At 71.4% G+C, this 57,671-nt stretch carries 50 protein-coding genes (2 of these 50 cut by a window edge); 17 read left to right on the top strand and 33 right to left on the bottom strand.

The genetic code is table 11. The annotated features are described in order from the left end of the window. The 18 genes from tuf to JOD95_RS10390 form a co-directional block, all read right to left on the bottom strand. Nucleotides 1–822, bottom strand: partial view of an elongation factor Tu gene (tuf, locus tag JOD95_RS10475; RefSeq protein ID WP_058728450.1) — the 5' portion only. Its footprint begins 366 nt before the window's first position; only the first 822 of its 1,188 coding nucleotides appear in the window; the start codon lies at nt 820–822; the stop codon falls past the left edge of the window. Between the two features lie 136 nt (nt 823–958). After that, the gene (gene fusA / locus JOD95_RS10470; protein ID WP_066657042.1) at nt 959–3,073 is read right to left on the bottom strand and encodes an elongation factor G; all 2,115 of its coding nucleotides are present in this window, start codon (nt 3,071–3,073) and stop codon (nt 959–961) included. A 102-nt stretch (nt 3,074–3,175) separates the two neighbouring features. Further along, complete coding sequence (rpsG, locus tag JOD95_RS10465; protein WP_058742332.1) at nt 3,176–3,646, bottom strand: 30S ribosomal protein S7; 471 nt, start codon at nt 3,644–3,646, stop codon at nt 3,176–3,178. Between the two features lie 5 nt (nt 3,647–3,651). Further along, a complete protein-coding gene (rpsL, locus tag JOD95_RS10460; RefSeq protein WP_058728453.1) occupies nt 3,652–4,020 on the bottom strand; it encodes a 30S ribosomal protein S12 in 369 nt (122 codons plus the stop codon). Nucleotides 4,021–4,356: 336 nt separating this feature from the next. Beyond that, nucleotides 4,357–5,490 carry a hypothetical protein gene (locus tag JOD95_RS10455; RefSeq protein WP_209684902.1) on the bottom strand — a complete coding sequence of 378 codons (1,134 nt, stop codon included), beginning with the start codon at nt 5,488–5,490 and terminating at the stop codon, nt 4,357–4,359. A 170-nt stretch (nt 5,491–5,660) separates the two neighbouring features. Then, nucleotides 5,661–6,119 carry a DUF6121 family protein gene (locus JOD95_RS10450; protein WP_066657046.1) on the bottom strand — a complete coding sequence of 153 codons (459 nt, stop codon included), beginning with the start codon at nt 6,117–6,119 and terminating at the stop codon, nt 5,661–5,663. A gap of 52 nt (nt 6,120–6,171) precedes the next feature. Further along, nucleotides 6,172–6,855 (bottom strand): hypothetical protein, encoded by a 684-nt coding sequence (locus JOD95_RS10445; RefSeq protein ID WP_209684901.1) that lies wholly within the window; start codon nt 6,853–6,855, stop codon nt 6,172–6,174. A gap of 173 nt (nt 6,856–7,028) precedes the next feature. Beyond that, nucleotides 7,029–7,724: a hypothetical protein gene (locus JOD95_RS10440; RefSeq protein WP_066657051.1), complete on the bottom strand. Its 696-nt coding sequence runs from the start codon at nt 7,722–7,724 to the stop codon at nt 7,029–7,031. Further along, entirely contained in the window at nt 7,721–8,437 is a 717-nt protein-coding gene (locus JOD95_RS10435; protein ID WP_066657054.1) for a hypothetical protein, read from the bottom strand. The genes JOD95_RS10440 and JOD95_RS10435 overlap by 4 nt, the downstream gene beginning before the upstream one ends. Further along, nucleotides 8,434–9,486, bottom strand: coding sequence for a type IV pilus assembly protein PilM (gene pilM, locus JOD95_RS10430; RefSeq protein ID WP_066657057.1), 1,053 nt, complete (start codon nt 9,484–9,486; stop codon nt 8,434–8,436). The genes JOD95_RS10435 and pilM overlap by 4 nt, the downstream gene beginning before the upstream one ends. A gap of 20 nt (nt 9,487–9,506) precedes the next feature. After that, entirely contained in the window at nt 9,507–10,337 is an 831-nt protein-coding gene (locus JOD95_RS10425; protein WP_066658783.1) for an A24 family peptidase, read from the bottom strand. Further along, entirely contained in the window at nt 10,334–12,154 is a 1,821-nt protein-coding gene (locus JOD95_RS10420; protein ID WP_144411393.1) for a hypothetical protein, read from the bottom strand. Before JOD95_RS10420 ends, JOD95_RS10425 begins: the two co-directional genes overlap by 4 nt. Nucleotides 12,155–12,204: 50 nt before the next feature. Continuing rightward, complete coding sequence (locus tag JOD95_RS10415; RefSeq protein WP_209684900.1) at nt 12,205–12,909, bottom strand: type II secretion system protein J; 705 nt, start codon at nt 12,907–12,909, stop codon at nt 12,205–12,207. Next, nucleotides 12,906–14,366: a hypothetical protein gene (locus JOD95_RS10410; RefSeq protein ID WP_209684899.1), complete on the bottom strand. Its 1,461-nt coding sequence runs from the start codon at nt 14,364–14,366 to the stop codon at nt 12,906–12,908. Before JOD95_RS10410 ends, JOD95_RS10415 begins: the two co-directional genes overlap by 4 nt. A 76-nt stretch (nt 14,367–14,442) precedes the next feature. Then, complete coding sequence (locus JOD95_RS16950) at nt 14,443–14,874, bottom strand: prepilin-type N-terminal cleavage/methylation domain-containing protein (RefSeq protein ID WP_307810419.1); 432 nt, start codon at nt 14,872–14,874, stop codon at nt 14,443–14,445. Between the two features lie 192 nt (nt 14,875–15,066). Next, nucleotides 15,067–16,290, bottom strand: coding sequence for a type II secretion system F family protein (locus JOD95_RS10400; protein WP_081985133.1), 1,224 nt, complete (start codon nt 16,288–16,290; stop codon nt 15,067–15,069). After that, entirely contained in the window at nt 16,290–17,963 is a 1,674-nt protein-coding gene (locus JOD95_RS10395; RefSeq protein WP_209684898.1) for a type IV pilus twitching motility protein PilT, read from the bottom strand. Before JOD95_RS10395 ends, JOD95_RS10400 begins: the two co-directional genes overlap by 1 nt. A gap of 19 nt (nt 17,964–17,982) precedes the next feature. Next, nucleotides 17,983–19,653: a GspE/PulE family protein gene (locus tag JOD95_RS10390; RefSeq protein ID WP_209684897.1), complete on the bottom strand. Its 1,671-nt coding sequence runs from the start codon at nt 19,651–19,653 to the stop codon at nt 17,983–17,985. Between the two features lie 369 nt (nt 19,654–20,022). On the opposite strand from JOD95_RS10390, the gene JOD95_RS10385 reads away from it, so the two are divergent. Beyond that, nucleotides 20,023–20,388, top strand: coding sequence for a VOC family protein (locus JOD95_RS10385; protein WP_058728464.1), 366 nt, complete (start codon nt 20,023–20,025; stop codon nt 20,386–20,388). Nucleotides 20,389–20,534: 146 nt separating this feature from the next. Here JOD95_RS10385 and JOD95_RS10380 read toward each other — a convergent pair whose 3' ends face one another. From JOD95_RS10380 to JOD95_RS10370, 3 genes are all read right to left on the bottom strand, one after another. Beyond that, entirely contained in the window at nt 20,535–24,416 is a 3,882-nt protein-coding gene (locus JOD95_RS10380; protein ID WP_066657075.1) for a DNA-directed RNA polymerase subunit beta', read from the bottom strand. Nucleotides 24,417–24,463: 47 nt separating this feature from the next. Next, nucleotides 24,464–27,952 (bottom strand): DNA-directed RNA polymerase subunit beta, encoded by a 3,489-nt coding sequence (gene rpoB, locus JOD95_RS10375; protein WP_066657077.1) that lies wholly within the window; start codon nt 27,950–27,952, stop codon nt 24,464–24,466. Nucleotides 27,953–28,299: 347 nt separating this feature from the next. Continuing rightward, entirely contained in the window at nt 28,300–28,875 is a 576-nt protein-coding gene (locus JOD95_RS10370; RefSeq protein ID WP_066657079.1) for a hypothetical protein, read from the bottom strand. A 338-nt stretch (nt 28,876–29,213) separates the two neighbouring features. Here JOD95_RS10370 and JOD95_RS10365 point away from each other — a divergent pair, with 338 nt between their 5' ends. From JOD95_RS10365 to JOD95_RS10340, 6 genes are all read left to right on the top strand, one after another. Continuing rightward, nucleotides 29,214–30,056 (top strand): spermidine synthase, encoded by an 843-nt coding sequence (locus tag JOD95_RS10365; protein WP_066657081.1) that lies wholly within the window; start codon nt 29,214–29,216, stop codon nt 30,054–30,056. A 180-nt stretch (nt 30,057–30,236) separates the two neighbouring features. Continuing rightward, nucleotides 30,237–31,076: a DUF4064 domain-containing protein gene (locus JOD95_RS10360; RefSeq protein WP_209684896.1), complete on the top strand. Its 840-nt coding sequence runs from the start codon at nt 30,237–30,239 to the stop codon at nt 31,074–31,076. Between the two features lie 135 nt (nt 31,077–31,211). Beyond that, on the top strand, nt 31,212–32,078 hold the full coding sequence (locus JOD95_RS10355) for a hypothetical protein (RefSeq protein WP_209684895.1): 867 nt from the start codon (nt 31,212–31,214) through the stop codon (nt 32,076–32,078). Further along, complete coding sequence (locus JOD95_RS10350; RefSeq protein ID WP_209684894.1) at nt 32,075–32,554, top strand: SprT-like domain-containing protein; 480 nt, start codon at nt 32,075–32,077, stop codon at nt 32,552–32,554. Before JOD95_RS10355 ends, JOD95_RS10350 begins: the two co-directional genes overlap by 4 nt. Before the next feature lie 47 nt (nt 32,555–32,601). Continuing rightward, nucleotides 32,602–33,303 (top strand): CGNR zinc finger domain-containing protein, encoded by a 702-nt coding sequence (locus tag JOD95_RS10345; RefSeq protein ID WP_066657096.1) that lies wholly within the window; start codon nt 32,602–32,604, stop codon nt 33,301–33,303. A gap of 74 nt (nt 33,304–33,377) precedes the next feature. Then, nucleotides 33,378–34,667: an Nramp family divalent metal transporter gene (locus JOD95_RS10340; RefSeq protein WP_209684893.1), complete on the top strand. Its 1,290-nt coding sequence runs from the start codon at nt 33,378–33,380 to the stop codon at nt 34,665–34,667. Nucleotides 34,668–34,702: 35 nt separating this feature from the next. Here JOD95_RS10340 and JOD95_RS10335 read toward each other — a convergent pair whose 3' ends face one another. Both JOD95_RS10335 and JOD95_RS10330 read right to left on the bottom strand, forming a co-directional pair. Next, a complete protein-coding gene (locus JOD95_RS10335; protein WP_209684892.1) occupies nt 34,703–35,002 on the bottom strand; it encodes a DUF427 domain-containing protein in 300 nt (99 codons plus the stop codon). Nucleotides 35,003–35,057: 55 nt separating this feature from the next. Beyond that, nucleotides 35,058–35,663: a hypothetical protein gene (locus JOD95_RS10330; protein ID WP_209684891.1), complete on the bottom strand. Its 606-nt coding sequence runs from the start codon at nt 35,661–35,663 to the stop codon at nt 35,058–35,060. A gap of 139 nt (nt 35,664–35,802) precedes the next feature. Between JOD95_RS10330 and JOD95_RS10325 the strand changes: the two genes are divergently transcribed. Further along, complete coding sequence (locus tag JOD95_RS10325) at nt 35,803–36,435, top strand: GNAT family N-acetyltransferase (protein ID WP_066657099.1); 633 nt, start codon at nt 35,803–35,805, stop codon at nt 36,433–36,435. A 74-nt stretch (nt 36,436–36,509) separates the two neighbouring features. Beyond that, nucleotides 36,510–36,992: a hypothetical protein gene (locus JOD95_RS10320; protein WP_066657101.1), complete on the top strand. Its 483-nt coding sequence runs from the start codon at nt 36,510–36,512 to the stop codon at nt 36,990–36,992. Nucleotides 36,993–37,005: 13 nt separating this feature from the next. Here JOD95_RS10320 and JOD95_RS10315 read toward each other — a convergent pair whose 3' ends face one another. Continuing rightward, nucleotides 37,006–37,332 carry a hypothetical protein gene (locus tag JOD95_RS10315; RefSeq protein ID WP_066657103.1) on the bottom strand — a complete coding sequence of 109 codons (327 nt, stop codon included), beginning with the start codon at nt 37,330–37,332 and terminating at the stop codon, nt 37,006–37,008. Nucleotides 37,333–37,604: 272 nt separating this feature from the next. Between JOD95_RS10315 and JOD95_RS10310 the strand changes: the two genes are divergently transcribed. Then, a complete protein-coding gene (locus tag JOD95_RS10310) occupies nt 37,605–38,174 on the top strand; it encodes a DUF1684 domain-containing protein (protein ID WP_209684941.1) in 570 nt (189 codons plus the stop codon). A gap of 46 nt (nt 38,175–38,220) precedes the next feature. Next, nucleotides 38,221–38,580, top strand: coding sequence for a GntR family transcriptional regulator (locus JOD95_RS10305; RefSeq protein WP_066657105.1), 360 nt, complete (start codon nt 38,221–38,223; stop codon nt 38,578–38,580). Nucleotides 38,581–38,754: 174 nt separating this feature from the next. Here JOD95_RS10305 and JOD95_RS10300 read toward each other — a convergent pair whose 3' ends face one another. Beyond that, the gene (locus JOD95_RS10300) at nt 38,755–39,594 is read right to left on the bottom strand and encodes an endo alpha-1,4 polygalactosaminidase (protein ID WP_209684890.1); all 840 of its coding nucleotides are present in this window, start codon (nt 39,592–39,594) and stop codon (nt 38,755–38,757) included. 294 nt (nt 39,595–39,888) lie between these two features. Here JOD95_RS10300 and JOD95_RS10295 point away from each other — a divergent pair, with 294 nt between their 5' ends. Both JOD95_RS10295 and JOD95_RS10290 read left to right on the top strand, forming a co-directional pair. Further along, entirely contained in the window at nt 39,889–41,568 is a 1,680-nt protein-coding gene (locus JOD95_RS10295; protein ID WP_209684889.1) for a DEAD/DEAH box helicase, read from the top strand. A 141-nt stretch (nt 41,569–41,709) separates the two neighbouring features. Continuing rightward, a complete protein-coding gene (locus JOD95_RS10290) occupies nt 41,710–41,910 on the top strand; it encodes a CsbD family protein (protein WP_066657109.1) in 201 nt (66 codons plus the stop codon). A gap of 123 nt (nt 41,911–42,033) precedes the next feature. Here the strand turns inward: JOD95_RS10290 and JOD95_RS10285 are convergent, their stop codons facing one another. Further along, a complete protein-coding gene (locus tag JOD95_RS10285; RefSeq protein WP_066657112.1) occupies nt 42,034–42,576 on the bottom strand; it encodes an NUDIX hydrolase family protein in 543 nt (180 codons plus the stop codon). 73 nt (nt 42,577–42,649) lie between these two features. Between JOD95_RS10285 and JOD95_RS10280 the strand changes: the two genes are divergently transcribed. After that, complete coding sequence (locus JOD95_RS10280; protein WP_271826690.1) at nt 42,650–43,270, top strand: alpha/beta hydrolase; 621 nt, start codon at nt 42,650–42,652, stop codon at nt 43,268–43,270. A gap of 89 nt (nt 43,271–43,359) precedes the next feature. Here the strand turns inward: JOD95_RS10280 and JOD95_RS10275 are convergent, their stop codons facing one another. After that, entirely contained in the window at nt 43,360–44,040 is a 681-nt protein-coding gene (locus JOD95_RS10275) for a PadR family transcriptional regulator (protein ID WP_066657116.1), read from the bottom strand. Between the two features lie 151 nt (nt 44,041–44,191). On the opposite strand from JOD95_RS10275, the gene JOD95_RS10270 reads away from it, so the two are divergent. Together JOD95_RS10270 and JOD95_RS10265 are read left to right on the top strand one after the other, a co-directional pair. Then, nucleotides 44,192–49,003 carry a DEAD/DEAH box helicase gene (locus tag JOD95_RS10270; RefSeq protein ID WP_209684887.1) on the top strand — a complete coding sequence of 1,604 codons (4,812 nt, stop codon included), beginning with the start codon at nt 44,192–44,194 and terminating at the stop codon, nt 49,001–49,003. Nucleotides 49,004–49,083: 80 nt separating this feature from the next. After that, the gene (locus JOD95_RS10265) at nt 49,084–49,863 is read left to right on the top strand and encodes an Fpg/Nei family DNA glycosylase (RefSeq protein WP_209684886.1); all 780 of its coding nucleotides are present in this window, start codon (nt 49,084–49,086) and stop codon (nt 49,861–49,863) included. Nucleotides 49,864–49,938: 75 nt separating this feature from the next. On the opposite strand, the gene JOD95_RS10260 is transcribed toward JOD95_RS10265, so the two are convergent. From JOD95_RS10260 to JOD95_RS10240, 5 genes are all read right to left on the bottom strand, one after another. Next, on the bottom strand, nt 49,939–50,436 hold the full coding sequence (locus tag JOD95_RS10260) for a hypothetical protein (protein WP_209684885.1): 498 nt from the start codon (nt 50,434–50,436) through the stop codon (nt 49,939–49,941). Between the two features lie 122 nt (nt 50,437–50,558). After that, a complete protein-coding gene (locus JOD95_RS10255) occupies nt 50,559–52,550 on the bottom strand; it encodes a glycosyl hydrolase (protein WP_209684884.1) in 1,992 nt (663 codons plus the stop codon). Between the two features lie 84 nt (nt 52,551–52,634). After that, nucleotides 52,635–53,375 carry an HlyD family efflux transporter periplasmic adaptor subunit gene (locus tag JOD95_RS10250; RefSeq protein WP_066657136.1) on the bottom strand — a complete coding sequence of 247 codons (741 nt, stop codon included), beginning with the start codon at nt 53,373–53,375 and terminating at the stop codon, nt 52,635–52,637. After that, nucleotides 53,372–55,342: a glycosyltransferase family 2 protein gene (locus JOD95_RS10245; protein ID WP_245172048.1), complete on the bottom strand. Its 1,971-nt coding sequence runs from the start codon at nt 55,340–55,342 to the stop codon at nt 53,372–53,374. Before JOD95_RS10245 ends, JOD95_RS10250 begins: the two co-directional genes overlap by 4 nt. Nucleotides 55,343–55,829: 487 nt before the next feature. Further along, a complete protein-coding gene (locus JOD95_RS10240) occupies nt 55,830–56,864 on the bottom strand; it encodes an aldo/keto reductase (RefSeq protein ID WP_209684883.1) in 1,035 nt (344 codons plus the stop codon). A 133-nt stretch (nt 56,865–56,997) separates the two neighbouring features. On the opposite strand from JOD95_RS10240, the gene JOD95_RS10235 reads away from it, so the two are divergent. Continuing rightward, nucleotides 56,998–57,543 carry a TetR/AcrR family transcriptional regulator gene (locus JOD95_RS10235; protein WP_209684882.1) on the top strand — a complete coding sequence of 182 codons (546 nt, stop codon included), beginning with the start codon at nt 56,998–57,000 and terminating at the stop codon, nt 57,541–57,543. A gap of 56 nt (nt 57,544–57,599) precedes the next feature. Here the strand turns inward: JOD95_RS10235 and JOD95_RS10230 are convergent, their stop codons facing one another. Further along, a protein-coding gene (locus JOD95_RS10230; protein WP_209684881.1) for a LysR family transcriptional regulator ArgP crosses the window boundary here: on the bottom strand, nt 57,600–57,671 show its 3' end. Its footprint extends 849 nt past the window's final position; only the last 72 of its 921 coding nucleotides appear in the window; its start codon lies off the right edge, out of view; the stop codon is at nt 57,600–57,602.

Here is a 57,671-nt window from a genome sequence, read left to right as displayed (position 1 = left end):
GTCGCCCGCCTCAGCCTTGTCCAGCAGCTTGCGGAACATCTCGATGCCCGTGACCGTGGTCTTCTGCGTCGGGCGGATGCCGACGATCTCGACCTCGGAGTTGAGGTCCAGCGTGCCACGCTCGACACGACCGGTGACGACGGTGCCACGACCGGTGATCGTGAAGACGTCCTCGATCGGCATGAGGAACGGCTGGTCGGTGGCGCGCACCGGGTCCGGGACGTTCTCGTCGACGGCGGACATCAGGTCCTGGACGGACTTGACCCACTTCTCGTCGCCCTCGAGCGCCTTGAGCGCCGAGACCTGCACGACGGGGGCGTCCTCGTCGAACTCCTGCGAGCCGAGGAGCTCACGGACCTCGAGCTCGACGAGCTCCAGGATCTCCTCGTCGTCCACCATGTCGGACTTGTTCAGCGCGACGACGATGTAGGGGACGCCGACCTGGCGGGCGAGCAGCACGTGCTCACGCGTCTGGGGCATCGGGCCGTCGGTGGCGGCGACCACGAGGATCGCGCCGTCCATCTGCGCCGCACCGGTGATCATGTTCTTCACGTAGTCGGCGTGACCCGGAGCGTCGACGTGCGCGTAGTGGCGCTTGTCGGTCTGGTACTCGACGTGGGAGATGTTGATCGTGATGCCGCGGTCGCGCTCCTCGGGAGCGCTGTCGATCTGAGCGAAGTCACGGGCCTCGTTGAGGTCCGGGTACTGGTCGTGCAGAACCTTGGTGATCGCCGCCGTGAGCGTGGTCTTGCCGTGGTCGACGTGACCGATGGTTCCGATGTTGACGTGCGGCTTGGTCCGCTCGAACTTGGCCTTGGCCACTGTGGGTCCTCCTCAGGACTCGGAGAGCACGCCCCCGGTCTGACGACCGTTGGCGAGCAGGGTGTGTGTCTAACTGTACTTGGTGACGAGGGGCCCGTCGCCGGGCACCCTCGCCTGTGGAGAGAACGCCGGAGCGTTACTCTCCGCTGTTCTTCGCGATGATCTCCTCGGCGACCTTGGCCGGGACCTGGCTGTAGGTCTCGAAGGTCATCGAGTAGACCGCACGACCAGAGGTCTTGGACCGGAGGTCCCCGACGTAGCCGAACATCTCGGACAGCGGCACGCTCGCGCGGACCACCTTGACGCCCGAGGCGTCCTCCATCGAGGCGATCTGGCCACGACGGGAGTTCAGGTCACCGATGACGTCGCCCATGTACTCCTCGGGAGTACGCACCTCGACGGCCATGATCGGCTCGAGGATGGCGGGACCGGCCTTGCGGGCGGCCTCCTTGTAGGCGATGGAACCGGCGATCTTGAACGCCATCTCGGACGAGTCGACGTCGTGCGCCGCGCCGTCCTTGAGGATGGCCTTCACGCCGACGGTCGGGTACCCGGCGAGGATGCCGACCTGCATGGCGTCCTGGATGCCGGCGTCGACCGACGGGATGTACTCACGCGGGACGCGACCACCGGTGACGGCGTTCTCGAACTCGTAGACCTTCTCGGCCGTGACTTCCATCGGCTCGAGGGCGATCTGCACCTTCGCGAACTGGCCGGAACCACCGGTCTGCTTCTTGTGCGTGTAGTCGTAGCGCTCGACGACCTTGGTCAGGGTCTCGCGGTAGGCCACCTGCGGCTTGCCGACGGACGCCTCGACCTTGAACTCGCGCTTCATGCGGTCGACGAGGATGTCGAGGTGGAGCTCGCCCATGCCCTTGATCGTCGTCTGACCGGTCTCGGCGTTGAGCTCGACGCGGAACGTCGGGTCCTCTTCCGCGAGCTTCTGGATGGCCGTGGAGAGCTTCTCCTGGTCGGCCTTCGTGTTCGGCTCGATGGCGACCTCGATCACCGGCTCCGGGAACGTCATCGACTCGAGGACGACCTGGTCCGACGGGTCGCACAGGGTGTCACCGGTGGTGGTGTCCTTGAGGCCGATGACCGCGTAGATGTGACCGGCGGTGACGTTGTCGACCGGGTTCTCCTTGTTGGAGTGCATCTGGAAGATCTTGCCGATGCGCTCCTTCTTGCCCTTGGTCGAGTTGATGACCTGGGCACCGGACTCGATCGAGCCGGAGTACACGCGGACGTAGGTCAGACGACCGAAGAAGGGGTGCACCGCGACCTTGAACGCCAGGGCCGAGAACGGCTCGGTGGCGTCGGGCTTGCGGATGATCTCCTTCTCCTCGTCCTTGACGTCGTGGCCGATCATCGGCGGCACGTCGAGCGGGGACGGGAGGTAGTCGATGACCGCGTCGAGCATCGGCTGGACGCCGCGGTTCTTGAAGGCCGAGCCGCAGAGGACGGGGTAGACCTCGGAGGCGATCGTGAGCTTGCGGATCGCGCCCTTGATCTCGTCCTTGGTGAGCTCCTCGCCACCGAAGAACTTCTCGAGCAGGGCGTCGTCGGTCTCGGCGACGCGCTCGATCAGCTTCGCGCGGTACTCCTCGGCGCGGTCCTGGAGGTCCGCCGGGATCTCCTGGACCTCGTACTGGGCGCCCATGGTCACGTCACCCTTGGCGTCGCCGGGCCAGACCTTGGCGTGCATCTCGATGAGGTCGATGACGCCGACGAAGTCGTTCTCGGCACCGATCGGGAGCTGGAGCACGAGCGGCTCCGCACCGAGGCGGTTGATGATCGTGTCGACGGTGAAGTAGAAGTCAGCGCCGAGCTTGTCCATCTTGTTGACGAAGCAGATGCGCGGGACGTCGTACTTGTCCGCCTGACGCCACACGGTCTCGGACTGGGGCTCGACGCCCTCCTTGCCGTCGAAGACGGCGACGGCACCGTCGAGGACGCGGAGCGAGCGCTCCACCTCGACCGTGAAGTCCACGTGACCGGGGGTGTCGATGATGTTGATCTGGTTGTTGTCCCAGAAGCAGGTCGTCGCGGCCGACGTGATCGTGATGCCGCGCTCCTGCTCCTGCGCCATCCAGTCCATCGTCGCGGCGCCGTCGTGGACCTCACCGATCTTGTGCGTGATGCCCGTGTAGAACAGGATGCGCTCGGTCGTCGTGGTCTTGCCGGCATCGATGTGCGCCATGATGCCGATGTTGCGGACCTTGTTCAGGTCGGTGAGCACGTCCTGTGCCACAGGTTCCTCCGGAAGAGTTGTAGGAGAGGTTGGCGTCCGGGTGGGCGCCGACGGTTCATGACCGCCGGCACCCACCCGGAGCCGGGACTACCAGCGCCGGACTTACCAGCGGTAGTGGGCGAAGGCCTTGTTCGACTCGGCCATCTTGTGCGTGTCCTCACGGCGCTTGACCGCGGCACCGAGACCGTTCGACGCGTCGAGGATCTCGTTCATGAGACGCTCGGTCATCGTCTTCTCGCGACGGGCCTTGGCGTACGAGGTGAGCCAGCGGAGCGCGAGGGTGTTCGCGCGGTGCGGCTTGACCTCGACCGGGACCTGGTAGGTCGAGCCACCGACGCGGCGGCTGCGGACCTCGAGGGTCGGACGGACGTTGTCGAGCGCCTTCTTCAGCGTCGCGACGGCGTCCTGCTGGTTCTTGGCGGTGACGCCCTCGAGTGCATCGTAGACGATGCGCTCGGCGAGGCCCTTCTTGCCGTCCAGGAGGATCTTGTTGACGAGCTGCGAGACGATCGGCGCGCCGTACACCGGGTCGGCGACGACGGGACGCTTCGGGGCGGGACCCTTACGAGGCATCTAACTCAACCCTTCTTCGCGCCGTAGCGGCTGCGGGCCTGCTTACGGTTCTTGACGGCCTGGGTGTCCAGGGCACCGCGGATGATCTTGTAGCGCACACCGGGGAGGTCCTTCACACGACCGCCGCGGACGAGCACCATCGAGTGCTCCTGCAGGTTGTGGCCCTCACCGGGGATGTAGGCCGTGACCTCGGTGCCGTTCGAGAGCTTGACACGAGCGACCTTGCGCAGGGCCGAGTTCGGCTTCTTGGGGGTGGTGGTGTAGACGCGGGTGCAGACACCACGCTGCTGGGGGTTCGCCTTCAGTGCCGGCGCCTTGGTCTTGACGACCTTGGGCGTACGACCCTTGCGAACGAGCTGCTGGATGGTAGGCAACTGTTCTCCTGGTTCTTCGCTCGTGTTCTGGCCGACGCCTTCCGTCGGCTTCCTCATCCCACGCTGATCACCGCCTGACGGCGGAGGGGAGGTCGTGGGATGGATGACCCGGTACGGTCTCGTCGAGGACGACGAGGGTGACCCGGGATTTCGGGCGCGCCCGAGAGCGCACACCCGGTAGAGACTACCCGCGTCACACGGCGAAATCAATCCGGGCGCGTCGCGCTCCGAGCGACCCGCCGACGCGCCAGGCCGGCCCCGTACCGGACCGCACCGGTCGGGGCGGAGGCGGGGCGGGCCTCCCGGCCGTCGACCGCGGGTCCGGGCCGGTCCGCGTCAGGAACCCGAGTCCGACGACCCGTTCCCGACGGCGGACTCGAAGGTGGCGCCGTCGTCGGAGAAGCCCGACACGTACCCGCTCGCGTTCACGTTCATCGGCCCCGCCGTGGCCGTGCCGACACCGTCGGGTCCGGAGATGTCCGCGGTGAAGGTGGCGCGGCCGAGCGTCGTCGTCGAGATCGTCCACCCGCGCGACAGCCAACCGCCGACCGTGACCTCCGGGCGCTGCTCGAGCGTCCACTTCTGGTTGGTGTAGGTGTACGCCGGGTCCTCGCCGTAGGCGTAGAAGCTGCAGCCCGCGGGGGCGGGGTCGGTGGAGGCGATGCAGCCGTCCACCCAGCGGTCGACCGCCTGCTGCGCGGCCTGTTTGCCGTCGTCGGTGAGCTCCGTCGTCAAGGACACCGGCACCGAACCGGTCCCGCTGAACCCGGGGACACGAGCGGAGGCGCGCTCTGCCGTGAACCACTTCCCGCCGTCGACGGTCACGTCGTACGTCCCGGGCAGCGCGGTCAGGTTCGCGATGCCGTCGTCGGACGTCCGGACACGCTGGCCGGCGACCTCGACCGGGGTCCCGCCGGGGCCGCGCACCGAGACCTGCACCCGGCCGAGGTCGGGGGCCTCGAGCTCCCACACCGGGAAGACCCCCCAGTCGGTCCCCGTGCGGTCGAGCGTGAAGGTGGAGGCGACGTCCCGGCCGCCCTGACGGAGGTAGGCACGCACGGTCGCGGTGTCGCCGTCGGTGCGCGTCGCCGCGATGCGGTACCCGGTGACCCGGTCGGACGCCTTCGCGTAGGCGGCGTCGGTGAGCAGGACGTCCTCGTCGTCGTGGTCCACACCTGCCAGGCGCAGCGCGTCGTCGACGTGACCGGCGGTCAGGTCGTCGAGGAAGGCCCGCACCGGCCGGTCGGCCGAGTGCGAGGAGGACTGGAGCGCGTACCCGACGACCCCCGTCGCGAGCAGCAGGACCACGGCGGCACCGCCGGCGATGATCCCGACCAGTGCGCCGCGGCGCATCCGGCGACGAGGCCGTCGTGCAACGGGGACGGCCGCCGGGACCGGTGCTTCCTGCGTCCCGCGGATCGTGTCGACGTGCGGGACACGTGCCCACCCGTCCGGCTCATGGTCGGTCATGCGTCCCCCGTCGTGCCTGTTGCGTGCCCCCGGATCCTACCGCCGACCGGCGCCGCGGGACCGGGGCTGTGGCCGGCGCTGTGGAGCGCGGGCCGGAGTCGGAGCGGGGTCGGAGGCGCACGCATGCACGGCGCGCGACAGCCGGGGGGCGCCGAGCGCGCGGGTGACTCCTAGCGGCGGTCGCCCTCCACGCCGGGGGTCGCGCCCGCCGGACGCTGCCGGGCCTGGTAGCGGGCGGCGGAGACGCCGCCGACGACGCAGAGCAGCGCCACGACGACGGACCCCACGACGAACGGGCTCAACGCGGACCCCGCCGGGAACACGAGGAGCTCGGTACCGTCGCCCCGCGTCATCGAGTACCCGATCGCACCCGTGCCGAGCATGACGAGGTACGTACCGGCAGCGGCGACGAGCCCGGTGACGCCCGGGTTGCCCTCGCGGATGCCCGCGGCGGTGGCGAGGAACACGACCGCGGCCGCCGCGACCACCATCGTGGGGCCGAGGTAGGGACTCGCGTCCGGCTGCGGGATCGCCTCGACGTCGGCGAGCAGGGCTTCGAAGCCCGTCACCGCGATGACGAGCGCGATGAAGAGGACCGACGTCATCGTCGCGATCAGCCACCGGGACATGGCTCGATGCTACTGCCGGGCACCCTGGGTGGCGGGTCGCGGCGCCGTCACGTCACCGTGCGGCGTGCTCCTGCGCGTGCTGGGGTCCCTGCGCTGCGGGGCTGCCCTGGGTCGCCTGGTGCTGCGCGGAGTCGTCCTGGGGCGCCCGGTGCTGCGCCGAGTCGTCCTGAGCCACGTGGTGCTGCGCGGGGCCGCCCTGGGTCGCCTGGTGCTGCGCGGCCGCGACGAGCGCGAGCGCGATGGTCGCCGTGATGACGGGGACGGACTCCGTCATGGGAGCGACGGGGGCCGTCGCGGTGCCGTCCTGGAGGCGCGACTCGCCGCGGTCGTGCTCCCCCGGCTCCGCCTCATGGTCGCGCAGGGCCGGCCCGACGACCGGCAGGACCGCCGTCGTCGTCGGCGGCTCGCTGTGCAGGACCGGCGCCGTCGGCAGGGCCGTCGCGCTCGCCAGGGCCGACGCGCTCGGTCGGGCCGAAGCCTGGTTCCCGGCGGCCCGACGTGCGCGGCCCATCCTGACGAGGACGACCACCGCGATGACCGCCCAGATGCCGTTCACGATCGTCGACGGGATCGCGTGGTGCGCGGCGACGTTGACGGCGACGGAGAGGCCGCCGACCAGGTTGAGGGACTGGTAGAGCGGCCCGTTCGGGATCTTGCCCAGTGAGAACAGCAGGTAACCTGCGAGAACGGTTACGGCTCCGAACCAGCCGAGGAACTCCACGATTCCGACCAACACGCGCGACTCCGGGCACGACGAGGAACGGCCGTCCTGAGGCGACCGTCCGAGAGGGGTGTGAGCAGCCGCGAGTGCGGCGTCGGGAGCATCGTAGGCACACCGACGGGTGTCGCGGAAGTGGGTGCGGCGTGGCGTGTCGCACCCACTTCGCGGGGGGCTCTGCGGAGGGGGTGTCAGCCGTTCGCCGAGGCCGTCGACGAGGTGTCCGTGAAGACGTAGACCGATCCGGAGAGCGACCAGGACTGCGACTCCATCGGGGGCGCGTCGTCCTCCTCCTCGCTCGCGGCCGCGATGCCGGAGACGAGGAAGAGCCGCGACCCGGACTGCATCGCCTTCGTGAACGCGAGCGCCTGGTCGTACGACCCCTGCACCGCCACCGTCACGGGGACGAGCGAGAAGTTCGCGTCGGTGACCGCAGGGTCGGTCGCCGGCTGCGCCGAGGGCACGTCCTCGTCGGTGCTCGAGGTCGCGGCCGCGGACGGCGCCGCGGATGCCGTCGTCTCCGCCGTGGGCTCGGTGGCGGGGGCGTAGGCGGTGGCGTCCCCGATGGTGACGTTCGTGACCTGGACGCCGGCCGCGGCGGCGTTCGCGTCGATCTGCCGGACGAAGGACTCGCTGTCCGTCGTCGACGGCACCGATGCCCGGAGCTGCGCCAGTTCGGCCTTCGTGGCGTCGAGTCCGGCGAACGCCGCGGCGAGCCGCGTGAGCTCCGCACGGTTCTTGTCGTTCGTCGCGTCGATGGTGCTCTGCTGCGCCTGGTTCGACGACGCCGCCGCGAGTTGCGGCTGCACACCGAGGAACCAGCCCCCGGCCAGGACGACCGCGCAGACCACGAGCGCGATCACGAGGGACAGGTGGTGCTTCGTCATCGGTCGGCGTCCTTCTCGTACTTGCCGTCGTAGGCCCGCGCATCGAGCTCGAGCTCGATCACGGAGGTGTACTCGCCGCGGTCCTCGTCGTACGAGATCGACGAGATCGACGAGTCCAGGTAGCCGGTGGTCCCGGACAGGCGCGAGGTCCAGTCCGGGACGGACGGGATCGTCGTCGACCGGGCGGTCAGCGTGAGGGTGGCGACCCTCGGCGTGGGTCCTGCGTCCGCCGGCTGCCCGAACGGCTCCGTCACGGTCGCGGACGCGATGGTCATCCCGCTGATCGCGAGGTCTGCCGGCAGGACGTCCCGGATGCCGCCGAGCGTGCCGTCCCAGTCGACCTCCGTCGACCCGCCGACGGCGCGGGCGGAGTCGAGGAGGTCGGTGTCGCGTTCTGCCGCACGCAGTTCCGCGTACCGCTGCTGCTGGGCGAGGAGCGTCGTGGTCTCACCCTGCGCCGCGGTCAGCGCCGCCGCCGTGGCCATCTGGTGCGCCATCGCCCCACCGCTCGCGAGCACGACGGCGGCTGCCGCCACCACGACACCGAGCCAGGCGCGACGCGTGACCGCGCGCTGCCGACGCTCGACGTAGACCTCCGCGGGCAGGAGGTCTACACGGGGCGTGCGCCCCGCGGTCGAGTCCGCAGCCGCTCGACGGCCTGCCCGACCCCGACGACCCTGCATCGCGTCCGTGCGTTCCTCTGTGCTGGTCATGCTGCCTTGCTCCCCACCGCGAGTCCGTACGCGACCGCCACCGAGTCGCCGTGCGCGAGGACGTCCTCCTCGCGCACCGCCCGCCCGAAGCCCGCACCGCGGAAGGCGGAGGGGGTCGAGACCGGCAGGTGTGTCGTGTCGGCGAGTGCCTCGCGCAGCCCGATGAGCTGCGCGCCGCCGCCCACGAGTGCGATCCCGGCGACGACCTCGTCCGGACGGGTGTTGACGTAGTAGTTGATGGTGTTGCGGAGGCTCGTCACGAGTTCGTTCACCGTGTCGAACACCGCCGCGACGGCGCGGACGTCGTCCGGTGTGCGGGCCCCCGGTCCGATGCCGAAGTGCCGCTTCACCGCCTCGGCCTGGGCGAAGGGGATGTCGAGTCGACCGGCGAGCGACCGGGTGATGTCGTCACCGCCGGACGGGATGATCCGCACGAACTGCGGTACACCGTCCGTGGCCAGCACGACGCTCGTGGTGTCCGCACCGACCTGGATGATCGCGATGGTGCCGTGCTGCGCCTGCGTCGGGCTCAGGACCCGGGTGAGGGCGAACGGGATGAGGTCGACACCGACCGGGTTGAGACCCGCGAGCCGCACGGCGCGCACGTTGGCGAGCACGGCGTCCTTGATCGCCGCGACCAGGAGGCCCTTGATCACCGGACCGGTCTCGTCGACACCCTCGCTGACCGGGTAGAAGTCGAGGATGGCGTCCCCCACCGGCACCGGCAGCATGTCCTGCACGTGGAAGGGGAGGCTCTCGCGGATCTGCGCGAGCGGAGCGTGCGGCACGGTGAGGTCACGCGAGAGGACCCGCTGGTTGCCCATGCCGAGGACGACGTCGCGCGACCGGAACCTGCCGACCGACCAGAGCTGCCGCAGCGCGGCCCCCACCGTGTTCGGCTCGAGCACCTCGCCGCGGCTGACCGCACCCTCGGGTGTCGGCACCTCGGCGACCCGGAGGACGACGGGGCGGTCACGGTCGGCGTCCCCGACCTCGACCGCGCGGATCGACGACGCGGCGATGTCGACGCCGACGATGCTCTTTCCCATGGTGCTGCTTTCGTTGAGGGTCAGGAGAGGCCGAGGAGCCCGAGGTAGGCCGACCAGAGGGGTGCGCCGAGGACGATGCCGATCCAGGCGCCGACGAGCATCGACGGCCCGAAGGGGACTCCGCTGCCCATCCGTGCGCGACCGACGGCGACGAGTGCGATCGCGACCGTACCGCCGACGAGGAAGCCGCCGAAAGCTCCCACTGCGAGGGGTCCCCATCCGAGGTACGCGAGCACGAGGCCGAGGACCACGGCGAGCTTGACGTCGCCGAGCCCCATCCCCCCGGGGACCGCGAGCGCCAGGACCAGGTACGCACCACCGAGCACGACGGCGCCGAGGAGACCGCGCAGCAGGGCGCCCCAGTCCCCGGACACCGCGGACACCGCGCCGAGGAGCACCAGCAGCACGACGGCAGCCGGGTAGACGACGGCGTTCGGCAGCCGGTGCGTGTCGAGGTCGATCAGCGAGAGCGCGACGCTCACCGCCATCAGGAACAGCAGGGCGGCGAGCATCACGGTCCGACCGAGGGCCTCGCCGACGGTGGTGGCGCCGAGCGGCTGGGGGACGACGAGGGCGACGAGCACGAACAGGACCGCGGTCGCGCCCTCGACCGCGGGGTAGCGGGCCGAGATGGGAGCGGCGCAGTCGCGGCACCGCGCGCGCAGCAGCAGCCACGAGAGGACCGGGACGTTGTCCCGCCTGCGGATCGGGTGGTCGCACCGCGGGCACGCGCTCGCCGGCGCGACGACGGAGATCCCGGCGGGGACACGGTGCACGACGACGTTGAGGAAGGAGCCGATCGCCAGACCGAGCACACCGGCCAGGGCGGCGAGGACCCAGACCGCGCTCACCGGCAGGCTCCCGTGCTCGTCCTCGCGCACGCACCGTCGACCTGGTACGCGGACTGCACCTCGACCTGCGTCGTCACGCCGTACGAGGTCGAGACGGGCTGCAGGAACTTCGGCGGGGCGGTGGTGAGCAGCCGCTGGTCGTACACGTAGTTCTTCGAGAAGCCGGTGTTCCCGGTGGTCGCGACCGGTCCGCGCCAGTTCTGCGCGATGGAGCCGACGACCTTGAGCGTGCCGAGCTTCGGTCCGACGTCGTAGTTCTGGTTCCAGAACGTCCCGGCGTTGCTGGCGATGGCACCGCTGATGGTGATGCCGTCCCCGGTCGAGCGGTTCAGCAGGGCGATCCCCGAGTTGTTGCAGGCGGTGCCGTCGGACGCGTACGAGGTGCACTTGGTCGGGTTGTACACCTCGACCGCGTTCTGGCCGACGAGGCCGAGGATGTCGGTGGTGGGGTCGGCGTACGTCACGCTGCCGGTCGCCCAGATCGTGCCCGACGAGGCGATCGTCATCGCGCCGGCGAACGGCCCGCTGACGAAGACGTCGCCGGCGGTGCACGAGTAGGTGTCCGGCGCGGAACCGGCCTGCGTCGTGTTGTTGCGGCCGGCGCTGCGGCCGTTCACCCACTCCCCTGCGGCCGGGTAGCCCATGCCGTTGCTGAACGGCTGGTTCGCCTTCGTCGTCGCCCGGCCGTTCGCCCCGACCGTGACCGTCGTCGTGCAGTAGGTGTTGGTGTACTTCGACGGGAAGGTCCCCGACCAGGTGTTCACGTTGTTCGTCGCCGACGGGACGTCCTGCACGTACACGAGGTTCGCGGGCAGCGTGGGGATCGTCGCGCCGCCCTGGCTCTGCAGGGCGTCGATCGACCCGCAGAGCGACGCTGCCTTCGCGGTGTCCGCGCTCGCGGACACCTCGCCGGACTGGCTGTCCACCCGGATCTGCGTCGCCTTCGACCACGGCGACCAGACCGTCATCTTGCCGCCTCCGAGGAAGGTCACCCGGGTCGGGCCCGTGTACAGGCAGCCGGGACGGGGAACCGTCGCCGGGATGTCGGTCCGGGTCTCCTGGGACATGTTCGAGTTCAGCGCCGGAAGCCCCAGGTACGGCACGGGTGACGGGTCACCACCGAGGAACTGGCCGCTGCAGGTCCCGCTGGACGGACGCACCCGCGTGTCGTGCTGCTCGACGCTGCCGTTGAAGGTCGTCGCGCACGCCGCCGTGAAGACGTCGTTCGTCCGGATCGGGCCGTTGAGGACGTCGGTCCCGGCGAACTGCACGGCCTGGCACCTGTTCGACACGCCTCCCTGCCACTGGTAGGCGGTCGTGCAGTCACTGCCGGAGATCGACGGACTCGACGACTCGTAGTTCGTGAAGTACAGGTAGTTGATGAAGCCGTCGCCCTTGAGGTTCGCCACGAGCGACCGGACGCTCCCGCCGGACTTCCCCGTGACGCGGACCCGGAGCACGCCCTTCGACGAGTAGTCGGCGTTGTCGACCTCGTACCGGAAGAACTGGTCCGTGGAGCCCACGACGGACGCCCACTGCGAGCCGCTGCTGGTGAAGGCGGTGTTCTTGTCGTCGCCGGTGAACGTCGACCCGCTCGTCTTGCTGAACTGTGCTGCCGCGTTGCCGTAGAGCGCGTAGCCGTTGTCGTTGGACAGCTTCGACTGGTAGTCGGCCAGGCCGGCGTACGCCGCGGCCATGGCGTTCTGGAAGTTCCGATCCGTCGCCGACTTCACCGCCCCCGAGGTGGACACCGCGACCATCGTCGCGACGAGCATGAGCATGACCGTGCCGAAGATCACGACGTTCGCCAGGGCCATGCCCCGTTCGTCCCCGTGCGCGCGGCGGAGGGCAGCGCTGATCCGGCCGATCACGGTGTCGCTCCGGAGTTCGTGCCGTACGCCACGTTGAAGAGGTACAGCGTGTTCTGGATGTGGGTGTTGCCCGGGGTGTCCGCCGTGGGGGCTCCGAGCTCGAGGTTCACGCGGACGGCGCGGACCGCTCCGAGCTGCGTCGTGGCCAGGGAACCGTCGGCGAGGGTCGGCAGCGCAGTCCCGTTCGCACCGAGGTAGGTGAAGAGCGGGTCGCCGTCCCCGGTCGGGGAGGACACCGCTCCGCCGAGGACGGTCGAGGTGGTGGGCGGCTGCGTCGGTGCGGGGAAGGTCGTGAAGCCCTTCGTCGTGGTGCCCGTCCACCGGTCGAGCACGATGCCCTTCGCCCCGTTGAGCGAGTACCGCACCTGCACCGGGACGTCGGTGGCGTTGCCGTCGAGGTTCACGAAGGCGGTGAACGTCATCCTCGAACCGTCGGCCTGGGTCACCGCGGACGCGTAGGTGCCGTCCGCCTTCGGCAGCAGGCTCGCCGCGTGCACGTAGCGGGTGAGCGAGTTCATCACGACCGACGCCGATCGCGCGTTCTGGTCGGACCGGGTGTTCGTCGACCCGGCACGCAGCGTCGCGGTGAAGAAGCCCCCGACCGCGACGAGGATCACCATCGAGATGCTCATCGCGACGATGAGTTCCATGAGCCCGACGCCGTCGTCCTCGTGCCGGAAGCGACGGAGCACCCGCATCACGAGGTCTGCCCGCGCGGGTCGAGGGTGAGCGTGTTGTCGTAGCTGATGACGATGAGCGCGGTCTTCCTGTTGACCGTCCCGGGCGTGACCGGCGCGACGTTGGAGGCGTTCGTGGCGATCTCGTTGCGCGACGTCGACCCGAACGTCGTGCCGGACGAGATGGTCCACGTGCCGAAGGGCAGGGCGATGGTGGCGGTGTCCGCGGACGACACCGGGAACTTCATCGTCATGCCCGCTGCGCAGCCCGGATCGCCCGGACCGGGGTTCGCGGAGGAGACCGCGGTGACGTAGCGCCCCTTGACGCCCTTGACCGTCGCGACACCCATGCGCACGGAACCGCTCGAGGGTTCACCCGCGCTCGTCGTGATCACGTCGAGGGTGGCTCCGACCGCTCCGTCCGCGTTGGGCGTGGTCCACGCGGCGGGGCTCGGGCTGAGGCAGTTGACCCTGGCGTTCGGGCTGTTCGAGTAGGGGCCGGCGTAGGCCGTGTACCCGGAGGTGAAGGGGAAGACCGGGAGCGAGGGCGTCGAGGTCGAGGTGATCGCGAGCGTCGTGCTCGTCGTGTCCCAGGGCGTCACCGTGTCGAGCCCGCCGCCGGTGCTCGAGAGCACGGTGGGCATGTTCGTGGGGAGCGTCGCCCCGTAGGACTGCGCGTACCCGAGCGTCAGTCGGCTCGCGCGGTCGTAGACGAACGGGACGGGGGCGCTCGCGCCGGCGGCAACGGTGATCGGGGTCTGCTGGGAGGGCTGCTTCTGGTCGGTGTCGATGCCGCCCGCGACGCTGGCGGTGACGGTGTAGTCACCCGGCGCCACGTTGACCGCGTACGAGCAGCCCTGGGAGTCGGTCGGCAGCGGGGAGGTGCTCGGTGCGACGGCGCCGCTGCCCGAGATCGGCGTCAACGAGACGGTCACGCCGGCGAACGGCGCACCGGACGCGTTCGCGACCGAGACGATCACGGTGCCGTAGCCCGGGTCCGTGACGGCGTCGCTCGGGGCGATCGCCGAGGTCATCGACGTGGAGGACGTACCGCCGCGGGCGTTCGGCCAGGACACCGTCGCGACGACGCTCTTGTAGGCGAGCTTGCCGTTCGAGGTGCCGCACGCGCCGCTCGCACCGTCGCTCTGCACCCACCGCACCGACCGGTCGATCTGGTAGGTCACGCCGCCGAGGGTCTTCGTGTTGACCGCCCCGTCCTTGCTGATGACCTTGAAGATGCCGGCGGTCGTCGCGGCGGCCGTCTGCCGCATCGAGTCGATGTCCTGCGAGGCGAGCGCCACCGCGGTCTCGCGGCCACGGCTCGTCTGGGTGAGCTGGAGGGTGTTCGCGATGCCGTAGGCGATCCCGACGCTCATCACGGCGAAGACCATCATGGCGACCATGACCTCGATGACCGAGAGGCCCGACTCGCGGGTCGTCGGGTCGACCGGGCGCAGGACGCGCTGCAGGGTGCGGATCACGGTCACCTCCTCGGTCGTGGTCAGAGGGCGGAAGGCGCCCCACCACAGTGAGGCGCCTCCCGGAGTTGTTGTGCGGTTACTTGCAAGCGCCGTCGGTAGCAGCCGTGGTCGCGGTGATGTTGAACGGCTTGGCCGTCGCGCCCTGTCCGCCGATGCAGAAGGAGTCGGCCGACGCACCCGGCTTGTAGTCGAAGGTCGTTCCGGTGCTCTTCGTGTACCCATAAGGGACGAGCGTCGTGCCGTCGTCGAACTGCACCTTGGTCGGCAGCGTCCCGTTCTTGTCCGTCTGGAACGCGATGACCGCCGTCTTCGCGTTCGCCAGGTCGGACTTCACCGACGCGTCCTTCGCGTTGTTCTGCACGTTCAGGTACACCGGGATGGCGATCGCGGCGAGGATGCCGATGATGATCACGACGACCAGGAGTTCGATGAGCGTGAAGCCCTTCTCCTTGTCCTCGAGGAGGCCCTTGCGGCGAGCGTCGAGCTTGCCCATGAGAGCGAAGTACATGGTGGTTCCGTTCTTCTCGGGAATGCGATGGGGGTTGTGCCGCAGACTGCTCCGCCGCCGCTGGCAAGCGTATTGACGGCACTTTCCGGGCATAATCCCGAGAACGGGGGTGATCCGTGCTGCGAAATGCCCCCAGTACCGGGGGTGCGGAATTCCTGACCGACCCCCGAACGGAGGGCGTGCGCCGTCGAGTTACTTGACGAGCGAGGAGATCTGGAAGATCGGCAGGTAGAGCGCGACGATCATGCCGCCGACCACGACGCCGAGGAATGCGATGAGCAACGGCTCGATGAGCGACGTCAGGGATTCCGTGGTCGATTCCACCTCGGAGTCGTAGAAGATTGCGATCTTCTCCAGCATGACCTCGAGCGAACCGGCGTCCTCGCCCACCGCGATCATCTGCGCGACCATCGGCGGGAAGACGTTCTCCTTTGCCAGCGGCTCGGCGATCGATTCGCCTTTCCGGACGCTTTCCGCGACCCGGTCGAGCGCTTTCTGCACGACGAAGTTGTTGGATACTTCTCCGACGATCTTCAATGCCTGCAGGATGGGGACGCCGGCCCCGATCATGTTCGAGAAGTTCCGGGCGAACCGGGCGATGACGATCTTCTTCGTCAGCTGCCCGAAGACCGGCATCCGCAGCAGGATCGGGTCCCGGAACGCCCGGAAGCGGTCCGTGTTCTTGTTCCCCCGGTACCAGAGCCACCCGACGACGACGAGTACCGCCAGGATCGGTCCGGCCCAGCGCATCGCGTGCGAGAGCTGCACGAGGATCCGGGTCGGCAACGGCAGCTGCCCACCGAGCGACGCGAACATGTCCTGGAAGATCGGCACGATGAAGACGAGCATGACGACGACTGCCAGCAGCGACATCACGAGCACCACGACCGGGTAGGTCATGGCCGACTTGATCGTCGACCGGAGCTTGTGCTCCTTCTCGAAGTTCGTCGCGATCGAGTCCATCGCCTGGTCGAGGAATCCGCCGGTCTCCCCCGCGCGGATCATGTTGATCATGATCGGCGGGAAGTCGACCGGGTACTTCGCGACGGCGTCCGAGAACGAGACGCCGCGCTCGACGTCGTCACGCACCTTGCCGAGGATCTCCTTGAGCTTCTTGTTCTCGGTCTGGCCCGCCAGGATCGTCAGCGCACGCAGGAGCGAGAGCCCGGACGAGAGCATCGTCGAGGCCTGGCGCGACATGATCGCGAGGTCCTTGAGCCCGACGCCCTTCTCGAGCCCCGGGATCTTGATCTCGGTCTGCAGCCCGGTGCCGGGCTTCGCCTCGGTGATGGCGATCGGCGAGACGCCCATGCCGCGCAGGCGCTGGACGACCGCGCCCTCCGACGCGGCGTCGAGCCGACCCTTGACGAGCTTGCCGGCGCCGTCGCGGCCCCGGTAGTCGAACGCGAGCGACATCAGTGGCCTCCGGAGTACTTGTCGCCGAAGTCGATCTCGGATGCGGCGATCGCGGCGGCGGACGAGTCGGAGGGCGACTCGACGCGCTGGACGAGCCGGTCGAAGCCGTCCTCGTCGTGCACCTTCTCCATCGCCGCAGCCCGGGTGACGGTGCCGACGTTGACCAGCTCGGCCAGGTCCTGGTCCATCGTGTGCATCCCGGCGTCTCGGCCGGCCTGCATCGCCGAGGTGATCTGGTACGTCTTGCCCTCGCGCACCAGGTTCGCGATCGCCGGCGTCGTCCGCATGATCTCGGTGGCGACGACCCGGCCGGTGCCGTTCGCCTTCGGCACGAGCGTCTGGCAGACGACACCCTCGAGTGTCGCCGCGAGCTGCGTTCGGATCTGCCCCTGCTGGTGCGGCGGGAACACGTCGATGACGCGGTCGATGGTGCCCGGAGCGCTCTGCGTGTGCAGCGTCGCGAAGACGAGGTGGCCGGTCTCGGCCGCGGTGAGCGCGACGGAGATGGTCTCGAGGTCGCGGAGCTCACCGATCAGGATGACGTCGGGGTCCTGCCGCAGCACGTGCTTCAGCGCGGCGGCGAACGAGTGCGTGTCCGCCCCGACCTCGCGCTGGTTGATGATCGCCTTCTTGTGGTCGTGCATGAACTCGATCGGGTCCTCGACCGTCACGATGTGGTCGGCCCGGGTCTCGTTGACCAGGTCGATGAGCGCGGCGAGGGTCGTCGACTTGCCGGAACCGGTCGGCCCGGTGACGAGCACGAGGCCGCGGGGCAGCTTCGCGAACTCCCCCACGTGCTCCGGGATGCCGAGCTGCTTGAGCGTCTTGATCTTCGTCGGGATGATGCGGAAGGCCGCGCCCCAGTTGCCGCGCTGCTGGTAGTAGTTCACGCGGAAGCGGAACTCCGGCGACAGGGAGTACGCGAAGTCGAGTTCCTGCTCGTGGTCGAACTGCCCGGCCTGCTCGGGGCTCAACAGGGTCTTCAGTGCGGCGATCACCTTGTTGCGTGCCCAGGGTCCCCCGGGGACCGCGGGCCGCAGGGAGCCGTCGACCCGCACGGTGGGCGGGGCGTCGGCGGTGACGTGGAGGTCCGAGGCGCCCTGGTACACGACCTGCGAGAGCGCCGTGATGAGGTCGGCGTCGGCGACCTCGCGCGCGTGGCGCGTGAAGCCGATCTCGGGGTGCGAGCCGGCGTCGACGGCGCGGCCCTGCGTCGTGGTGGTGACGGCCTGGAGGCTCGTGGTCGGTACCGCGGGCGCCACCGGCAGGTGCTCGGTCACCGTCTCGGCGTAGCCGTACGCGGCCGTCGACGCGGGGACGGCCGCCGGGGGCGTGGCCGGCGCGGCCTGCGGCTGCGCGACCGGGACGGCGACGGGGTCGCCGGCGGGCGGCGGCCACGAGGATCCGCTGGAGGTCGCAGCCGCGGACGAGCCGCCCCACGCCGCCGGTGCGTCCCACGCGGGCTCGGTCGACAGGTCGTACACGGCACTGCTCGACGTCGGCACGGGCGAGCGGTCGCTCGACGACGCCGAGGGTGCCGACGCCGCAGCGGCCGCAGCAGCGGCAGCGAGCCGCGCAGCCCGACGACCGCCGACCTCGTTGCCCGGCTGTCCGGGGTGCCATCCGGCGACGGGGTCGTCGCCGGCCTCGATGTCGTACACCGATTCGTTCATCGTCCTCGTGCTCCCGGGACTACGCGACCACGCGCAGGATCTCGTCGACGCTGGTCATGCCGAGCTTGACCTTCTCCCACCCGTCCTGTCGGAGGGTGAGCATGCCCTGCTGCTGGGCGACGCGGCTGATCTCGGCGCTCGAGGCCCGCGCGACGGCGAGCCGCTCGATCTCCTCGGTGACGGTCATGACCTCGTGCAGGGCGATCCGGCCGCGGTAGCCGGTGTTCGAGCAGACGGCGCAGCCGATCGGTGCGTAGAACTCCGGCACGGCCGCGTCCGCACGGTCGAGGAACCCGAGCGCGTGCAGCTGCTCGGCCTCGTAGACCGCCGGGGCCTTGCACCGGTCGCAGAGCCGGCGGGCCAGACGCTGGGCGACCACCGAGTCGAGTGCGGAGCCGACCAGGAAGGGCTCGATGTCCATCTCGGTCAGACGGGTGACGGCCGACGGTGCGTCGTTGGTGTGCAGCGTGGAGAGCACCAGGTGACCGGTGAGCGAGGCCTCGATCGCGATCTGCGCCGTCTCGTGGTCGCGGATCTCACCGAGGAGCACCACGTCGGGGTCGGAGCGCAGGATCGAGCGCAGCGCGGACGCGAACGTCAGCCCGGCCTTCGGGTTCACCTGCACCTGATTGATGCCGGCCATCCGGTACTCGACCGGGTCCTCGACCGTGATGACGTTGATCTCGGGCTTCGCGACGGCGTTCAGCGTCGTGTACAGCGTGGTCGACTTGCCCGAACCGGTGGGCCCGGTGACCAGGATCATGCCGTACGGCTTCGAGTAGGACCGCTGGTACGCCTGGAAGTTCTGCTCGAGCAGGTTGAGGTCCTTGAGCGTCAGCGACGTGTTCGTGTTGTCGAGGATCCGCATGACGACCTTCTCGCCCCACACGGTCGGCAGCGTCGCCACACGCAGGTCGATCTGCCGACCGCCGTGGCGCACCGACATGCGGCCGTCCTGCGGCTTCCGACGCTCGGCGATGTCGATGTCGCTCATGATCTTGAGCCGGCTGATGACACCGTTCTGGATGTTCTTCGGCGCCGGGGCCATCTCGTGCAGCACGCCGTCGATGCGGTAGCGCACCCGGACCTCGTGCTCGCCCGGCTCGATGTGGATGTCGGACGCGTGGTCCTGGATGGCCTGCGACACGAGCAGGTTCACGAAGCGGACGATCGGCACGTCGTCGAGCGCGCCGTCGGTCAGGTCCACCTGCTGCTGGGTCGGGGCGGCCGACTGGTCCTCGAACGACGAGGTCAGGTCGTTGAGCTCGTCGTCGGCGCGCAGGTACCGGTCGAGGGCGCTCACCAGGTCGCGCTCGTCGACCTGCAGCGGCTTGATCGAGCGACCGGAGGCGGTGCGGGCGTCGTCGATCGCGAGCACGTTCGAGGGGTTCACCATCGCCAGCACGAGCGTCTCGCCCTCGAACCCGACACCGAGCACACCGTGCCGACGGCAGAGCGCCGCGGGCAGCATCGACACCGCCGTGCCGTCGACCGGGTAGTCGGTCAGCGGGACGGTGTGCGCGTTGTTCGAGGCCGCACGCGCGGTGATGTACTGCGCCTCGCTCACCACGCCCTGGTCGACCAGGGTGCGGATCGAGCGCTCGTCGATCGCTTCGTCACCCGTCATCGAGTCGAGGTGTTCGATCGGCAGTGCGCCGTTGAGGATGAGGATCTCGGAGAGCGTGGCCATGTGTCCCGGAGCCTCCTTCGGGTCGAGACCGGGTCGTGGGGATGCGTCCCGCAGCGGTGCGGCGCCCGTCCACGCTATTGCCGCGGTGCGCGGCGACCGCAGTCCCACAACGAGGGGGCGACGGGGTGGCGGGTGTCCCCAGTGCAGGGGTACCCGCCGGTACTGGGTGGTCCGGACGATGATCGACACGGGTCGATGCTCCGTCGCGAGCGTGCTCGCGGGGTGGGCGGTCCGGCGATCGGTGGAGCACTCGGTCGAGACCCCGGGCTGTGCAGGAACGGACGCGACGGGGTCCACGCGCGGCCGCCGCCCGCACCGCCCCACGACGAAGTCCTCGACGTGCGGCGCCGCCCCGGGCCATGATGAGCCATGGACATCACGAGCGTGACCGTGGGCCTCCCCGTCTCCGACATCGAGGCGTCCTGCCTCTGGTACGGCGCCGTGTTCCAGCGTGCGGACCCCGACCTGGAGCCCGAGGACGGCGTCGTCGAGTACGAGATCGGCGGCATCTGGCTGCAGCTGTACCTCGACGCGGACGCCGAACGGCGTCCGGCGACCGTCCGGTTCGGTGTCGACGACGTCCGGTCCCAGCACGCCCGCATCGGGTCGCTCGGCATCGACGTCGGCCCGGTCGAGTGCGTCGACGGTGCCGTCGACTGGTTCGACGTCCGCGACCCCGACGGCAACGTCCTCAGCCTGTACTCGTTGGTCGACGAGAAGGGCCGCACGGCCTGAGACGCGACCGCGCGCCGGCCTGGAGGCGCGTGGCGGGCCCGTCACGAGCCTCCAGGCCGGCAGCACGCCGCTGACCGGCCACGCGCCGGCAACGAGGAAGGCCCCCGCATCCGAGGATGCGGGGGCCTTCCGGGTTCAGCTCAGGCTCAGTTGTAGGTCCCGGGCGTGAAGTCGTCCGACGAGAAGCTGTCGAAGTCGACGAAGCTCAGGTCGGCGTCCGAGAACGAGGAGTCGTCGGCGAAGATGCGGTTGGGGTACCGCTCCGCCTTGGCTTCCTCGGTCGCGGCGACGTCCACGTCACGGTACCGGCTGAGGCCCGTCCCGGCGGGGATGAGCTTACCGATGATGACGTTCTCCTTGAGGCCGACGAGGTGGTCCTGCTTGCCCTCCATGGCCGCCTGCGTGAGGACGCGGGTGGTCTCCTGGAAGGACGCGGCGGACAGCCACGACTCGGTCGCGAGGGACGCCTTCGTGATGCCCATGACCTCCTGGCGAGCCGAGGCGGTCTTGCGACCCTCCTGCAGCGCCGCACGGTTCAGCGCGTTGTAGCGCGACCGGTCGACGAGCTCGCCCGGCAGCAGGTCGGTGTCGCCGTGGTCGACGACGGTGACCTTGCGGAGCATCTGGCGGACGATGACCTCGATGTGCTTGTCGTGGATCGGCACGCCCTGCGAGCCGTACACGTCCTGCACACCGTTGACGAGGTGCTTCTGGACCTCGCGCACACCCTTGACCCGGAGGACCTCCTTCGGGTCCACCGTGCCGGCGATGAACTGCTCGCCGAGCTCGACGTGCTGGCCGTCCTCGATGAGGAGGGTCGCACGCTTGAGCACCGGGTAGATGAACGGCTCGTCGCCGTTGTCCGGCGTGAGGATGATCCGACGACCCTTGTCCGTGTCCTCGATCGTGACGCGGCCGGGGGCCTCGGCGATCGGGGACGCGCCCTTCGGGGTGCGGGCCTCGAAGAGCTCGGTCACGCGGGGCAGACCCTGCGTGATGTCGTCGGCCGAGGCCGAACCACCCGTGTGGAAGGTACGCATCGTCAGCTGGGTACCGGGCTCACCGATGGACTGGGCGGCGATGATGCCGACCGCCTCGCCGATGTCGACGAGGTTGCCCGTGGCGAGCGAACGGCCGTAGCACTTCGCGCAGACACCGACGGCCGACTCACAGGTCAGGACCGAGCGCACCTTGATGCTCTCGACACCCGCCTCGAGCAGCGTGTCCAGCAGGACGTCACCGACGTCCGAACCGGCCTCGGCGACGACCGTGCCCTTCGCGTCCGCTGCCTCGGTGGCCAGCGTGCGCGAGTAGACGGTGTTCTCGACGCGCGGGTCGCGGACGAGGGCGCCGTCGGCACCCACGGTCGCGATCGGCAGCTCGAGGCCACGGGTCGTCCCGCAGTCGTCCTCACGGATGATGACGTCCTGCGACACGTCGACGAGACGACGGGTCAGGTAGCCCGAGTCGGCGGTACGGAGAGCCGTGTCCGCCAGACCCTTGCGGGCACCGTGCGTGGCGATGAAGTACTCCGCCACGGTCAGGCCCTCGCGGTACGAGTTGATGATCGGGCGGGCGATGATCTCACCCTTCGGGTTGTTCACCAGACCACGCATACCGGCGATGTTGCGCACCTGCAGCCAGTTACCACGAGCACCCGACGAGACCATGCGGTTGATGGTGTTGTCGACCGGGAAGTTGTCGCGCATCTCCTGCGCGATCTCGTTCGTGGCCTCGGTCCAGATCTTGATCAGGTCGGCGCGGCGCTCCGCGTCGGTGATCAGACCCTTGTCGAACTCGCCCTGGACCTTGGCGGCCTGGACCTCGTAGCCCGCGATGATCTCCTTCTTGCGAGGAGGCGTCACGACGTCCGACAGCGCCACGGTCACACCGGAGCGCGTGCCCCAGTAGAAGCCCGCGTCCTTGATCCGGTCCAGCGCAGCGGCCGTCTCGGTCTTGGAGTAGCGCTCGGCGAGGTCGTTGACGATCGCGGAGAGGGTGCCCTTGTCGGTGACGCGCTGGACGAACGGGTAGTCCGCCGGCAGCGTCTCGTTGAAGAGCGCACGGCCCAGGGTGGTCTCGAGGAGGATCGGCTGACCGACCTCGTAGCCCTCCGGCGCCTCGCCCTCGGCGAAGTGGACACCCGACATGCGGATCTTCACCATCGCGTTGAGGTGCAGCGTGTTCTGGTCCTTGGCCAGGATCGCCTCGGCGACCGACGAGAACGCACGGCCCTCGCCGAGCGCGCCCTCGCGGACGGTCGTCAGGTGGTGCAGACCGATGATCATGTCCTGTGCGGGCAGGGTCACCGGACGGCCGTCCGACGGCTTGAGGATGTTGTTCGAGGCGAGCATCAGGATGCGGGCCTCGGCCTGGGCCTCGACCGACAGCGGCAGGTGCACGGCCATCTGGTCACCGTCGAAGTCCGCGTTGAACGCAGCACACACGAGCGGGTGGAGCTGGATGGCCTTGCCCTCGACGAGCTGCGGCTCGAACGCCTGGATGCCCAGACGGTGCAGCGTCGGCGCACGGTTCAGCAGGACGGGGCGCTCGCGGATGATCTCCTCGAGCACGTCCCACACCTGCGGACGCGAACGCTCGACCATGCGCTTGGCCGACTTGATGTTCTGCGCGTGCGACAGGTCGATGAGGCGCTTGATGACGAACGGCTTGAACAGCTCGAGCGCCATCTGCTTCGGCAGACCGCACTGGTGCAGCTTGAGCTGCGGGCCGACGATGATGACCGAACGACCCGAGTAGTCGACGCGCTTGCCGAGCAGGTTCTGGCGGAAGCGACCCTGCTTTCCCTTGAGCATGTCGCTCAGGGACTTCAGGGCGCGGTTGCCGGTACCCGTGACGGGACGACCACGACGACCGTTGTCGAACAGCGCGTCGACCGCTTCCTGCAGCATGCGCTTCTCGTTGTTCACGATGATCTCGGGGGCACCGAGGTCGAGCAGGCGGCGGAGACGGTTGTTGCGGTTGATCACACGACGGTAGAGGTCGTTGAGGTCCGACGTGGCGAAGCGGCCACCGTCGAGCTGCACCATCGGGCGCAGCTCCGGCGGGATGACCGGCACGACGTCGAGCACCATCGCGGCCGGCGAGTTGCCGGTGGCGAGGAAGGAGCTGACGACGCGCAGGCGCTTGATCGCGCGGATCTTCTTCTGACCCTTGCCCTCGGCGATCTGCAGACGCAGCGACTCGGCCTCGGCGGCCAGGTCGAAGGCCTCGAGCCGCAGCTTGATCGCCTCGGCGCCCATGTAGGCGTCGAAGTAGATCCCGAAGCGGTCCTGCAGCTCGTGGAACACGGCGTCCTCGGGCTTGAGGTCGCCGACCTTGAGGTTGCGGAAGTCCTCCCACACGCGCTCGAGGCGGGTGATGTCCTCGTCGAAGGACTTGCGGACCTGGGACATCTCCTTCTCGGCGGTGTCCTTGGTCCGGCGCTTCACGTCGGCCTTGGCGCCCTCTTCCTCGAGCGCTGCGAGGTCGTCCTCGAGCTTCTTGAGGCGGTCGGCGATGATCGAGTCGCGCTGACCCTCGAGGTTCTTGATCTCGAGGCGCATCTCGTTCTCGAGACCGGGCATGTCGGCGTGACGGCCCTCTTCATCGATGTCGATGATCATGTACGCCGCGAAGTAGATGACCTTCTCGAGGTCCTTCGGCGCCATGTCGAGGAGGTACCCGAGGCGCGACGGGACGCCCTTGAAGTACCAGATGTGCGTGACGGGCGCGGCGAGCTCGATGTGGCCCATGCGCTCACGGCGGACCGAGGACTTGGTGACCTCGACGCCGCAGCGCTCGCAGACGATGCCCTTGAAGCGGACACGCTTGTACTTGCCGCAGGCGCACTCCCAGTCGCGGGACGGACCGAAGATCTGCTCGCCGAACAGACCGTCCTTCTCGGGCTTCAGGGTGCGGTAGTTGATGGTCTCCGGCTTCTTGACCTCGCCGTACGACCACTGACGGATGTCCTCGGCGGTCGCGAGGCCGATCCGGATGGCGTCAAATGACGTTGCTTCGAGCAATGTTCTTCTCTCTTGCTGAGTTCGAAACGTGTTCGGTACGGGCCGGCTCAGATGTCGTCGACGGACGACGACTCGAACCGCGAGGAGATGTTGATGCCGAGCTCTTCAGCGGCACGGAAGACCTCGTCGTCCGTGTCGCGGAGGCTGACCGCCTGGCCGTCCGCCGAGAGGACCTCGACGTTCAGGCAGAGCGACTGCATCTCCTTCATGAGGACCTTGAACGACTCGGGGATGCCGGGTTCCTGGATGTTCTCGCCCTTGACGATCGCCTCGTAGACCTTCACGCGGCCGAGGATGTCGTCGGACTTGATCGTCAGGAGCTCCTGGAGGGCGTAAGCAGCGCCGTACGCTTCGAGCGCCCACACCTCCATCTCACCGAACCGCTGTCCACCGAACTGCGCCTTACCACCCAGCGGCTGCTGCGTGATCATCGAGTACGGACCGGTCGAACGGGCGTGGATCTTGTCGTCGACCAGGTGGTGCAGCTTGAGGATGTACATGTAGCCGACCGAGACGGGCTCCGGGAACGGCTCGCCGGAGCGGCCGTCGAAGAGCTGCGCCTTGCCGGAGGAACCGATCAGGCGCTCGCCGTCGCGGTTCGGGAGCGTGCTGTCGAGGAGCCCCTCGATCTCGCGCTCGTACGCACCGTCGAACACCGGGGTGGCCACCTTCGTGCCGGGCGCCGCGCTGTGCGCTGCCTCCGGCAGGGCGGATGCCCACTCCTGGATGCCCTCGACGTTCCAGCCCTGCTTCGCGAGCCACCCGAGGTGGATCTCGAGGACCTGGCCGAAGTTCATGCGGCCGGGGACGCCGAGCGGGTTGAGCACGATGTCGACCGGGGTGCCGTCCGCGAGGAACGGCATGTCCTCGACCGGCAGGATCGTCGAGATGACGCCCTTGTTGCCGTGACGACCGGCGAGCTTGTCACCCGCGGTGATCTTGCGCTTCTGGGCGATGTAGACGACCACGCGCTGGTTGACACCCGAGCCGAGCTCGTCGTCGCCGTCCTGCGCGTCGAAGACCTTGACGCCGATGATCGTGCCCTCTTCACCGTGGGGCACCTTCAGCGAGGTGTCGCGCACCTCGCGCGACTTCTCGTTGAAGATTGCGCGGAGCAGGCGCTCCTCGGCGGAGAGCTCGGTCTCGCCCTTCGGCGTGACCTTGCCGACCAGGATGTCGCCGGGGCGGACCTCGGCGCCGATGCGGATGATGCCGCGCTCGTCGAGGTCGGCCAGGAGGTCCGGGCTGACGTTCGGGAGGTCGCGGGTGATCTCCTCCTTGCCGAGCTTCGTGTCGCGAGCGTCGACCTCGTACTCCTCGATGTGGATCGAGGAGAGCGTGTCGTCCTTCACGAGGTTCTGCGACAGGATCATCGCGTCCTCGTAGTTGTAGCCCTCCCACGGCATGAACGCGACGAGGAGGTTCTTGCCGAGCGCGAGCTCGCCGTTCTCCGTCGCGGGGCCGTCGGCGATGACCTCGCCCTGCTCCACGCGCTCGCCTGCGGAGACGATGACGCGGTGGTTGTAGCTCGTGCCCTGGTTCGAGCGGTCGAACTTGCGCAGGTAGTAGGTCTGCGTGCCGCCCTCGTCGAGCTGCAGGGTCACGGCATCGGCCGAGACCTCGGAGACGACACCCGCCTTGTCGGCGGTGACGACGTCACCGGCGTCGATGGCGGTGTAGCCCTCCATGCCGGTGCCGACGAGCGGCGACTCGGAACGGAGCAGCGGGACGGCCTGACGCTGCATGTTCGCACCCATGAGGGCGCGGTTCGCGTCGTCGTGCTCGAGGAACGGGATGAGCGAGGTCGCGACCGACACCATCTGGCGCGGCGAGACGTCCATGTAGTCGACCTCGTCCTTGCCGACGAGCTCGACCTCGCCGCCCTTCTTCCGGACGAGCACCTTGTCGTCCTGGAAGTGGAAGTCGTCGGTCAGCGGCGCGTTGGCCTGGGCGACGACGAAGTCGTCCTCCTCCGATGCCGTGAGGTAGTCGATGGTCGTGGTGACCTGACCGTTCACGACGCGGCGGTACGGCGTCTCGATGAAGCCGAAGGAGTTGATCCGACCGAACGACGCGAGCGAGCCGATCAGACCGATGTTCGGGCCTTCCGGGGTCTCGATCGGGCACATGCGGCCGTAGTGCGACGGGTGGACGTCGCGGACCTCGACGCCGGCACGCTCACGGGACAGACCGCCCGGGCCGAGGGCCGACAGGCGACGCTTGTGCGTCAGACCCGCGAGCGGGTTGTTCTGGTCCATGAACTGCGACAGCTGCGAGGTGCCGAAGAACTCCTTGATCGCGGCGACGACGGGTCGCACGTTGATCAGGGTCTGCGGGGTGATCGCCTCGATGTCCTGCGTGGTCATGCGCTCGCGGACGACGCGCTCCATGCGGGACAGACCGGTGCGGACCTGGTTCTGGATGAGCTCGCCGACGGCGCGGATGCGACGGTTGCCGAAGTGGTCGATGTCGTCCACGTCGAGACGGAGCTGGACGGGCTCGCCGTCACGGACACCGTCGAGCGTCGTCTTCTCGGCGTGCAGCGAGACGAGGTACTTGATGGTGCGGACGATGTCCTGCACGGTCAGCACCGAGTCCGAGAGCTGCGCGTCGATGCCGAGCTTGCGGTTCAGCTTGTAGCGACCCACCTTGGCGAGGTCGTAGCGCTTCGAGTTGAAGTAGAAGTTGTCGAGGAGCGCACGCGCGGCCTCGGCGGCGACCTGCTCGCCCGGACGCAGCTTGCGGTAGATGTCCTTGAGCGCCTCTTCCTTGGTGAGGACGGCGTCCTTCTCGAGGGTCGACTCGATCGAGGCGAAGCCCTGGAACTCCTCCATGATCTCCTCGCTCGTCAGGCCGAGGGCCTTGAGGAAGACGGTCACGGACTGCTTGCGCTTGCGGTCGATGCGCACGCCCACCTGGTCGCGCTTGTCGATCTCGAACTCGAGCCACGCACCACGCGACGGGATCACGCGGGCGGAGTAGATGTCCTTGTCGGAGGTCTTCTCCTGCTGGCGCTCGAAGTAGACGCCCGGCGAGCGGACGAGCTGCGAGACGACGACGCGCTCGGTGCCGTTGATGATGAACGTGCCGCGCTCGGTCATGAGCGGGAAGTCGCCCATGAAGACGGTCTGCGTCTTGATCTCACCGGTCATGTGGTTCATGAACTCGGCGTTGACGTACAGCGGCGCGGCGTAGGTCTTGCCACGCTCCTTGCACTCGTCGATGGAGTACTTCGGGTCCTCGAGCTCCGGGGACGTGAACGAGAGCTGCATGGTCTCGCCGAGGTCCTCGATCGGGGAGATCTCCTCGAAGATCTCCTCGAGGCCGGAGTGCAGCGCGAGGTCGGTGCGACCCTGCTCCTGTCCTTCGGCGAGGCGGGCCTTCCAGACGTCGTTGCCGACGAGCCAGTCGAAGCTCTCCGTCTGGAGGGCGAGCAGATCCGGCACCGTGAGGGTGTCCGTGATCTTGGCGAACGAGAGTCGCGAGTGGTTGCGACCGTTCTTGGGGTTGGTGGATGCGTTGGGCGCAGCAGCCAAGGGTGTGACCTCCGGTAGGCCCCGTCGGGCCGGTACTGACGAGCAGCACGTAGGTGAGTGGATTGATCGCTCGGCGCGACCCCGGGACCACCGACACGGAACGCACGACGGCAACGACCGTCGAGGACCTGTGGGATGATCGGTGAGCGGGTCCCGCCGCCATATACGGGACCGGCTGCACCAGGGCGCGTGTTCGACCGCAATATGACGACACACGAATGCCAGGGAGCGCGAACTGTCATCATAGGTCGCCCTGGCGCGCGCTGTCCAGTCCTGGCTTGACCGGATTCGGCGATGGCGTGTATAAGCACACCGCCCGCCCCGGGATTCCCGCAGCGCGGCCCGGATCAGTCCTCGAGCGCGTGCAGCAGCTCCTCCGGGTGCTCGGTCCGGACGAAGGTCACCCGCCCCCGGTCGTCCGTGATCCGCACGCCGCGGCCCGGCGTGAGGATGAGCGCACGCACCCCGCGACCGAGCCGCAGGCCCACCCCGCCGAAGGTGCGCGCGTCCGCGTCGGCCACCGTCACGTCGGCGATGCGTCCCCGCGCGATCCGCCGCGTCGGCAGCGGCCGGAAGTGCAGGACGACGGCGGCGTCGGTCACCGCGATGCCGGTCCGGGCGAGCAGCAGCAGGGCACCGGCCACGAGTGCGACCACGCCCGGCAGCAGCAGCGCGACCTCCGGTGCGTCCCCCGGCCAACCGAGGACGGCCGCGGTCAGCGCGCCCCCGCCGAGCAGCAGCACGGCGCCGACCACGCGCATCCACCGGGGAGCGCGCTCACCGTCGACGGCCACCGGCCGGGAGGCGCGGTGCGGCCGGGCGGACCGGCGACCGTCCGCCGCGGCGGAGCCGGTCCGGCTGCGTGGCACGCCGGCCGGGCGCCGGGCGGGACGGAGGGTGGGGATGCTCAGGGTGTCGGTCATCGCGGGTCTCCTGCGGGAGTCGTGTTCCTGCCGCGGGCGCCCGGGTCGTCGGACGGCGCACGCGTGGTGCCGTGCGCCGTCGCACGCGGGAGGGCGGCGAGCCTCTGGTGGGGGTGCGGGGCGCGCCGACGACGTGCGGGGCACCCGGGCGCGGTGGGGGTCGCGCGGGGTCGTGCCGGTCCACGTCGCGGTCACCCGGACCGGCGGAACACCACGGCCTCGGCCGCACGGTGCTCGACACCTGTCGGGTGACGACGACGAGAACGGTACGTCGTGTCCCTTGACGTCGGCTGGTCGTGCGGAGAGCGGAGGCTCCGCGGTGGTGTTCCATGGGAGGCATGGCTGATGCGTTCGACGGGTTCCGGATCGGTGCGGGCTGGGCGTCGGTGGAGCCGGACCGGCACCGCCCCGGGTCCTTCACGCTCGTGGTGGACGGCACGCCGCAGTCGCACGTCGACCTCGAGGACCCCACGCACCTGGCGTTCGAGTACATCCGGCGCATCGGACACGCGATCGACCTCCTGCCGGAGGGACCGATCACGGCGCTGCACCTCGGTGCGGGTGCACTGACCCTGCCCCGGTACGTCGCCGTCACCCGCCCGGGCTCGCGGCAGCAGGTCGTGGAGCTGGAGCGGGACCTCGTCGAGCACGTGCGCGAGGTGCTCCCGTTCCCCCGCGGCGCCTCGATCCGGGTCCGCTACGGCGACGCCCGCGAGGTGCTCGGCAAGCTGCCGGCCGGCCTCCGCGGCACGGTGGACCTGGCGGTCGTCGACGTGTTCGGCGGCTCGCAGATCCCCGCGCACGTGACGAGCGTCGAGTTCTACCGCTCCGTCGCCGAGTTCCTCTCGCCCACCGGGATCGTCGCCGTGAACGTCGCGGACGGGGCCGGCCTGGCCTTCGCACGCGGGCAGGCATCGACGCTGCAGGCCGTGCTGCCGTCGGTCGCGGCCGTCGCCGACACCGGCATGCTCAAGGGGCGGCGGTTCGGCAACATCGTGCTGCTCGGGTCGCGGACCGACCTCCCCGTGGCGGACATGCCCCGGCGCTACTCGTCCGACCCGATGCCGGCGAAGGTGGTGCACGGGCAGGAGCTCCGTGCCTTCACGGCGGGCGCGCCCATCGTCACCGACGCGACCGCGGTCGCGTCCCCCGAACCGAACCGCAGCGTCTTCGGCGGCTGAGCCCGCGGTCGCGTCCCGACCACACGCCGGACGGGAGGCCCGGTGCCGGTCCGGTGCCGGGCCTCCCGGCCGTGGGACGGGTACAGGAGCGCCGAGTCCCCCTGAACACGTCGGGCATCCGGCTGCCAGGATGGGGGACAACGACCGCGCGACCGCGCGACCGACCGAGGGAGTCCCCTGATGACGAACGACGACCGGAGCAACGAGGACCGGACGGGCGACGGCGACGCGCCGGTCTGGGGCAGTGCGCCGCAGCGCGACCAGCGCGACCAGCACGACGCACCCCGCTACGGCGAGCGCGTGGACCCGGCACCGGGATCGGCGCCGCAGTACGGCGAGCAGCACCAGGGCCAGCAGCAGTACGGGCAGCAGCAGTACGGCGAGCGCGACCAGTACGGGCAGCAGCAGTACGGCGAGCGCGACCAGCACGGACAGCAGCAGTACGGCCAGCCGCAGCACGGCGAGCACGACCAGCACGGTCGGTACGACCAGCGCGACGGCCGTCACGAGTCCCCGACGTGGGGCGAGCACCAGGGGTCGCACCAGCCCTACGCGGCGTCCTCGGCGCCGGCGAGTGCAGGCAGCCCGGCGTGGCAGTCCTCCGAGGAGACGAAGCCGGCGAAGAAGAAGACCGTCGGCCTCGTGGCGTTCGCGCTCGGGGTCCTGTCGCTCGTGCTCGGCGTCGTCGGCGGTGCCGTGCTGGGCGCCGCGTTCGCGGGCAACGCCGCACTCGAGCAGATCGCACGCGACGGCGGCGGATCGGTGCAGCAGCAGGAACAGCTGCAGCAGCAGCTCATGAACGACCCGTCCGCGATGAGCCAGCTCGGCGGCGGGGCGATCATCATCCTCATCGCAGCCGTCCTCGGCCTGTGGGCCCTGGTGCAGGGCATCATCGCGGCGGTCGCGGGCCGGGGTCGCGTCTGGGGTGTCCTCGCGATCATCCTCGCCGTCGTCGCCACCTTCGCGACGTTCATCGCGGTCAGCATCGCCGCGGCTGCCGCGGTCACCGGCGGCAACTGATCCACGAGTGCCACCGACGGCCCGTCCCGCCGCAGCGGGGCGGGCCGTTCCGCGTCCCGGACCGGTCCGCGTTCTCGGACCCCCCGTGCGCGTGGCACCGCCCGCTCACGGGAGCCCGCGGTTACCCTCGAACCGATGTCCCTCCCGCCTGACGACAGCCAGCAACCCGACCGCGCTCGGGAACCCCGTCACGCCGCGCCGGGCGACTCCGCCCCGGTCACCGCGGGTGTGAGCCCGGGGAGCACCTTCGCGCCGATCAGCCTGCGGCCGGCCGTCGACGCCGACGCCGTGCAGCAGCGGCTGCGCGACCTCGGGCAGAGCCGGAGCACCGAGGCCCTGGCGGAGCGGGCCGAGCTCCTCCGCCTGCTCGGCCGGCTCGACGAGTCGCTCGTCGTCGCGGAGGAGGTCTTCCGGCTGACGATGTTCACCGGTGAGCGGTCGGACAAGGTCGCCGCGCGCATCCGCCGTGCGCACGTGCTGCACGACCTGGGACGCCACGAGCGCGCCGCGACCGAGGCCGCGATGGCGCGCGACACCGCCCGGACCGAGGAGTGGCCGGAGCTCGAGGGCGCCGCCGCCGAGCTCGAAGGCTGGTCGCTGTTCGAGCTGTCACGGTTCGACGAGGCCCGGTCGGCGCTCTCGCGTGCCTACCAGGCCTTCCGGCAGGCGGGGGCTCCGTCGGAGCGCACCGAGGCGCTCCGCACCGCGGTCGAGGCCGCGCTCCGGGCCTCGGTGGCGCAGCCGAAGGCCTCCGAGGACAAGCCCCGCACCGCCCGCGAGGTCGCCGCGCGCCGTGCCGAGGACGACGAGCCGCAGACGACCCGCGTCGCCGAACCGGTGAAGCAGGTCCCGCCGGTCCGTCGCCGTGTGCTCGGAGCACCCGACGCCGCACGCACCGACGCCGACGACATCTGGGGTCGGATCGCGGCGAAGGCGGCGCAGAAGGGTCAGGCGCCGCGCGACGAGCCCACCGACGACCTGCGGGACCCCGGCGCACGGTGACGACGCAGCCCGCAGCGGCGACGCTCGAGCGGGTCCGTGCACGAGCCGAGCACCTGCTGGCGGTGCACCTCGGCCCGGGCGGGTGGACGTTCGCGTTCGACCACGCCAGGACCCGCGCGGGGCAGTGCGACTTCGGCCGCCGACGCATCACGGTGAGCCGGCACATCGTCACCCGGGTGTCGGACGACGACGTGGACCAGGTCCTGCTGCACGAGGTCGCGCACGCGCTCGCCGGTCCCCGTGCCGGTCACGGTCCCGTCTGGCGACGCACCGCGGCGGACATCGGGTACACCGGCTCCCGCCTGTACGACGGGCCCGTCGCGTCGGAGCTCGCGCCGTGGGTCGGCACCTGTCCGGCGGGCCACGAGCACTTCCGCTACCGGACACCGACGCGCCCCCTGGCCTGCGCCCGGTGCGCGCGACGCTTCGACGGCCGGAACCTCATCACCTGGGAGCGGCGCGCGGCTACCGCATGATCGATCCGGCACGTGGAGGCGCGCCGGGGAGCCGTTAGCCTGGGCGGATGCACACGGGGCAGCACATCCGGACGGACAGCGGGTCGTCGTGGTTCTTCGACGCCGGCCGGATCGCCCTGGACTTCGCCCACACCGGTGGGTTCGCCGACGATGCCGACGGCCGTCGCCCTCGCGCCCGGCTCGGTGAGCTCCTCGTGACGCCGGCCGACCTGGACGAGTGGCTCGGCGACCACACCGAGCCGATCGACGTCGGCGCGACGGCGCGGGAGCTGCAGGACGCCCGGGCCCTCCGCGCCGCGATCGGACGACTGGCCGTCGCCGCTGCCCCGGCCCCCGTCGGCTCGTCGGGCCCCGCCGAACGGACCGCGGTCGCCGCCGGGCTCCGCGCCGGTACCGGACGGACCCGGCCGGCACCGGACGACATCGACACGGTGAACCTGTTCGCGGCGCTGCCGGACGTGCCCCCGAGCCTGCCCGGGGGCCGACGTCGGGCGGGCGCGAACCGGGTCCGTCTGGCCCAGGCGCTGTCGAGCGTGGCCCGCGACGCGGTGGCGCTCTTCACCGAGGTCGGCTTCGACGACGTCGCCGCGGACGGACAGGCGACCCGCCTCAGCCGGTGCTCGGCGGACGACTGCGGGCTCGTCTTCTACGACTCGTCGCGTGGCGGCACCCGCCGGTGGTGCTCGATGCAGCGGTGCGGCAACCGCGCGAAGGTCCGCGCGCACCGGGCGCGACGCGCGGCCGCCTAGGGCGCCCTGCCCGGACGACTCGTGACACGCCGAATCTGAGGATTCGGCCCGCCGAAACCTGGCAGGCTGTCGGCATGTCCGACACCGCCGCCGCCCGCCGTGCCCCCTCCGGACGTCTCGACGACGGCACCGGCGGACCCGGTCCCGGTCGGCCGCGTCGCCGTGCCGCCGGCCTCACGCTGCTCGGGCCCGCCTTCGTCGCCGCGATCGCCTACGTCGACCCGGGCAACGTCGCGGCGAACCTGACCGCCGGTGCACAGTACGGGTACCTGCTGCTCTGGGTGCTCGTCGCCGCGAACGCCAGTGCCGTCGTGGTCCAGTACCTGTCGGCGAAGCTCGGGGTCGTCACCGGGAGGTCGCTGCCGGAACACCTGGGCCTGCGGATGCGTCGCACCCCGCGCCTGCTCTTCTGGGCCCAGGCCGAGGTCGTCGCCGCTGCGACCGACGTCGCCGAGGTCATCGGCGGGGCGCTCGCGCTGCACCTGCTGTTCGGCCTGCCGCTCGTCGTCGGCGGCGTGCTCACCGGCGTGGTCTCGATGGCGATCCTGCTCCTGCACAGCCGCCGGGGCACCCGCACGTTCGAGGCGGTGGTGACGACGATGCTCGCGGTCCTGACCGTCGGCTTCTGCGCGGGCCTGCTGTCCGCGCAGGTCTCCCCCGGCGAGCTCGTCAGCGGCCTGGTCCCCCGGTTCGAGGGCGCGCAGTCGGTGCTCCTCGCCGCCTCCATGCTCGGTGCGACGGTGATGCCGCACGCGGTCTACCTGCACTCGGCCCTGGCACGGGACCGGCACGGCGACGTCCCCGCCGGGCCGGAGCGCCGCCGGGTGCTCGTCGCGACGCGGTGGGACGTCGGGCTGGCCCTCATCGTCGCGGGCGGTGTCAACGTCTGCATGCTCGTGCTCGCCGCCGCCACGCTGCCCGGGGTCGCGGGCACCGACACCATCCCCGGCGCGCAGGCCGCGATCGCGGCGAACGTCGGCCCCGTCGTGGGCGTGCTGTTCGCGGTCGGCCTGCTCGCGTCCGGTCTGGCGTCGACCTCGGTGGGCTGCATGGCCGGCGCGGAGATCATGCACGGGCTGCTGCACGTCCGCATCCCGGTCGCGGTACGCCGGCTCGTCACGCTGCTGCCCGCCGTGGTGCTCCTGGCCGTCGGCGCGGACCCGACGATGCTCCTCGTGCTCAGCCAGGTGGTGCTGAGCTTCGGCATCGCCTTCGCGATCGTGCCGCTCGTGGTCTACACGTCACGGCGGAGCATCATGGGCGCAGACGTCAACGCGATGACCACCCGCGTGGTCGCGGGTGTCATCGCGCTGGTGATCGTCGCCCTCAACGTGGCGCTCGTGGTGCTGACGCTGGCCGGCTGAACCCGCCGGACGGCGACGACCGGGTCGTCCCCGTGTCAGTCGACGACGCGGACTTCCTTCCAGAAGGCGTAGTAGCCCGAGTAGTCCTTGCCGACCCGGTCGAACGACGACGGGATCGGCGTGGGGTAGGTCCAGGCGCGGTCCGGCAGCGCCTGACCGTCGACCGTGACGGTGTAGTACTGCGTGTCGCCCTTCCACGGGCAGTGGTACTGGGTGTCGCTCTCCGAGAAGAACTCCGGCGCCACGCTCGGCGGGAAGTACCAGTTCCCCTCGATCTGGATGAGGTCCTCCTGCGGAGCCTCCGCGATCACGGTGTCGCCGACGACTGCCTTCATGACGTGCTCCTTGCGATCAGCGGCGTCCTGGCGACGCCGGTCCCGATCGGGAACGCTACGCCCGGGTGCCGGATTCCCGCAGGACGACGAGCTCGGGCCCCGCGGCGAGCGCCGCGTGCACCGTCTCCCGGTCCAGGTCCGCCGCACCCTCCGCGGCGCTCACGAGGTGCCGCACCGCGCGACGGAGTCCCGTGTACGCGGCGCAGGCGGTGGCCGCCTCGGGCGAGGTGTGGTCGATGCCGACCGTGACGAGGGCGTCGACGACGGCCCCGGCGGCGAGCAGGTCCTCGACCGCGGGCTCCGGCGTCTCCGCGCCGTCCGCCGGCTCCCCGGCGGCGTCCGCGACGGTGACGCCGGGGTCGGTGGTGCGGCCCGCGGCGACGACCGCGACGACGCACCGGTCCCCGCGCTCGGCCTGGAGGCTCGTCACGCGTTCCGCGACCGCCGCCGCGTTGCCGAGGTGGCCGAGCACGACCTCCGGGCCGTCGGGCAGCAGGGCTGCCGCGGCCCGCGCCCGTGCCGCGGGGTCGGCCCCGCCCCCGGACGGTTCCGGCAGGACGTCCACCCACACCACGAGGTGCGTGCCGTGCGCGATCCGGTCGGCACCGGCGCTCCCCCACGCGAACCGGACCTGGTACTGCTCCTGGGTGCGTGCTGCCACCGGTCCACGATAGCCGCGGGCCGTCCCCGTCCGTCCCGGTCCGTCCCCGGCGGTCCCTGTCCGTCCCCACAGGAGCCCGGTCCACAGCCTGTGCCCGCTCGACCCCGCTGTCGGTGCCGCGACCGTAGGATCGGTGACCATGGAGATCGCCACCGTCCCCACGCTGACCGGCGACCGCGTCACCCTCGAGCCCCTGGCGGCCGAGCACGCGGACGACCTGCGGGCGGCGGTGGCGGACGGCGACCTCTGGCGCACCTGGTACACCTCGGTGCCGGCCCCCGACCGGGTCGAGGCCGAGATCGACCGGCGGCTCGGCGAGCACGCGGCGGGGCGGATGGTGCCCTTCGCGATCCGTGACCGCCCGACCGGTCGCGTCGTCGGGGCGACCACCTTCGCGAACATCGACACCGCCAACCGTCGCGTCGAGATCGGCTACACCTTCCTGGCGCGGGCGGCACAGCGGAGCGGGATCAACACCGAGGCGAAGCTGCTCCTGCTCTCGCACGCGTTCGACACCTGGGACTGCATCGCCGTCGAGTTCCGGACGCACTGGCACAACCAGCAGTCGCGGGCGGCGATCGCCTCGCTCGGCGCGAAGCAGGACGGCGTCCTGCGCAGCCACTCGATCGGCCGGGACGGCACGCTGCGCGACACCGTGGTCTTCTCGATCACCGCCACCGAGTGGCCGACCGTGCGCCTGTCGCTCACCGAGCGCCTGCGCACGCGGGACCGTGCCGAGGGCGCACGGCGTCGGGCCGCCCGGCACGCCTGACCCGTCGGACGCACGGGTGCACCGTCCCCCGCGGGGACGTCGCCCGCCCAGCGCCACGGCGTAGCGTCCGCAGCATGCACGTCGGTCTCCGCATCGTCCTCGACGCCCCGGTCGACGCCGTCCGCGACGCCCTGCTGTCGCCCTCGGTGATGGTCGCCGTCACGAAGCCGTTCCTCGTCTACCGCTCACGGTCACCGGAGGGACTCCCGGAGCGCTGGACCCCCGGCGTCCCGCACCCGATCACCGCCGACGCCCTCGGGGTCGTGCCGAGCGGCGACACGCACGTCGACATCGACCTGTACGAGGTCGACGGGGTGCCGGTGCAACGCGACAACGGAGGTGGCACCTCGGGGCTCTTCGGGCGGATGACCATGCGGCACCGGATGGCCACCGTCGACCTCGGTGACGGGCGGACCCTGCTGCTCGACCGGCTCACCTACCGGATGCGCCCCACGCTCCTCGGGGCCGCACTCTGGCCGGGCATGTGGGTCATCTGGCAGTGGCGTGCGCTCCGGATGCGGCAGCTCGCCCCGTCGTGGGGCCGTCCCGGGCACTGACGCGCGACGTCCGTCAGGACTTCGGCTGCTCGTCCACCTGCACGTGAACGGCGTAGTCCGTGCCGTCGACGTCACGCACCTCGACGACGGAGTCGTACACGGTCGTGTCACCCTCGGCACCGATCTCGCAGTGCACGGTGTCCCCCTCGACCAGGTCGATCGGGTCCGTGCCGCAGTCGACCAGCGGACGCTGACCGACCTCGCGTTCGAGTGCGTCGGCCACCACGTCCTCGAACCCCGACGGCGACACCGTCCGGTTCGCGGAGGCGGACACCGTGCACCCGCTCAGGACCGCGACGAGGGTCAGACCCGCCACGATCGGGGCGATCGAGCGGTGCACGCGTGGTGCCGCCCGTCCCGCCGTGGTCCGCGCGGCGGCGGTCCGTCTGGTCGTCGTTCCCCTGGTCACGTCGCCCGTCCCCTCGTCGGTCGCTGTCCGACCAGTGTGCCAGGGCCGTCACGGGAGCACCCGCAGGGGACCGTCCACAGCCCCGGCCCGTCGCTGGCGGGTCCGGAGCACCCGGGCGTACGCTCGTCCTCGTGAGCCAGACGCAGGAGCCGAGGGCCCAGGACCGTGTGCACAGCACCCTCGCCACCGTGGACTGGCGGCGGATGACGTTCGACCTGTACCGCCGGGTGCGGGCGACGGCCGACCCCGAGACCGCGCACGCGATGTGGCGCGAGACCCGCGACGCGATGTTCGCCGAGCACCCGGCCAGTCCGCTGCTCGACGAGGACGCCCGCGACTTCGAGGCGCTGCCCGTGCCCGACTACGACCCCGAGTGGCGGTTCCGCGCGCGCATCGAGTCCGCCGAGCCCCGTGCGATGGACGTGGAGACGGGCACCGACGGCGTCGTGCACTTCGACCGGCTCGGTGTCGTGCGGCTGCCGGGCATCGGCACGCTCGACGTCTGGTCGCACGGCGGCTACGCGGGCGGGCTCTTCGTGCCCGTGAAGGACGCCAGCGCCGGTCGTGCCCGCGGCACCTACGGCGGTGGGCGGTACCTGCTCGACACGATCAAGGGTGCGGACCTCGGCGGCGACGACGGCGAGCTCGTCCTCGACTTCAACTTCGCGTACAACCCCTCGTGCGCGTACGACCCGGCGTGGGCGTGCCCCCTCGCGCCCCCGGGCAACACCGTCGCCGTGCCGATCCCGGTCGGCGAGCAGTACGACTTCTGACACGACGCACGCACGAGCACACGGACAGGACGCAAGGGTGGATCGCATGACGGGACTCGTGGCACTCGACGCGGGCGGCCGGGTGCCGCCCTTCGAGCAGGTCCGTTCGCAGATCGCGGCGCAGATCGCCGCCGGGTACCTGGTGGACGGGGAGCGCCTGCCGAGCGTGCGCGCCCTGGCCGAGGAGCTCTCGCTCGCCGCGGGCACCGTCGCGAAGGCCTACCAGCTGCTCGAGGAGGCCGGGCTCGTGCACACCGCCCGGGGCGCCGGCACGCGGGTGGTGCGGCCGGCCGAGGTGCCCGACGCCGTCGCCGGGGCAGCGCACGCCCTGGCCGCCGCCGCGCGAGCGGCCGGGTTGTCCGCCGACCAGGCCGCAGCGGCACTGCGCGACGCCTGGCCCGCCTGAGGCGACCGCCCGCCGTCCGCGACGCGCGGGGCGGAAGGCACACCGTGCCTCCCGGCCGACCGCCGTGCGCGCCCTCCGCGACACGCAACGTCGGCGAGGTCTCGCAGCGCTGTGCTCCTGCGCACTGCCGCCGACGTTGCGTCGCGCCGGGCGGGACGGGACCGGACGGGGTCCTCAGCAGTGCTCGAAGACGTACTCGTCCGACGCCGGGGTGACCAGGTCGCGGTCCCGCAGGATCGTCATGGCCGGGCGGTCGCGCAGGCGGCACACCGATGCCCACGAGCGGTCGAGCGTGTCCGCGTACTCGACGTCGACCACGCGCTTCCCGTACGCGGCCGTGTAGGCCGAGCACTCGTCGTACTGCACGCACTCCTCGGCGACGACGAAGTCGAAGCCCGTCGACTGCCGCCCGGCCTTCCCGAGCTGCGGCGTGTTCTTCTGCCCGACGGCCAGACCGCGGTCGTGCCCGAGCCGGACGAGCGTCGCCGCCAGCGCGAGGTTCCCCGCGCGGGTCAGTCGCTTCCCCGACCGTGTCCACGAGTCGAGGTTGTCGAACTCGACGGCGGCGAACCCGCGGTCGGCGCACCGCGCGACCGACTTCGTGAGCTCCTTCGTGATCGCGGCGCGCTTCGCGGCGGTCCGGGTGTCGAGGAGCACCTCGTCCGGCCAGCCCGGGTCGGCCACGAGCTCGCCGGAACCGTCGCGCAGCAGCGCCGACGGCGCCCGGCGCTCCCACCCGGCGAGCGCTCCCGGCTGGGTCTGGAAGCCGTTGACGTAACAGACGGAGTACTTCCCGGCGGCCGGGCGGTCGGTGCTGTCCCGCTCGACGATCGTCACCCCGGACGGCGGCGTGTACCCACCGCCGAGCTGGTAGTCGGGGCGCCCCGAGGTCGGCAGGTTCCGGTACGAGGAGGCCGTCGACCCGGCGGGTGTCGCGGCCTCGGCACAGCCTGCGCTGCCGAGGACGGCGACCAGCGCGATCGCGGTGGTCAGGAGGACGGATCGCGTGCGCACCACGGGATCATCGCACGCCCCGTCGCACGCCACGTCGCACGCCCGACGCGAACGGCCCCGGCTCGTTCGACGAGCACCCGCTATGCTGGTGGTACTCGAGGCGCCGATCGCCTCGTGCGTCGTACGGACGCCCCCGACTCCCGACCCTCATCCGGTCGATGATCGCGCACCGACATCCCGGTGCCAGGCTCTCTGCTGCGGCGACCGCGTCAGCCTCTGCTGACGCGGGGTTCCCGCCCGCGCGCCACATGCCAGCGCGCCCACGGCCGGCACGAGCCGGCCCGAAAGGTCACCATGACCAACCAGGACATCCGTTTCTCCGACCTCGGCGTCCCCGCGCCGATGGTCCAGTCCCTCGCCCAGCAGGGCAAGGAGACCGCGTTCCCGATCCAGGCCGACACGCTCCCCGACTCCCTGCAGGGCAAGGACGTGCTCGGCCGCGGGCGCACCGGCTCCGGCAAGACGATCGCCTTCGCGATCCCCCTGGCCGCCCGTCTGGCCGCGAGCCGTCGCCCGCGCCGCGCCGGCCGCCCCCGTGCGCTCGTGCTCGCCCCGACCCGTGAGCTCGCGACGCAGATCGACGCGACCCTCGCCCCGCTCGCGAAGTCGATGGGCCTCAACACGACGACGATCTTCGGCGGCGTGGGCCAGGGCCGTCAGGTCGACGCGCTCCGCGCCGGTGTCGACGTGGTCGTCGCCTGCCCGGGCCGCCTCGCCGACCTCATGCAGCAGGGGCACGTGAGCCTCGGCGACATCGAGGTCACCGTCCTCGACGAGGCCGACCACATGGCCGACATGGGCTTCCTGCCCGGCGTGACGAAGATCATGCAGGCGACCCCGGAGCAGGGGCAGCGCCTGCTGTTCTCGGCCACGCTCGACAACGGCGTGGACAAGCTCGTCAAGAAGTTCCTGCACAGCCCGGTGATGCACTCGGTCGACGACGAGACCAGCCCGGTCGAGGCGATGACCCACCACCTGTTCGAGGTCGCCGACGCCGACGCGAAGAAGGACCTCGTCCGCGCGCTCGCCTCGGGCACCGGCCGCCGCATCCTCTTCATGCGCACCAAGCACCACGCGAAGCGCCTGGCGAAGCAGCTCACGAGCCAGGGCATCCCGGCCGTCGACCTGCAGGGCAACCTGTCGCAGGGTGCGCGTGAGCGGAACCTCGCGAAGTTCTCCTCCGGCGAGGCCCTCGTGCTCGTCGCCACCGACGTCGCCGCCCGTGGTGTGCACGTCGACCACGTGGAGCTCGTCGTGCACGTCGACCCGCCGACCGAGCACAAGGCGTACCTGCACCGTTCGGGCCGCACCGCGCGTGCCGGGTCCTCGGGTGACGTCGTCACCGTGACGCTGCCGGCCGAGCGCCGCGACGTCGCACAGATGATGCGTGCCGCCGCGATCAAGGTCACCCCGCAGCAGGTCACCGCGACCTCGCCGGCCGTCGCGTCGCTCGTCGGCGAGGTCGCGCCGATCCGCCACCTCGCTCCGGAGCAGCCCGCACAGCAGCAGCGCCAGCGGCAGCCGCGTGCGACCGAGACGGGTCTCGCCGAGTCCGCGGGCGGCGGTCGTCGCCGTGGTCGCGGCGGCCGGTCGGGAGGCTCGACGCAGGCTCCCGAGACCGCCTCGACCGGTCGCGGCTCGGGTCGCGCCGCCGGTGGTCGCGGTGGTCGTCCGGTCACCGCGGGGGCTCCGGCCTCCGCTGGTGGCACCGGGCGCGCCGGTGGTGCCGGTCGCGGCAACGGCTCGGGCTCGGGTGCTGCAGCGTCGGGCGGTGCGGCCGCCGGTGGGCAGCGTCGTTCGGGCGGGAGCCGTCGGGCGTCGAGTGACGTCGTCCGTGGCGGGTCCGCCCCGGTGTGGTCGTCCGAGGGCGGCTACGCAGCGGGTCGTTCCGGTGCGGGTGAGTCCGGCGGCGGTCGTCGCCGCGGCGGCTCGCGTCGCGCATCGCGTCCGGCGGGGGCTGCCGACCGCCACTGAGCGGTCCGCTCGGCCGGAGCGACGGTGTCCGGAACCTGGACGCCCGGTGGGAGCACCGGGTGTCCCCGCGCGTAGGTTCTCCTTCACCGACGGCCGCGCGAGTGGCCGACGGGGAATCGTCCGTCGTTGGAAGGAGACCGTATGGCTGGCAGCGAAGAGAACCACACCGGCGAGAAGCTCGTCGGCAAGGTCAAGGAGGGCGTTGGCAACCTGACCGGCAACGACAAGCTGAAGGCCGAGGGTCAGACCGACCAGGCCAAGGCGTCGGCCAAGCAGGGTGTCGACGACGTCAAGGGCGCAGCGCACGGCGTTGCGGACTCCCTCCGCGACGAGAAGCACTGAAGCCGGTCCACGACCGAGCTGCGAAGCCCCCGGAACCGCATGGTTCCGGGGGCTTCGTCGTGTGCGGGCACCGTGTCGGTTCGGTCGCGGGCGCGGCCCGGGAGCGCCGCGGTGATGTGATGGCTAGTGCAGGGCGCCGACCGAGGCGAGGCCGGCGCGCAGGAGTGCGCCGCGGCCGCCCTCCATCTCCTCGGCGACGGCGTCGGAAGCTGCCTCCATCGGGCTCATCCACGTGAGCTCGAGGGCGTCCTGCCGGGGCTCGCAGGTGCCGGTGACGGGGACGACGTACGCGAGGGAGATCGCGTGCTGCCGCTCGTCGGTGAACACCGAGGCGCCGGGGAGCGGGAAGTACTCGGCCACCGTGAAGGGCGTGGGGCTCGCGGGGAGCTGCGGGAACGCCATCGGACCGAGGTCCTTCTCGAGGTGCCGGAAGAGCGCCGTGCGGATCGACTCGCCGAACATCACGCGGCCGGAGACGAGCGTGCGCGCGATCGAGCCGCTCGGGGCGACACGGAGCAGCACGCCGACCTCGGTCACGACACCGAGCCCGTCGGTCCGGACGGGCAGGGCCTCGACGTAGCAGATGGGGAGTCGACGACGGACGTCGGCGAGCTCCTCGTCGGACAGCCAGCCGGAGTCGGGGTCGGGGGTGCGCAGCGAGGCCATGCACCGTGTCTACCAGTCGCCCCGGCGAGTTCGGCGGGAGGCACGGTCGCCGTGGACGGCTAGCGTGGTCCCCGTGATCGATGCGGACATCGTGCAGTGGACCCGTCCGACCGGGGAACGCGCGGGCACGCCCCTGCTCGTGGCCATGCACGGGGTGGGGTCGCACGAGCGCGACCTGCTCGGGCTCGCGCCCGCGCTGCCGTCCGTCTGGACCGTCGCATCGCTCCGCGCACCGATGCCGTGGGGTCCCGGGTTCTCCTGGTACCCGCTCGGCACGCCGGGGTCCCCCGCGCTCGAGCCGGTCGACGCCGCGGTCGCCGGTGTCCTCGACTGGATCGACGCCGTGTCCGCCGACCACCCGCGCATCGGTCTGCTCGGGTTCTCGCAGGGCGGGTCGATGGCGCTGCAGCTCCTGCGTGCCCGACCGGCCGCGTTCGCCTTCGCGGTGTCGTTGTCCGGGTTCGTGGTGCCCGGGGTGACCGACTCCCGCGACGAGGCGGTCGCGGCCGTCCGTCCCCGGGTCTTCCTGGGACACGGCGACCTCGACCCGGTGATCCCGGCCGAGGCCACCGCGCGGACGCAGGCGTGGGCCGCGACGCACACGGACGTGACCGACCGGACGTACGTCGGCCTGCCGCACGCGGTGTCCGCCGAGGAGCTCGCCGACGTGGCCGCGTTCGTCGACGCGTCCTGACGGCCGCTCCCGCGAAGGTGACCGGGTGACCGACTGACGGCCAGGAGGCGCGTGGCGGGGTCGCCACGTGCCTCCCGTCCGGCACGGCGCTACTCGGCGAGGATCTGCAGCAGGTCCTTGCGGAGCTGGTCGACCTTCGCCGTCGCGGCCCTGGTCTGCTCGTCGGAGGCGCTGGTGCGGTACATGTGCAGCACCCCCATCGCCTTGCGGAGGGCCTCGACGAACTCGCGCTGCGTGTCGGGCATGCCCGGCGCGGCGTCGAATGCGGCGGCGATCTCGTCCGCCTTCGCCTCGGCCTCGGCGCGGCCGGCGTCGGTGAGCTCGAAGAGCGTCTTGCGGCCGTCGCCGTTCGAGACGACGAGGTCCTCGTCGACGAGCTGCTGGAACGTCGGGTAGACCGAGCCGGGGCTCGGCTTCCAGGCACCGCCGGTGCGCTCGGCGATGGTCTTGATCACGGCGTAGCCGTTCTGCGGGCCCTCGGCGAGCAGCCCGAGGATCGCGAGGCGGACGTCGCCGCGACGGCGGCGCTCGCGCCCGAAGCCGGGGCCGCCGCCGAAGCCGGGACCGAAGCCCGGGCCGAAGCCGCCGCGTCCGCCGAACCCGGGGCCGAAGCCGCCGCGTCCGCCGTGGTCGTGGTCGCCGCGGTCGCGGCCGGGGAAGCCGTGGCCGTGGTGCTGCCGCGCGCCGCCGAAGCGGGGGCCGCGCGGACCGGTGCCGCGGGGGCCGCGGCGGGGCGTGGTGCTGTCGAGGTCATCGTACGAGGGGCGCATGATGACTCCTTCCTGTCGGTGGTGACGTGAGCTCGCGATGCGTTGTGTTCCTATCGCGATGGGTCAACGATAGATCGCTACGGATCGGCCTGTCAAGCACCCGTCCTCCCTCGGACCGCTGTCGGTGGCGACGGGCAGGATGGGACGGACCATGACGGACGTCCTCGAGCGCTTCTCCCCCGCGACCGCGGAGTGGTTCCGCGGCGCGTTCCCCGGCCCGACCGCGGCGCAGGCGGGCGCGTGGGACGCGATCTCCACCGGGCAGCACGCGCTCGTGGTCGCCCCGACCGGCTCCGGCAAGACGCTGGCGTCGTTCCTCTGGTCGATCGACCGGCTCATCAGCGCGAGCGACCGTCCGCCGGCGAAGCAGCGCACCCGCGTGCTGTACGTCTCCCCGCTCAAGGCCCTCGGTGTCGACGTCGAGCGGAACCTCCGCAGCCCGCTCGTCGGCATCACGCAGACCGCGCGTCGGCTCGGGACGGAACCGCCCGAGGTCACGGTGGGCGTCCGGAGCGGTGACACCCCGTCGTCCGACCGGCAGCGGCTCCTGCGGCAGCCGCCGGACATCCTCATCACGACGCCCGAGTCGCTCTACCTCATGCTCACGTCGCGGGCGCGCGAGACCCTGGTGAACGTCGACACCGTCATCGTGGACGAGGTCCACGCGGTCGCCTCGACCAAGCGCGGCGCACACCTGGCGGTCTCGCTCGAGCGCCTCGACGACCTGCTCGAGAAGCCCGTGCAGCGGATCGGCCTGTCCGCGACCGTGCGCCCCGCGGAGGAGGTCGCCCGGTTCCTCGGCGGCCGCGCGCCCGTGTCGATCATCGCCCCGCCGGCGCAGAAGACCTTCGACCTGCGCGTGGTCGTGCCGGTCGACGACATGACCGAGCTCGGGGCCCCGCCGGTCGGTGCCGACGCGACCGAGTCACCGACGAACGGCTCGATCTGGCCCCACGTCGAGGAACGCGTCGTCGACCTCATCGAGGAGCACCGCTCGACGATCGTGTTCGCCAACTCGCGCCGACTCGCGGAACGCCTGACGGCACGGCTCAACGAGATCCACGAGGAACGCGTGCTCGCGGCCGTCGACACGGCGGGTGTGGGCACGGCTGCGGTCGGCGCCCCGGAGGTCGTGGGCGCGGAGGCCGTGGGCGCGGTGGCCGGGTCGGCTCCCGTCACGCAGTCCCCCGGACGGGCGTCCGCGCACGCGCCCGTCGCACAGCCGAAGCGACCGCCGGCGCAGCTCGTCGGGCAGTCCGGACAGACCGAGGGCGGCGGCTCCGACCCGTCGGTCCCGGTGCTCGCCCGCGCCCACCACGGCTCCGTGTCGAAGGACCAGCGCGCGATCATCGAGGACGACCTGAAGTCCGGACGTCTGCGCTGCGTCGTCGCGACCAGCTCGCTCGAGCTCGGCATCGACATGGGCGAGGTCGACCTCGTGGTCCAGGTCGAGGCCCCGCCGTCGGTCGCCAGCGGCCTGCAGCGCGTCGGTCGCGCCGGACACCAGGTCGGCGAGATCTCCCGCGGCGTGCTGTTCCCCAAGCACCGCGCCGACCTCGTGAACAGCGCGGTCACCGTCGAGCGCATGGTCTCCGGGCAGATCGAGTCGATCTCGGTGCCCGCGAACCCGCTCGACGTCCTCGCGCAGCACACCGTGGCCGCCGGGTCGATCGACACCGTCGAGGTGGAGCACTGGTTCGAGCTCGTGCGGCGGAGCGCCCCGTTCAGCTCGCTGCCGCGGTCGGCGTTCGAGGCGACGCTCGACCTGGTGACCGGGCGGTACCCGAGCGACGAGTTCGCCGAACTCCGGCCGCGCCTGGTGTGGGACCGCGTGCACGGCACCCTGACCGGGCGTCCGGGCGCCCAGCGGCTCGCGGTGACGAGCGGTGGCACGATCCCGGACCGCGGCATGTTCGGCGTCTTCATGGTCGGCGAGAAGGCGTCGCGCGTCGGCGAGCTCGACGAGGAGATGGTCTACGAGTCCCGCGTCGGCGACGTCTTCGCCCTCGGCGCGACGAGCTGGCGCATCGAGGAGATCACGCACGACCGGGTCATCGTCAGCCCGGCGTTCGGGCAGCCCGGGCGGGTCCCGTTCTGGAAGGGCGACGGCATCGGTCGTCCCGCCGAGCTGGGACGGGCGACCGGTGCGTTCGTGCGCGAGGTCGACGCGGCCTCCGACGACGACGCGCGTGCCCGGGTCGCCTCCGGCGGGCTGGACGAGCGGGCCGTGACGAACCTGCTGACCTTCCTGCGCGACCAGCGTGCGGCGACCGGTCACGTGCCGAACGACACCACGCTCGTGGTCGAGCGGTTCCGCGACGAGCTCGGCGACTGGCGGCTCATCCTGCACTCGCCGTACGGCATGCAGGTGCACGCGCCGTGGGCCCTGGCGGTCGGCGCCCGGCTGCGCGAGCGGCACGGCATCGACGGCGACGCGATGGCGGCCGACGACGGCATCGTGGTGCGGATCCCGGAGACCGACGCGGAACCGCCCGGCGCCGACCTGTTCGTGTTCGAGCGCGACGACCTCGAGGCGCTCGTCACCGACGAGGTCGGCGGCTCGGCGCTCTTCGCCGCCCGCTTCCGCGAGTGCGCGGCCCGGGCCCTGCTCCTGCCGCGGCGGAACCCCGGGCAGCGGTCGCCGCTCTGGCAGCAGCGCCAGCGGGCGTCGCAGCTGCTCGAGGTCGCGCGGAAGTACCCGACGTTCCCGATCGTGCTCGAGACCGTGCGCGAGGTCCTGCAGGACGTCTACGACGTGCCGGCGCTGCTCGGCATCTCGGACCAGATCGCCGAGCGCCGCATCCGCCTGGTCGAGCGCGAGACCGAGCAGCCGTCGCCGTTCGCCCGGTCGATCCTGTTCGGGTACGTCGCGGCCTTCATGTACGAGGGCGACTCGCCGCTGGCCGAGCGCCGGGCGGCGGCACTGTCGCTCGACTCGACGCTGCTCGGAGAGCTGCTCGGACGGGCCGAGCTCCGCGAGCTCCTCGACCCGGCGGTCATCGCCTCCGTCGAGCGCGACCTGCAGCGGCTCTCCCCCGACCGTCGAGCGCGCGACACCGAGGGGCTCGTCGACGTGCTGCGGCTCGTCGGCGCCCTCGAGCTGGACGAGCTCGTCGCCCGCAGCTGGGTGGCCGACGCCGCTGACCCCGACGCCGCGCGTGCGACCGTCCGGTCGGCGCTGGAGACCCTCGAGCGCGACCGTCGTGTGCTGTCGTTCACGCAGGGCGGTGCGACGCGCTGGTCGGTGATCGAGGACGCCTCCCGCCTCCGCGACGCCCTCGGCGTCCCGCTGCCGATCGGCGTGCCGACCGCCTTCGTCGAACCCGTCGCGGACCCGCTCGGCGACCTGGTCGGCCGGTACGCCCGGTCGCACGGACCGTTCGCCGCGCAGGAGGCCGCGAGCCGGCTCGGCCTCGGCATCGCCGTCGTGCAGGACACCCTGCGCCGCCTGGTCGCCGACCGCCGCGTGGTCGAGGGCGAGTTCCGCCCGGACCGCCAGGGCGCCGAGTGGTGCGACGCCGAGGTGCTCCGCCGCATCCGGACGAAGTCCCTCGCCGCGCTCCGGCACGAGGTCGAGCCGGTGTCGCCGGACACCCTCGCCCGGTTCCTGCCGGCGTGGCAGCACGTCCAGGCGCCCGGCACCCGCGGCGGGCTGCGCGGGGTCGACGGGGTGCTGCAGGTCATCGACCAGCTGGCCGGCGTCGCCCTGCCCGCGAGCTCGTGGGAGACCCTCGTGCTGCCGTCCCGCGTGAGCGACTACTCCACGAGCATGCTCGACGAGCTGACCGCCACCGGCGAGGTCCTGTGGTCGGGCGGCGGCACGCTGCCCGGGAACGACGGCTGGGTGCGCCTGCACCTCGCCGAGACCGCGTCGACGACCCTGGCGGAGCCCGACGGCGGCGAGACCACCGAGCTGCAGCGCGACGTCCTCGGAGCGCTGGCCGGCGGTGGTGCCTACTTCTTCCGGCAGCTCGGCCAGGCGGTCGGCAGCACGGACGACCAGGCCCTGACGACCGCGCTGTGGGACCTGGTCTGGGCCGGACAGGTCACGAACGACACGTTCGCGCCGCTGCGGTCGATGCTCGGCGGCAAGGCGAGGTCGACGAGCGCGCCGCGGGCCCGGGCGTACCGCGGGCGGCGTCGGCCGACGCTGCCGTCGCAGTCCGGTCCGCCGTCCGTGGGTGGTCGGTGGTCGATCCTGCCGCTCGCCGAGTCCGACTCGACGCTGCGTGCGGCAGCGACCGCCGAGCAGCTGCTCGAGCGCTACGGCGTCGTGACCCGCGGTGCCGTGCAGGTCGAGGGCGTCCGTGGCGGGTTCGCCGGTGTCTACCGGGTGCTCAGCCGGTTCGAGGAGTCCGGCCGGGCACGCCGCGGGTACTTCGTCGAGGGGCTCGGGGCGGCACAGTTCGCGACGAGCCCGACCGTGGACCGGCTCCGGACCTACGCACGCGACCTCGACGACGACGAGCGCGCCGACCCGGACCGCGAACGCCAGGCACTCACGCTCGCGGCGACGGACCCGGCGAACCCGTACGGTGCGGCGCTGCCGTGGCCGTCGGACGACGCCCCCGCCGACCCGGACGCCGACCCCGCTGCTCCCGGTCCCGCGGCCGACGCCGCTCCGACGGGCGCCCGCGGTGCGGCCGTCCCCGCCAGCCGGTCGACGTCGACGAGCGGTCGCGGACACCGACCGGGGCGGAAGGCCGGGGCCCTCGTGACCACGGTCGACGGCCGCCTCGCGGTCTACGTCGAGCGCGGCGGGAAGTCCGTCCTGACCTTCACCGACGACCCGGCGGACCTCGCGGTCGCGGCGCGTTCGATCGCCGCCACCGTGCGGAGCGGGCTGCGGAAGCTCTCGGTGGAGCGGGTGGACGGCGACTTCGTGCTGGAGACGCCGCTCGGGTCGGCACTGCGCGAGGCGGGGTTCACGGCGACCCCGCAGGGACTGCGGCTGCGTGTCTGACGCGACCAGGGCCTCCCGGGCGTGCGCCGGTGCACGGGACGTGACACGGCCGACCGGACGAGCCGCAGCGGAGGTGTGCCGTGCCCGAGGGTGACACCGTCTTCCGCGCTGCCCGGCGCCTGCACACCGCGCTCGCGGGCAAGGTCCTGACCCGCTCGGACTTCCGCGTCCCCGCGTTCGCGACCCTCGACCTGGTCGGACGGACGGTCGACGAGGTCGTGCCCCGCGGCAAGCACCTGCTGCACCGCATCGGCGACGTGACCGTGCACTCGCACCTGAAGATGGAGGGCCGCTGGGACGTCTACGCGCCCGGGGAGCGGTGGCGACGGCCCGCGCACCAGGCCCGGGTCGTGCTCGACGCCGAGGACGTCTCCACCGTCGGGTTCACCCTCGGGGTGCTCGAGGTCGTCCCGCGCGACCAGGAGTCCGAGGTCGTCGGGCACCTTGGCCCCGACCTGCTCGGTCCCGACTGGGACGCCGACCGGGCGCTCGAGAACCTGACGGCGGACCCGGAGCGCCCGATCGGGCTCGCGCTGCTCGACCAGCGCGTGCTGGCCGGACTCGGCAACGTGTACCGGAACGAGCTGTGCTTCCTGCGGGGGGTGCTGCCGACGCGACCCGTCGGACAGGTGCCGGACCCGGCGCGGGCGATCGCGCTGTCCCACCGGCTCATCACGATGAACCGTGACCGCAGCAACCGCGTCACGACGGGCGTCGACCGGCCCGGGCGCCGCTTCTGGGTCTACGGCCGCGCCGGCAAGCCCTGCCTGCGGTGCGGCACCCCGGTGCGTCGGGGCGAGCTCGGCGACTCGGAGCTCACGCTGCGGGACACCTACTGGTGCCCGCGCTGTCAGACCTGAGCCGGGCCGACCGGAGCCCGGGACGGCCCGCCAGCGAGCAGCACGGGGCCGCGCGGCACCAGGCCTGGGGCGGGGTCAGCGGTCGGCGGCCTCGACGGCGCAGCTCTCGGCGCGCTTCGCGGCGTCGGAGTCCGCGCTGAACGCGCTCGGTGCCGGTGACGCCGAGCGTGACTCGTCCGAGGTGGCGTCCTTCGCGGTCTGGTTCACGGCGTAGATCGTGCCGTCCCAGTCGTCGGCCGTCGGGTCGGTCGCCGTCGCCCAGATGGTCAGTTCGTCGTCGTTGGCGTCCTTGCTGTCCGACGGCACGATCGACGCGGCCAGGTACCAGCCACCGTCGCCCTCCGCCACGTTCGCGAAGTCCGTCGTGTCGTGGGGACCGACCGCGGTGCCGATCGCGTCCACGGCGTTGCTCGCGGCGACGGCGCACTCGGTCGACTGCGACTTCTGCTCGTCCCCGGGGACCTTGCCGACCGGGTCGATGTTCTGGGCGCCGCCCGGGTCGCACGCCGTCAGGAGCAGGGCGAGGGTGGCAGCGCCGAGCAGCGCGGTGGCGGTCTTGGCTCGCGTGGTCATGTGGTGGACGGTAGGCCGCGGTCCCCGTGCAGGACCCCAGGGCGTCCGGGAAGCGAACGACGGGCGGTACGCGGTCGGTGGACCGTCGTGCCGCCCGTCGGGCTCGCGCGGGGGACGGGCCGCTACGCCCGACCCTGGGTCATGATCCACGCGAGCAGGTACGACCGCGTGTTCGCCGAGTCGATCACCGCGTCCGGCAGCCGTTCCGCGTCGCGCAGGGCTGCCGCCGCGTCGGCCTTCCCGCCGAGCGCCCGGTACATGAGCAGGTAGTCGCCGAACTGGACGTCGTAGCGACCGTCCGGCACGGCCTCGTCGAGCACGCGCCCGATCTGCTGCCGGCCGCCCGCGTCGACGTACTCCGCCGCCATCGCGGGCATCGGGATGAGCTCGATGCCCGCCGGCGCCGCGGCCGCCGCGCTGAACCACGTCGCGTGGTCGCGCTTGCCGCCCCAGGTCAGCGAGACGACCCGGTGCGTGAAGCCCGGGAACGCCGACAGGTCCGGGTCGAGCACGTCGCGCTGCGCCGAGGCGGCCTCGTTCGACAGCAGCCAGGTGCCGGTGGACTCGAGCGAGGCCGACCCGGACACGGCACCCCAGCGGGCCAGGCCGTTCCACGCGGACACCGCCTCGGACGACGACTCCTGGTTGTTGCCGTCGGCGAAGGGCGAGTAGCCGGACGCCCAGGAGTGCTGCGCGTACGGGTCGTAGACGCGGAGCGCGGGGAACGACTCCGTCGCGGTCGGCGAGGCGATGTCCGCGGCGACGAGGTCCGCGACGGTGCGCCACTTCCGCACGAGGGACGCGTCACCGTCGGCCACCATCGCAGCGGCGGACAGCACGTACCCGTAGTGGAAGTGGTGGTCGTTGAACTCGTCCGAGCCGAACGACGCCTCCTGGCCGACGAGCCCGTGGACCTCGGGGTCGTAGGCGAAGCACCGCGCGGTCCTCCCGCCGCAGCCCGCCGGGTCGAACCACTGGTCGAGCTCCGCGACGACGGACGTCTTCAGCGCCGCGGCCTGGTCGTCGAGCCCGAGCGCGACGGCGAGCCGGTACAGCGTGGCGACGCGGTACAGGTCCTTGCCGCCGCCGTACGAGTCGGCCGCGTACGACGAGGCGTCGACCCCGGCGGCGTCCTGCCGGACCTGTGCGGCCAGGGTGTCCCGCTGACCGTCGGACAGGCCGGACAGGTCGAGCCGGTCGGACGGCTCGACGGTGTCGGCGTCGAAGCGCAGCGCCGTCCCGGTGCAGACCGGCGCGGGACCCGTCAGCGTCGCGACCCGCAGGTCGGTGCACGTCAGCCCGCGGGTGCCCTGGCCGGGCTGCGGCACGAGCACCCCGGCACCGCCGTCGAAGTCGTACGACAGCGTGGTGCGCTGGGACCCACCGGACGCGCTGCGCTCCAGCGACGAGCCGGAGAGCGGCCGTGCGGCCGCGACGAGCCGGGAGACCTCGGACGACGACGCGCCGTCCGGCGTCGGCAGGAGCACGACCGACCCGCCGCTGCGCAGGCGCACGCCGGACGCGGCGACCGAGCCGTCGCGCACGACGACCTGCCAGGTGCGACCGCCGCCGGACATCGTCGCCGTGCCGTCGCCGGTCGGGTCGAGTGGCGAGGTGCCGGTCAGCGTCTGGTCGCGGTCGGCGGTGTAGGTCACGAGGGGCGACCCCTCGGCGACGACCGAGTGCCCGAGCACGGTGTCGCCGTCGCGGTGCTCGACGGTCACCGACACCGCGTCGTACGCCGACACGAGGGTGCTCGTCGCGCCGAGGTCGAAGCCGACCTGCGGTACGGCGCCGCCGGCGATGGTCTTCTCGGTCGCGGTCACGTCGGGCAGTCCGGCTGCGAAGCCGTGGTCGGTGACCTGCCACGAGATCGGCGTCGGGAACACCGGCTGGGGTGCGTCGCCGAACACCAGGCCGGAGAACCACCGGTTCGTCGGCGGGGTCAGTCCCTCGGCCAGGCGCATCGTGCCCACCGTCGACGACGCGACGTCGCCCAGGGCGGCGACCGCGCGTGCCTGGGCCGCCGCGTCGGTCGGGGTGGCCGACGGGGTCGGGTGGTCCGTGCCTCCCGTCCCGGTGCACGCAGCGAGCAGCAGGGCGACGGACGTCACCAGGGGGACGACCAGGAGCGTCGACCGGGAGGCCCGGCGTGCGCCCGCAGGGCGGCGGCCGGGGTGCAGGTGGTGCCGCACCGGCTACAGCCCGATCTGGCGCGAGAAGTCGCGGACGGCGTCGGTGACGCCCGCCAGCGTGCCGTCGTCGCGCAGGTGCAGGGTCGCGTCGACGGGCGTGCCCGGGCTCGTGATGCCCGACGACGGCGAGGCCGACAGCTCGGGGCTCTCGACGTCGACGGTGGTCTTCGCCCGGCCGTCGTCGTTCGTCTCCACGCTGACGCTCTTCACGGTGCCGGTGATGGTGCGGTCGTCCGGCAGGCGGAGCTCGACCTCGGCACCGTTCCGGATGCGCCCGTAGTCGCGTGCGGTGACGGTGAACTCCGAGGTGACGAAGAGGCTGTCCTCCTTGTGGATGGTGCCGAGCTCGGAACCGGCCTGCACGTACCCGCCGGTCTTCACGTCGATCTTCGCCACGGTGCCCGAGACCTCGGCCTTGAACGTGATGAAGCCGTCCTCGCCGATGTCGTACGCGCTCGTCTGCGTGTCCGCGCCGACGACGCCCTTCCGGATGTCCTGCGCCAGCTGCAGGCTCTGCACCTGCAGGAGCTTCTCGCCCTTGGTGACGGAGTCGCCCTCCTGGACGTACTCCTCGGTGACGGTCCCGCCGTAGTCGGTGCCGACGGCGTACTCCTGCGCGGCGATGGCCGCCGAGGTGCTCGCCACGGCGCTCTGACGCTGGTTGAACACGAGGGTGCACGCGGCGACGATCACCAGGACGACGACGAGGCCGCCGAACAGTCGGAGTCGGTTGGTCCAGGTCATGCGCGGGGTCCGTCCTGCAGCTGCATCGCGACGCCGGCGATCGCGGCGCGCTGGGGTTCGAGGGTGTCGGGGCGGACGACGGTCGTCCGCACGGGGCTGACCGGGGCCTGCACCAGCGGTGCGGCCGGTCGGACGGCCTCGCCGCGAGCGCGCTGCCGGTCGGCCACGCGGTTGCGGGCCTGCTCGCGGAACGCCGCGACGATGAACGCGGCGAAGACCAGCGTGTTCGTGATGTTCCACGCGGTGGCGAGCGTGAACTGCCCGTTGCCGGTGTCCCGCCAGACCGCGACCACGCTGGTCAGGGTGAGGAACACGAAGACGAGCACCTGCGGCACGATGAAGTTGAACGGTGAGGGTGTCCGTCCGCGGTCGGCACCGGTGACGTGCCAGGCCTGCTCCTTGCCGCACAGCACGTTCCAGAGCGCGCTCGCGTAGATCGGGAAGGACACCGCCGCGAGCAGGAGCGTCTCGTAGCGGAACGAGCCGAGCGCGTAGAAGGCCAGCACCACCTGCATGAGGTAGAACCCGAGGTAGAACAGCACCCACTCGCCCGCACCGATCGACAGGTTCATCGGGCGGAGGTCGAAGAAGATCTCGAGCGGCGGCACGAGGAGCAGGAGCCCGGGGACGATGCCCGTCAGGTAGAAGCTCGCCGTCACCAGGTACTGCAGACGCTGGTCCATCGTCAGGCGGTGCTTCGGGTTGAACGGGAAGTGCGTCAGCAGGATCTCGAACCCGCCGGTCGCCCAGCGCAGCTGCTGCTTCGTGAAGCCCTCGATCGTCTCGGGTGCGTCGCCGACGGCGAGGGTCATCGGGATGAAGACCGACTTCCACCCGCGCTCGTGCAGCATCAGGCTGGTCCAGACGTCCTCGGACTTCGAGTCGGTGTGCATGCCGCCGATGTCGTCGATCGCGCTGCGGCGGAAGATGACGTTCGTGCCGACGCAGAACGCCGCGTTGAAGCGGTTCCGGCCGGGCTGGATGAACTTGTAGAAGACGGTCTGCATGTACCCGGCGCCGCGGGACACCAGGTTGTGCAGGTTGCCGTAGGTCTGGGGCGTCTGCACGAACGCGATGGTGTCGTCCGCGAAGAACGGCACGGTCTCGAACAGGAACTCCGGCTCCGGGACGAAGTCGGCGTCGAACACGGCGTAGTAGTCGCCCTTGGCGAGGGTCAGGGCGTGGTTGATGTTGCCGGCCTTGGCACCGTGCGACGACAGCCGGCGGACGTACCGCGCGCCGAGCCGGGCGGCGAGCGCCTGGACCTCGTCGCTCCGGCCGTCGTCGAGCACCCACGTGCGGTGCTCGCCGCGCATCGCGACCGCTGCCCGCACGGTGGCGGCGATCTTGGACAGTTCCTCGCCGTAGACGGTGATGAAGACGTCGACCTCGACCTGACGGCCCCGCACGTGCATCGGCCAGCGGTGCGGCTGGTCGGTGAGCCCGTCGCGCTCGATCGTGTCCCGGTCGAACAGGGTGTCCTGCGTGTGGTGGAACGCGAAGTCCCGGGGGTCGGCACCGCCGGACAGGATCGTCCACATCGACAGCAGCGCCTGGCCGACCAGCACGCTCTCCGCCACGATCACCAGGCCGTACGGCAGGAAGTCGCCGCGGTTCGCGGGGTCGAGGAGGAACACCGCGTAGGCCATCACGCCGAGGGTCGCGACGAGCACGATGAGCACCATGACGGGGCTGTGCGCGCGGCTCTCGGAGCGGGGTCGCACGTGCCCGACCTGCTCGGCCTGCCGGCGTCGACGGGCGCGCTCGCGGTCACGCGGGGTGAGCGGCTGGGGGAGCGGCTGCGGCGGGAGCGCCTGCTGCTGGAGCAGTCGGGGCTGCTGGAGCAGTTCCGTCTGCTGCGGCTGAACGGGCTGGGCCGCGTCCGGGGACTGCGGCTGGGCGCTCCGGCGGTACTGCGGGGTGCTGGCGTCCGGGCGTGCGCGACGGACGTCCGTTGGTGCGGACATGAGGATCTCCTGTCGGGTCGGGAGAAGCTCGCGGCCCGCAGGCAGGGACGCCGACGGGTCGCGAGACGGGCGTCGGCGACTGTGGCGACATGGGCCCGGACCGTCGGGATGGGTCCGGCTCGGCGAGGGACCAGGGATCCTGCGCCGGGGAGGTCGCGACCGAGGGTGCGGTCGCGGTGTTCGGTGTCGAGAGCGGTCGTGCGGCGACGGCCCGTGCCGTCGGTCGAGTGCGACACTACGACCCGCTCGACGCGCTCGGGTGTCCGTCGTGTGAATCCCGCAGGACCCCGCTGCTTCTTGCGGTTTCCCGCATCACCGCGTTGCGGGATCGGGTGGGGCGCCACCACTCCCCTGCTCCCCCGCCCCGCCGCTCCCCCGCTCTCTCGCTCTCTCGCTCTTTCGCGAGACGCAACGAGGGCGGCTGCTCGCAGCGGTACAGCGCTGCGAGCAACCGCCGGGGTTGCGTCCTGCGGAGGGCGAGGGGGCGTCAGGCGGCGGAGCGCTCGGCGGCCGGACGACGGCGGAGCTCGGGTCGCAGGAGCGCGGGCGGCTGGTACTGCTGGTCGAGCCGCGTGACGTCGGTGCCCGGCGGGACGATCGCGTCGATGCGGTCGAGCACCTCGTCGGAGAGCGCGACGTCCGCCGCCGCCAGCAGGTCGTCGAGTTGTTCCACCGACCGCGGCCCGATCAGCGCGCTCGTCACGCCGGGGTGGGCGATCGCGAACGCGAGGGCGAGGTGGGTGGTGGGGATGCCGGTCTCCTCGGCGAGGGCGACGACCTGCTCCACGGCGTCGATCCGCCGGTCGTCCTGGTCGTGGCGGAACATGCCCGCCCGCGACAGGTCGTTCTGCTGTCCCCGACGGAAGCGCCCGGTCAGCATGCCGCCGGCGAGCGGACTCCAGACCAGCGCTCCCATGCCGTAGCGCTGGGCGACCGGCAGGACCTCGCGCTCGATGCCCCGGCTGAGGATCGAGTAGGTCGGCTGCTCGGACCGGAAGCGCTCGAGACCGCGACGCTCGGAGGTCCACTGCGCCTCGACCTGCATCGATGCGGGGAAGTCCGACGAGCCGATCGCACGCACCTTGCCGCTCCGGACGAGGTCGGTGAGTGCGGACAGGGTCTCCTCGAGGTCCACGGTGTCGTCGGGGCGGTGCGCCTGGTAGAGGTCGATGTGGTCGGTCTGCAGGCGTCGGAGCGAGTCCTCGACCGCCGCGGTGATCCAGCGGCGGGAGTTGCCGCGCCGGTTCGGGTCGTCCCCCATCGGACCGTTGAACTTCGTGGCGAGGACGACGTCGTCGCGCCGGCCCTTGATCGCCTTGCCGACGAGCACCTCGGACCCGCCCTGCGAGTAGCGGTCGGCGGTGTCGATGATGTTGATGCCGGCGTCGAGCGCGCGGTGCACGATGCGGATGGAGTCCTGCTCGTCGCCGTTGCCGATGCGACCGTCGGTGCCGAGCATCATGGCGCCGAGCGCGAAGGGGCTGACCTGGATGCCGGTGCGGCCGAGGGTGCGGTACTGCATGGTGGTGCCTCCTGTCGGTGGCGTCCCGAGGCCGGTCGTCGTAGGCTGGCTCGAAGCGGAACGCTCTTCCGCAACGATACGGAAAGCTGTTCCGTTTCCGCAAGCCCTCACCGCGACCCCGTTCGGAGGAACCGTGCGCGCCGATGCCCGCCGCAACCTCGACGCCCTCGTCGACGCTGCCCGTCAGGTGTTCGCCGACCAGGGCGTGGACGCTCCCGCCAGGGTGATCGCCGACCTCGCCGGCGTCGGTGTCGGCACGCTGTACCGCCACTTCCCGCAGCGCTCCGACCTGGTGGTCGCGGTGTTCCAGCAGGCCGTCGAGGAGTGCGCCGACGCCGCCGCGGACCTCGCCGAGCACCACGCGCCGGACGACGCCCTCGCGCTCTGGCTCCAGCGGTTCACCGGGTTCGTCGCGACGAAGCGCGGGCTCGCTGCGGCGCTCCAGTCCGGTGACCCGGCGTTCGAGGGACTGCACCCCTGGTTCATCGGTCGACTCGGCGGGGCGCTGACCGGACTGCTCGACGCGGCCTCGGCAGCGGGGACCATCCGCAACGACATCGACGCCACGCAGCTGCTCCGCGCGGTCGCCGACCTCTGCCACGGGGCGCCGACGACCGAGCAGAGCCAGCAGCTGGTCGGACTGCTCGTCGACGGGCTGCGCTGGCGGGCGACCGTCTGATCCGGCACCGCGGGCGGGGTCCGCAACCCGCTGGGCGGGGCGGAGAGCGTCCGCGGTCAGCCGGGCTGGTGCAGTCGCTCGTGCGCGGTCGCCCGCACGGCCTCGGTCACCCGTTCGAGCAGCGGTGA

Origin of the sequence: Curtobacterium sp. 1310 (genome assembly GCF_017834105.1) — a bacterium.
In the GTDB taxonomy this organism is placed as follows: domain Bacteria; phylum Actinomycetota; class Actinomycetes; order Actinomycetales; family Microbacteriaceae; genus Curtobacterium.
The sequence above is the reverse complement of the archived record's forward strand: the minus strand, read 5'-3'. Positions and strand labels throughout refer to the sequence as shown.

Excerpts from the sequence above, each read along its gene's own strand:
- rpsG (WP_058742332.1), bottom strand. The coding sequence starts at position 3,646 with ATGCCTCGTAAGGGTCCCGCCCCGAAGCGTCCCGTCGTCGCCGACCCG.
- JOD95_RS10455 (WP_209684902.1), bottom strand. The coding sequence starts at position 5,490 with ATGACCGACCATGAGCCGGACGGGTGGGCACGTGTCCCGCACGTCGAC.
- JOD95_RS10450 (WP_066657046.1), bottom strand. The coding sequence starts at position 6,119 with ATGTCCCGGTGGCTGATCGCGACGATGACGTCGGTCCTCTTCATCGCG.
- JOD95_RS10440 (WP_066657051.1), bottom strand. The coding sequence starts at position 7,724 with ATGACGAAGCACCACCTGTCCCTCGTGATCGCGCTCGTGGTCTGCGCG.
- JOD95_RS10435 (WP_066657054.1), bottom strand. The coding sequence starts at position 8,437 with ATGACCAGCACAGAGGAACGCACGGACGCGATGCAGGGTCGTCGGGGT.
- pilM (WP_066657057.1), bottom strand. The coding sequence starts at position 9,486 with ATGGGAAAGAGCATCGTCGGCGTCGACATCGCCGCGTCGTCGATCCGC.
- JOD95_RS10420 (WP_144411393.1), bottom strand. The coding sequence starts at position 12,154 with ATGGCCCTGGCGAACGTCGTGATCTTCGGCACGGTCATGCTCATGCTC.
- JOD95_RS16950 (WP_307810419.1), bottom strand. The coding sequence starts at position 14,874 with ATGTACTTCGCTCTCATGGGCAAGCTCGACGCTCGCCGCAAGGGCCTC.
- JOD95_RS10400 (WP_081985133.1), bottom strand. The coding sequence starts at position 16,290 with ATGTCGCTCGCGTTCGACTACCGGGGCCGCGACGGCGCCGGCAAGCTC.
- JOD95_RS10395 (WP_209684898.1), bottom strand. The coding sequence starts at position 17,963 with ATGAACGAATCGGTGTACGACATCGAGGCCGGCGACGACCCCGTCGCC.
- JOD95_RS10390 (WP_209684897.1), bottom strand. The coding sequence starts at position 19,653 with ATGGCCACGCTCTCCGAGATCCTCATCCTCAACGGCGCACTGCCGATC.
- JOD95_RS10385 (WP_058728464.1), top strand. The coding sequence starts at position 20,023 with ATGGACATCACGAGCGTGACCGTGGGCCTCCCCGTCTCCGACATCGAG.
- JOD95_RS10370 (WP_066657079.1), bottom strand. The coding sequence starts at position 28,875 with ATGACCGACACCCTGAGCATCCCCACCCTCCGTCCCGCCCGGCGCCCG.
- JOD95_RS10365 (WP_066657081.1), top strand. The coding sequence starts at position 29,214 with ATGGCTGATGCGTTCGACGGGTTCCGGATCGGTGCGGGCTGGGCGTCG.
- JOD95_RS10360 (WP_209684896.1), top strand. The coding sequence starts at position 30,237 with ATGACGAACGACGACCGGAGCAACGAGGACCGGACGGGCGACGGCGAC.
- JOD95_RS10355 (WP_209684895.1), top strand. The coding sequence starts at position 31,212 with ATGTCCCTCCCGCCTGACGACAGCCAGCAACCCGACCGCGCTCGGGAA.
- JOD95_RS10345 (WP_066657096.1), top strand. The coding sequence starts at position 32,602 with ATGCACACGGGGCAGCACATCCGGACGGACAGCGGGTCGTCGTGGTTC.
- JOD95_RS10340 (WP_209684893.1), top strand. The coding sequence starts at position 33,378 with ATGTCCGACACCGCCGCCGCCCGCCGTGCCCCCTCCGGACGTCTCGAC.
- JOD95_RS10335 (WP_209684892.1), bottom strand. The coding sequence starts at position 35,002 with ATGAAGGCAGTCGTCGGCGACACCGTGATCGCGGAGGCTCCGCAGGAG.
- JOD95_RS10325 (WP_066657099.1), top strand. The coding sequence starts at position 35,803 with ATGGAGATCGCCACCGTCCCCACGCTGACCGGCGACCGCGTCACCCTC.
- JOD95_RS10320 (WP_066657101.1), top strand. The coding sequence starts at position 36,510 with ATGCACGTCGGTCTCCGCATCGTCCTCGACGCCCCGGTCGACGCCGTC.
- JOD95_RS10310 (WP_209684941.1), top strand. The coding sequence starts at position 37,605 with ATGACGTTCGACCTGTACCGCCGGGTGCGGGCGACGGCCGACCCCGAG.
- JOD95_RS10305 (WP_066657105.1), top strand. The coding sequence starts at position 38,221 with ATGACGGGACTCGTGGCACTCGACGCGGGCGGCCGGGTGCCGCCCTTC.
- JOD95_RS10295 (WP_209684889.1), top strand. The coding sequence starts at position 39,889 with ATGACCAACCAGGACATCCGTTTCTCCGACCTCGGCGTCCCCGCGCCG.
- JOD95_RS10290 (WP_066657109.1), top strand. The coding sequence starts at position 41,710 with ATGGCTGGCAGCGAAGAGAACCACACCGGCGAGAAGCTCGTCGGCAAG.
- JOD95_RS10285 (WP_066657112.1), bottom strand. The coding sequence starts at position 42,576 with ATGGCCTCGCTGCGCACCCCCGACCCCGACTCCGGCTGGCTGTCCGAC.
- JOD95_RS10275 (WP_066657116.1), bottom strand. The coding sequence starts at position 44,040 with ATGCGCCCCTCGTACGATGACCTCGACAGCACCACGCCCCGCCGCGGC.
- JOD95_RS10270 (WP_209684887.1), top strand. The coding sequence starts at position 44,192 with ATGACGGACGTCCTCGAGCGCTTCTCCCCCGCGACCGCGGAGTGGTTC.
- JOD95_RS10260 (WP_209684885.1), bottom strand. The coding sequence starts at position 50,436 with ATGACCACGCGAGCCAAGACCGCCACCGCGCTGCTCGGCGCTGCCACC.
- JOD95_RS10250 (WP_066657136.1), bottom strand. The coding sequence starts at position 53,375 with ATGACCTGGACCAACCGACTCCGACTGTTCGGCGGCCTCGTCGTCGTC.
- JOD95_RS10245 (WP_245172048.1), bottom strand. The coding sequence starts at position 55,342 with ATGTCCGCACCAACGGACGTCCGTCGCGCACGCCCGGACGCCAGCACC.
- JOD95_RS10240 (WP_209684883.1), bottom strand. The coding sequence starts at position 56,864 with ATGCAGTACCGCACCCTCGGCCGCACCGGCATCCAGGTCAGCCCCTTC.